At 58.8% G+C, this 56,986-nt stretch carries 53 protein-coding genes, 3 tRNA genes, 1 other RNA gene and 1 other annotated feature (2 of these 58 cut by a window edge); of the genes, 20 read left to right on the plus strand and 37 right to left on the minus strand.

Translation table 11 applies throughout. The annotated features are described in order from the left end of the window. Both ACMGF7_RS21010 and ACMGF7_RS21015 read right to left on the minus strand, forming a co-directional pair. A protein-coding gene (locus tag ACMGF7_RS21010) for an I78 family peptidase inhibitor (RefSeq protein WP_004931344.1) crosses the window boundary here: on the minus strand, positions 1-109 show its beginning. 185 nt of this gene lie to the left of the window's left edge; 109 of the gene's 294 nt are visible here — the first part of the coding sequence; it begins with the start codon at positions 107-109; its stop codon lies off the left edge, out of view. Between the two features lie 54 nt (positions 110-163). Next, the gene (locus tag ACMGF7_RS21015; RefSeq protein WP_004931347.1) at positions 164-814 is read right to left on the minus strand and encodes a riboflavin synthase; all 651 of its coding nucleotides are present in this window, start codon (positions 812-814) and stop codon (positions 164-166) included. A 239-nt stretch (positions 815-1,053) separates the two neighbouring features. Here ACMGF7_RS21015 and ACMGF7_RS21020 point away from each other — a divergent pair, with 239 nt between their 5' ends. From ACMGF7_RS21020 to ACMGF7_RS21050, 7 genes are all read left to right on the plus strand, one after another. Beyond that, positions 1,054-2,430 (plus strand): MATE family efflux transporter, encoded by a 1,377-nt coding sequence (locus ACMGF7_RS21020; RefSeq protein ID WP_049240188.1) that lies wholly within the window; start codon positions 1,054-1,056, stop codon positions 2,428-2,430. 182 nt (positions 2,431-2,612) lie between these two features. Further along, a tRNA-Val gene (locus ACMGF7_RS21025) sits at positions 2,613-2,689 on the plus strand. A gap of 20 nt (positions 2,690-2,709) precedes the next feature. Further along, positions 2,710-2,786: transfer RNA gene (locus ACMGF7_RS21030), tRNA-Val, on the plus strand. Positions 2,787-2,806: 20 nt separating this feature from the next. Beyond that, positions 2,807-2,883: transfer RNA gene (locus ACMGF7_RS21035), tRNA-Val, on the plus strand. Positions 2,884-3,002: 119 nt separating this feature from the next. Continuing rightward, positions 3,003-3,308, plus strand: coding sequence for a cupin (locus tag ACMGF7_RS21040; RefSeq protein WP_049239968.1), 306 nt, complete (start codon positions 3,003-3,005; stop codon positions 3,306-3,308). A gap of 393 nt (positions 3,309-3,701) precedes the next feature. Continuing rightward, positions 3,702-5,114 carry a pyruvate kinase PykF gene (pykF, locus tag ACMGF7_RS21045; RefSeq protein WP_004931353.1) on the plus strand — a complete coding sequence of 471 codons (1,413 nt, stop codon included), beginning with the start codon at positions 3,702-3,704 and terminating at the stop codon, positions 5,112-5,114. A gap of 308 nt (positions 5,115-5,422) precedes the next feature. Further along, on the plus strand, positions 5,423-5,659 hold the full coding sequence (locus ACMGF7_RS21050) for a major outer membrane lipoprotein (protein ID WP_004931354.1): 237 nt from the start codon (positions 5,423-5,425) through the stop codon (positions 5,657-5,659). Between the two features lie 141 nt (positions 5,660-5,800). Here the strand turns inward: ACMGF7_RS21050 and ACMGF7_RS21055 are convergent, their stop codons facing one another. The 7 genes from ACMGF7_RS21055 to sufA all read right to left on the minus strand — a co-directional run bounded on the left by ACMGF7_RS21055 (position 5,801) and on the right by sufA (position 12,720). Continuing rightward, entirely contained in the window at positions 5,801-6,814 is a 1,014-nt protein-coding gene (locus ACMGF7_RS21055; RefSeq protein ID WP_164095035.1) for a L,D-transpeptidase family protein, read from the minus strand. A 296-nt stretch (positions 6,815-7,110) separates the two neighbouring features. Next, entirely contained in the window at positions 7,111-7,527 is a 417-nt protein-coding gene (gene sufE, locus ACMGF7_RS21060) for a cysteine desulfuration protein SufE (RefSeq protein WP_004931358.1), read from the minus strand. A 36-nt stretch (positions 7,528-7,563) separates the two neighbouring features. Continuing rightward, positions 7,564-8,790: a cysteine desulfurase SufS gene (gene sufS / locus ACMGF7_RS21065; protein ID WP_420286627.1), complete on the minus strand. Its 1,227-nt coding sequence runs from the start codon at positions 8,788-8,790 to the stop codon at positions 7,564-7,566. Further along, on the minus strand, positions 8,787-10,073 hold the full coding sequence (gene sufD, locus ACMGF7_RS21070; protein WP_164095034.1) for a Fe-S cluster assembly protein SufD: 1,287 nt from the start codon (positions 10,071-10,073) through the stop codon (positions 8,787-8,789). The genes sufS and sufD overlap by 4 nt, the downstream gene beginning before the upstream one ends. Continuing rightward, positions 10,048-10,794, minus strand: coding sequence for a Fe-S cluster assembly ATPase SufC (sufC, locus tag ACMGF7_RS21075; protein WP_015377718.1), 747 nt, complete (start codon positions 10,792-10,794; stop codon positions 10,048-10,050). The genes sufD and sufC overlap by 26 nt, the downstream gene beginning before the upstream one ends. 43 nt (positions 10,795-10,837) lie before the next feature. Continuing rightward, a complete protein-coding gene (gene sufB / locus ACMGF7_RS21080; RefSeq protein ID WP_004931367.1) occupies positions 10,838-12,334 on the minus strand; it encodes a Fe-S cluster assembly protein SufB in 1,497 nt (498 codons plus the stop codon). A gap of 14 nt (positions 12,335-12,348) precedes the next feature. Further along, a complete protein-coding gene (gene sufA / locus ACMGF7_RS21085; protein WP_004931368.1) occupies positions 12,349-12,720 on the minus strand; it encodes a Fe-S cluster assembly scaffold SufA in 372 nt (123 codons plus the stop codon). A gap of 526 nt (positions 12,721-13,246) precedes the next feature. Between sufA and ACMGF7_RS21090 the strand changes: the two genes are divergently transcribed. Further along, complete coding sequence (locus ACMGF7_RS21090; protein ID WP_004931369.1) at positions 13,247-13,651, plus strand: hypothetical protein; 405 nt, start codon at positions 13,247-13,249, stop codon at positions 13,649-13,651. Between the two features lie 45 nt (positions 13,652-13,696). On the opposite strand, the gene menI is transcribed toward ACMGF7_RS21090, so the two are convergent. Both menI and ACMGF7_RS21100 read right to left on the minus strand, forming a co-directional pair. Then, positions 13,697-14,113 (minus strand): 1,4-dihydroxy-2-naphthoyl-CoA hydrolase, encoded by a 417-nt coding sequence (gene menI, locus ACMGF7_RS21095; RefSeq protein WP_004931370.1) that lies wholly within the window; start codon positions 14,111-14,113, stop codon positions 13,697-13,699. Continuing rightward, the gene (locus ACMGF7_RS21100; RefSeq protein WP_015377716.1) at positions 14,110-17,166 is read right to left on the minus strand and encodes an FAD-binding and (Fe-S)-binding domain-containing protein; all 3,057 of its coding nucleotides are present in this window, start codon (positions 17,164-17,166) and stop codon (positions 14,110-14,112) included. The genes menI and ACMGF7_RS21100 overlap by 4 nt, the downstream gene beginning before the upstream one ends. A 245-nt stretch (positions 17,167-17,411) precedes the next feature. On the opposite strand from ACMGF7_RS21100, the gene ydiK reads away from it, so the two are divergent. Beyond that, positions 17,412-18,512, plus strand: coding sequence for an AI-2E family transporter YdiK (gene ydiK / locus ACMGF7_RS21105; RefSeq protein WP_004931374.1), 1,101 nt, complete (start codon positions 17,412-17,414; stop codon positions 18,510-18,512). 255 nt (positions 18,513-18,767) lie between these two features. Continuing rightward, an RNA gene (rprA, locus tag ACMGF7_RS21110) (antisense sRNA RprA) lies at positions 18,768-18,879 on the plus strand. A gap of 109 nt (positions 18,880-18,988) precedes the next feature. Here rprA and ppsA read toward each other — a convergent pair. Further along, a complete protein-coding gene (ppsA, locus tag ACMGF7_RS21115; RefSeq protein ID WP_004931376.1) occupies positions 18,989-21,367 on the minus strand; it encodes a phosphoenolpyruvate synthase in 2,379 nt (792 codons plus the stop codon). Between the two features lie 459 nt (positions 21,368-21,826). Here ppsA and ppsR point away from each other — a divergent pair, with 459 nt between their 5' ends. From ppsR to ACMGF7_RS21160, 9 genes are all read left to right on the plus strand, one after another. Then, complete coding sequence (gene ppsR / locus ACMGF7_RS21120; protein ID WP_049239973.1) at positions 21,827-22,687, plus strand: pyruvate, water dikinase regulatory protein; 861 nt, start codon at positions 21,827-21,829, stop codon at positions 22,685-22,687. A gap of 197 nt (positions 22,688-22,884) precedes the next feature. Next, positions 22,885-23,931, plus strand: coding sequence for a 3-deoxy-7-phosphoheptulonate synthase (locus ACMGF7_RS21125; RefSeq protein WP_004931381.1), 1,047 nt, complete (start codon positions 22,885-22,887; stop codon positions 23,929-23,931). A gap of 105 nt (positions 23,932-24,036) precedes the next feature. Next, complete coding sequence (locus ACMGF7_RS21130) at positions 24,037-24,522, plus strand: glutathione peroxidase (protein ID WP_004931382.1); 486 nt, start codon at positions 24,037-24,039, stop codon at positions 24,520-24,522. A gap of 171 nt (positions 24,523-24,693) precedes the next feature. Continuing rightward, a complete protein-coding gene (gene hemP, locus ACMGF7_RS21135; protein WP_004931384.1) occupies positions 24,694-24,876 on the plus strand; it encodes a hemin uptake protein HemP in 183 nt (60 codons plus the stop codon). Positions 24,877-24,970: 94 nt separating this feature from the next. Then, on the plus strand, positions 24,971-27,052 hold the full coding sequence (locus ACMGF7_RS21140; RefSeq protein WP_049239974.1) for a TonB-dependent hemoglobin/transferrin/lactoferrin family receptor: 2,082 nt from the start codon (positions 24,971-24,973) through the stop codon (positions 27,050-27,052). A gap of 66 nt (positions 27,053-27,118) precedes the next feature. Continuing rightward, positions 27,119-28,156, plus strand: a complete 1,038-nt coding sequence (locus ACMGF7_RS21145; RefSeq protein WP_015377711.1) for a hemin-degrading factor — start codon at positions 27,119-27,121, stop codon at positions 28,154-28,156. Continuing rightward, positions 28,153-28,983, plus strand: a complete 831-nt coding sequence (locus ACMGF7_RS21150; protein ID WP_085336982.1) for a heme/hemin ABC transporter substrate-binding protein — start codon at positions 28,153-28,155, stop codon at positions 28,981-28,983. The genes ACMGF7_RS21145 and ACMGF7_RS21150 overlap by 4 nt, the downstream gene beginning before the upstream one ends. Then, the gene (locus ACMGF7_RS21155) at positions 28,983-29,987 is read left to right on the plus strand and encodes a FecCD family ABC transporter permease (protein ID WP_004931394.1); all 1,005 of its coding nucleotides are present in this window, start codon (positions 28,983-28,985) and stop codon (positions 29,985-29,987) included. Before ACMGF7_RS21150 ends, ACMGF7_RS21155 begins: the two co-directional genes overlap by 1 nt. After that, positions 29,980-30,765 (plus strand): heme ABC transporter ATP-binding protein, encoded by a 786-nt coding sequence (locus tag ACMGF7_RS21160; protein WP_049239977.1) that lies wholly within the window; start codon positions 29,980-29,982, stop codon positions 30,763-30,765. Before ACMGF7_RS21155 ends, ACMGF7_RS21160 begins: the two co-directional genes overlap by 8 nt. A gap of 33 nt (positions 30,766-30,798) precedes the next feature. Here the strand turns inward: ACMGF7_RS21160 and ACMGF7_RS21165 are convergent, their stop codons facing one another. The 15 genes from ACMGF7_RS21165 to ACMGF7_RS21235 form a co-directional block, all read right to left on the minus strand. Then, entirely contained in the window at positions 30,799-32,241 is a 1,443-nt protein-coding gene (locus ACMGF7_RS21165) for a protein adenylyltransferase SelO (RefSeq protein WP_197798827.1), read from the minus strand. Positions 32,242-32,497: 256 nt separating this feature from the next. After that, a complete protein-coding gene (locus tag ACMGF7_RS21170) occupies positions 32,498-33,229 on the minus strand; it encodes an EAL domain-containing protein (protein ID WP_004931399.1) in 732 nt (243 codons plus the stop codon). A gap of 510 nt (positions 33,230-33,739) precedes the next feature. After that, positions 33,740-34,753: a lipoate--protein ligase A gene (locus ACMGF7_RS21175; RefSeq protein ID WP_342134790.1), complete on the minus strand. Its 1,014-nt coding sequence runs from the start codon at positions 34,751-34,753 to the stop codon at positions 33,740-33,742. Positions 34,754-34,812: 59 nt separating this feature from the next. Continuing rightward, on the minus strand, positions 34,813-35,277 hold the full coding sequence (locus tag ACMGF7_RS21180) for an NlpC/P60 family protein (RefSeq protein ID WP_016927954.1): 465 nt from the start codon (positions 35,275-35,277) through the stop codon (positions 34,813-34,815). Between the two features lie 176 nt (positions 35,278-35,453). Next, the gene (arnF, locus tag ACMGF7_RS21185; protein ID WP_004931403.1) at positions 35,454-35,846 is read right to left on the minus strand and encodes a 4-amino-4-deoxy-L-arabinose-phosphoundecaprenol flippase subunit ArnF; all 393 of its coding nucleotides are present in this window, start codon (positions 35,844-35,846) and stop codon (positions 35,454-35,456) included. Further along, entirely contained in the window at positions 35,843-36,187 is a 345-nt protein-coding gene (gene arnE / locus ACMGF7_RS21190) for a 4-amino-4-deoxy-L-arabinose-phosphoundecaprenol flippase subunit ArnE (protein ID WP_004931404.1), read from the minus strand. Before arnE ends, arnF begins: the two co-directional genes overlap by 4 nt. After that, positions 36,184-37,848, minus strand: coding sequence for a lipid IV(A) 4-amino-4-deoxy-L-arabinosyltransferase (gene arnT, locus ACMGF7_RS21195; protein WP_049239980.1), 1,665 nt, complete (start codon positions 37,846-37,848; stop codon positions 36,184-36,186). The genes arnE and arnT overlap by 4 nt, the downstream gene beginning before the upstream one ends. Then, the gene (arnD, locus tag ACMGF7_RS21200) at positions 37,845-38,750 is read right to left on the minus strand and encodes a 4-deoxy-4-formamido-L-arabinose-phosphoundecaprenol deformylase (RefSeq protein ID WP_004931406.1); all 906 of its coding nucleotides are present in this window, start codon (positions 38,748-38,750) and stop codon (positions 37,845-37,847) included. Before arnD ends, arnT begins: the two co-directional genes overlap by 4 nt. Next, positions 38,747-40,729, minus strand: coding sequence for a bifunctional UDP-4-amino-4-deoxy-L-arabinose formyltransferase/UDP-glucuronic acid oxidase ArnA (gene arnA / locus ACMGF7_RS21205; RefSeq protein WP_049240013.1), 1,983 nt, complete (start codon positions 40,727-40,729; stop codon positions 38,747-38,749). Before arnA ends, arnD begins: the two co-directional genes overlap by 4 nt. After that, on the minus strand, positions 40,729-41,709 hold the full coding sequence (gene arnC, locus ACMGF7_RS21210; protein ID WP_049239981.1) for an undecaprenyl-phosphate 4-deoxy-4-formamido-L-arabinose transferase: 981 nt from the start codon (positions 41,707-41,709) through the stop codon (positions 40,729-40,731). The genes arnA and arnC overlap by 1 nt, the downstream gene beginning before the upstream one ends. Beyond that, positions 41,696-42,850, minus strand: a complete 1,155-nt coding sequence (gene arnB, locus ACMGF7_RS21215; protein WP_048323168.1) for a UDP-4-amino-4-deoxy-L-arabinose aminotransferase — start codon at positions 42,848-42,850, stop codon at positions 41,696-41,698. Before arnB ends, arnC begins: the two co-directional genes overlap by 14 nt. A gap of 396 nt (positions 42,851-43,246) precedes the next feature. Next, on the minus strand, positions 43,247-44,002 hold the full coding sequence (gene btuD / locus ACMGF7_RS21220) for a vitamin B12 ABC transporter ATP-binding protein BtuD (protein WP_021505482.1): 756 nt from the start codon (positions 44,000-44,002) through the stop codon (positions 43,247-43,249). A 5-nt stretch (positions 44,003-44,007) separates the two neighbouring features. Then, complete coding sequence (locus ACMGF7_RS21225) at positions 44,008-44,559, minus strand: glutathione peroxidase (RefSeq protein ID WP_004931411.1); 552 nt, start codon at positions 44,557-44,559, stop codon at positions 44,008-44,010. A gap of 45 nt (positions 44,560-44,604) precedes the next feature. After that, positions 44,605-45,612, minus strand: coding sequence for a vitamin B12 ABC transporter permease BtuC (gene btuC, locus ACMGF7_RS21230; RefSeq protein ID WP_033633209.1), 1,008 nt, complete (start codon positions 45,610-45,612; stop codon positions 44,605-44,607). A 178-nt stretch (positions 45,613-45,790) separates the two neighbouring features. Beyond that, the gene (locus tag ACMGF7_RS21235) at positions 45,791-46,207 is read right to left on the minus strand and encodes a DUF2502 domain-containing protein (RefSeq protein ID WP_004931413.1); all 417 of its coding nucleotides are present in this window, start codon (positions 46,205-46,207) and stop codon (positions 45,791-45,793) included. A gap of 231 nt (positions 46,208-46,438) precedes the next feature. Between ACMGF7_RS21235 and ACMGF7_RS21240 the strand changes: the two genes are divergently transcribed. Then, the gene (locus ACMGF7_RS21240) at positions 46,439-46,570 is read left to right on the plus strand and encodes a hypothetical protein (RefSeq protein WP_015377698.1); all 132 of its coding nucleotides are present in this window, start codon (positions 46,439-46,441) and stop codon (positions 46,568-46,570) included. Positions 46,571-46,759: 189 nt separating this feature from the next. On the opposite strand, the gene ihfA is transcribed toward ACMGF7_RS21240, so the two are convergent. From ihfA to ACMGF7_RS21290, 10 genes are all read right to left on the minus strand, one after another. Beyond that, the gene (gene ihfA, locus ACMGF7_RS21245; protein ID WP_004931414.1) at positions 46,760-47,056 is read right to left on the minus strand and encodes an integration host factor subunit alpha; all 297 of its coding nucleotides are present in this window, start codon (positions 47,054-47,056) and stop codon (positions 46,760-46,762) included. A 4-nt stretch (positions 47,057-47,060) separates the two neighbouring features. Further along, a complete protein-coding gene (pheT, locus tag ACMGF7_RS21250) occupies positions 47,061-49,448 on the minus strand; it encodes a phenylalanine--tRNA ligase subunit beta (RefSeq protein WP_015377697.1) in 2,388 nt (795 codons plus the stop codon). A 14-nt stretch (positions 49,449-49,462) separates the two neighbouring features. Beyond that, a complete protein-coding gene (gene pheS / locus ACMGF7_RS21255) occupies positions 49,463-50,446 on the minus strand; it encodes a phenylalanine--tRNA ligase subunit alpha (RefSeq protein WP_004931416.1) in 984 nt (327 codons plus the stop codon). Positions 50,447-50,632: 186 nt separating this feature from the next. Further along, positions 50,633-50,755, minus strand: a sequence feature (Phe leader region). Further along, complete coding sequence (gene pheM, locus ACMGF7_RS21260; RefSeq protein WP_139074214.1) at positions 50,707-50,751, minus strand: pheST operon leader peptide PheM; 45 nt, start codon at positions 50,749-50,751, stop codon at positions 50,707-50,709. (Overlaps the previous feature by 45 nt.) 113 nt (positions 50,756-50,868) lie before the next feature. Continuing rightward, a complete protein-coding gene (rplT, locus tag ACMGF7_RS21265; protein WP_004931417.1) occupies positions 50,869-51,225 on the minus strand; it encodes a 50S ribosomal protein L20 in 357 nt (118 codons plus the stop codon). A gap of 43 nt (positions 51,226-51,268) precedes the next feature. Continuing rightward, positions 51,269-51,466: a 50S ribosomal protein L35 gene (rpmI, locus tag ACMGF7_RS21270; RefSeq protein ID WP_004931418.1), complete on the minus strand. Its 198-nt coding sequence runs from the start codon at positions 51,464-51,466 to the stop codon at positions 51,269-51,271. A gap of 98 nt (positions 51,467-51,564) precedes the next feature. Beyond that, on the minus strand, positions 51,565-52,116 hold the full coding sequence (gene infC / locus ACMGF7_RS21275; RefSeq protein ID WP_048233542.1) for a translation initiation factor IF-3: 552 nt from the start codon (positions 52,114-52,116) through the stop codon (positions 51,565-51,567). A gap of 3 nt (positions 52,117-52,119) precedes the next feature. Beyond that, the gene (thrS, locus tag ACMGF7_RS21280; RefSeq protein WP_015377696.1) at positions 52,120-54,048 is read right to left on the minus strand and encodes a threonine--tRNA ligase; all 1,929 of its coding nucleotides are present in this window, start codon (positions 54,046-54,048) and stop codon (positions 52,120-52,122) included. A gap of 297 nt (positions 54,049-54,345) precedes the next feature. Further along, positions 54,346-56,508, minus strand: a complete 2,163-nt coding sequence (locus ACMGF7_RS21285) for a hypothetical protein (protein WP_420286628.1) — start codon at positions 56,506-56,508, stop codon at positions 54,346-54,348. 261 nt (positions 56,509-56,769) lie between these two features. Continuing rightward, positions 56,770-56,986, minus strand: partial view of a hypothetical protein gene (locus ACMGF7_RS21290; protein WP_420286629.1) — the 3' end only. It continues 407 nt past the right edge of the window; the window shows 217 of its 624 coding nt (coding positions 408-624); the start codon falls outside the window, past its right edge; it ends in the stop codon at positions 56,770-56,772.

Raw genomic sequence — 56,986 nt, forward strand, 5'->3', positions numbered from 1 at the left:
TATCGTCCGCATCGGCCATTTGCGCGCCCGCGCCCTGCTCAGGCGAACTGCTGCAAGCGCTCAGCGCCAGCAACGCGGTTAACAACAACGTTTTCCCATAAAACTTCACGCGTTTCTCCTCTCTGCTTATGATTCGATGCCGGCGGTCACGCCAAAATCGCTGTCAGTCTTTGTGCGCCGGCGCCATCGCCGCGGCCAACGTCGCTTCCCGATTGGCCAGCACGCGCTCGACGGTGTCCACCACCGCCTGCGTTTGCGGATCGATCTCGATGTTCACCTTGTCGCCGAGGCGTTTTTTACCCAGCGTAGTGCGATCCAGCGTTTCCGGGATCAGGTGCACGCAGAAACGGTTATTCACCACTTCGCCGATGGTCAGGCTAATGCCGTCGATGCCGATGAAACCTTTGTGCAGCACATATTTCATCAATTCCGCATCCGGCATGCGCAGCCATACCTGGCGGTTATTTTCCGAGGTATAAATCTTGGCCACTTCCGCCGTGCAGATAATATGGCCGGACATCAAATGGCCGCCAATTTCGTCATTGAACTTCGCCGCGCGCTCGATATTGACGATGTCGCCCAGCGCCAGATCGCCGAGGTTGGTCAGGCGCAACGTTTCTTTGATCAAATCGAAGCTGACGCGGTTGCCTTCCACCGCGGTGACGGTCAGGCAGCAGCCGTTATGGGCCACCGACGCGCCCAGCTCCAGCCCCGGCAGCAGCTCGGCTGGCATTTCGATCACGTGGGTGCGGAAATTGGGTTTCTCATCAATGGCGACCAGCGGCGCGGTGCCTTGTACGATACCGGTGAACATATGTGCCTCTTCTTGCTAAATAGGTTAAAACGCTACCGGCAGTTTGCCCCAGTTGGCGCTGAAAACCAAATCCGCGACGGCAAAAAAAGAATGGCTGCGCATTTAATAACTATTTATCTGCGGCGTTTGCTTAACGACGCCGAGCAGGTACAATCTTTTTGACAAAATTCCGCTATTTTAATTGTTGTCCTCTCGCGGCAGCCCTCCCTCCCACATATATAAATAGAAAAGGTGTATGCGTGCAGAAGTACTTAATTGAAGCGCGTAGTTTATTGGCTCTCGCTATCCCGGTCATCATCGCGCAAATATCACAAACCGCCATGGGCGTGGTGGATACCATCATGGCCGGCGCTTACAGCGCCACCGACATGGCGGCGGTGGCGGTCGGCACCTCGATCTGGTTGCCGGCCATTTTGTTCGGCCACGGCCTGCTGCTGGCGCTGACCCCGGTTATCGCCCAGCTCAACGGCGCCGGCCGTCGCGATCGCATCGCCCATCAGGTGCGTCAGGGCTTCTGGCTGGCCTCCGGCGTCTCTGTGCTGCTGATCGTCGTGCTGTATAACTGCAAGTTCGTCATCGACATGATGCACAACATCGATCCGCAGTTGGCGGATAAAGCCGTCGGCTATCTGCACGCCATCATGTGGGGGGCGCCGGGTTACCTGTTCTTCCAGGTGATGCGCAACCAGTGCGAGGGGCTGTCCAAAACCAAACCCGGCATGGTGATCGGCTTCCTCGGCCTGCTGGTGAATATCCCGATCAACTACATCTTTATCTACGGCAAGTTCGGCATGCCGGAACTCGGCGGCGTCGGCTGCGGCGTCGCCACCGGCAGCGTCTACTGGATCATGTTCCTGATGATGCGCTGGTACGTGAAGCGCGCGCCGTCGCAGCGCGACATCAAACGCCAGGCCGGCGATCTCGGCGGCCCGGACTGGGCGGCGCTAAGGCGCCTGATCGGCATCGGCATGCCGGTGGCGCTGGCGCTGTTCTTCGAGGTCACGCTGTTCGCGGTGGTGGCGCTGCTGGTTTCGCCGCTGGGGATCGTCGCGGTCGCCGGCCACCAGATCGCGCTTAACTTCAGCGCGCTGATGTTCGTGCTGCCGCTGTCGCTGGGCGTCGGCGCCACCATCCGCGTCGGTTATCGTCTGGGGGAAGGTTCGGTCGAAGGCGCGCGCGTCGCCGCTTACTCCGCCATCGGCGTCGGCATAACCATGGCCGTCTGCACCGCGCTGTTTACCGCCACTTTCCGCGAACCGATCGCCCTGCTGTACAACGACAGCCCGGCGGTGGTGGCGATGGCCTCACAGTTGATGCTGCTGGCGGCGCTGTACCAGATCTCGGATTCGGTCCAGGTGATCGGCAGCGGCGTGCTGCGCGGTTATAAAGATACCCGCGCGATCTTCTTCATCACCTTTATCGCTTATTGGGTGTTGGGCCTGCCGAGCGGCTATCTGCTGGCGTTAACCGATGCGCTGGTGCCGGCGATGGGGCCAAGCGGTTTCTGGATCGGCTTTATCATCGGACTGACCTTCGCCGCCATCATGATGGCGCTGCGCATGCGCTGGCTACAGAAACAGCCGACCACCGTCATCCTGCAGCGATCCACACGCTGAACCCGCAGCCCGGCCGGTTTCCTCCCCGGCCGGGCTGCGGTTTGCGGAAAAAAACGCCGGACTGCGCACAACCTCAGCAATCGCGTGAAATACCGAATAAAATTGCGCTTTTCCCCTTGCCAGCGCGCGGGTAGCTCGTTAATATTCGTCCCCGCTGTCAGCCATGACAGACAGGAAAAGATGCGTCCGTAGCTCAGTTGGTTAGAGCACCACCTTGACATGGTGGGGGTCGGTGGTTCGAGTCCACTCGGACGCACCAAATTCCTGAAGCAGTACAGTGCGTCCGTAGCTCAGTTGGTTAGAGCACCACCTTGACATGGTGGGGGTCGGTGGTTCGAGTCCACTCGGACGCACCAAATTTCAGAAGCAGCGCAGTGCGTCCGTAGCTCAGTTGGTTAGAGCACCACCTTGACATGGTGGGGGTCGGTGGTTCGAGTCCACTCGGACGCACCATATTGCTGATTCATCTCTCCCTGTCACGTTATACTTCCCGTTGTATCGTCTCTGCCCGACCGTTCGATTTTTCATGTCGATTGCGCCGAACTACCGCCATCAGCCATCAGGAACGCCACATGACCACCTTCACCGCCAAAACCGCCTTTTTGCCGCTCGACAATGGCCTTGCCCGCCGTGAAGGCGTGATGAGCGACGGTTCGCCGGCGGCGGAAGTGCGTTTCGAGGCCGGCGCCTTCGGCCAGCTGCAAAAGCCCGCGCACGCGCTGCAAACCCGGGTGATATCCGGCGAATTCGAGTTCACCCTCGGCGGCAACACCCGGATAGTACGTGCCGGCGAGAGCCTTACCCTGCCGGCCAACGTCGCCAGCGGCTGCTTCTGCCTGAGCGCCGGCACGCTGCTGGAAATTCCCCAAACGCGTTAAACCGCATTTACAGAAAGGTTATTTGCGCAACAAGCTGCCCGCAACGCGTTGCATTTGCGCCACATTTACCCCCGTTTTGCTCTATCCGCCGCACCGCCGCGGTTTTTTATTTTGTTTCCCGCCGCTTAGCCTTTATAATGCGCAACGTCTATCAGTTGAATGGTTTCAGCCCTTGATCTGCGAAAACGCAATAACAACACGATGTGATCTTACCCCGTTGCGCAGCATCCCCGCGCCCCCGCGCGGGCTGAATTTTTCCGCCCCACTTCAACTGTCGTCACCTATCCTTAACTATGTTTTTCACCACCAGGCACGGCCCAAATTCCCTACCGGCGTAAACCGCGCCGGTCAAATTCGTTTTTTTATCCATCACAACTTGTAGAAAACTCCGCCATGAAAAAGACCAAAATTGTTTGTACCATCGGTCCAAAAACCGAATCGGAAGAAATGCTGACCAACCTGCTCAATGCGGGCATGAACGTGATGCGTCTCAACTTCTCTCACGGCGACTATGAAGAGCACGGCAACCGCATCAAGAACATGCGCGCCGTGATGGCGAAAACCGGTATCAACGCCGGCATCCTGCTGGATACCAAAGGCCCGGAAATTCGCACCATGAAACTGGAAGGCGGCAAAGACGCCTCGCTGGTCGCCGGCCAAACCTTCACCTTCACCACTGACCAGAGCGTGATCGGCAACAGCGAGCGCGTGGCGGTCACCTACGCCGGCTTCGCCGCCGACCTGAAGATCGGCAACACCGTGCTGGTTGACGACGGCCTGATCGGCATGGAAGTCACCAACGTGACCGAGAACGAAGTCATCTGTAAGGTGCTGAACAACGGCGACCTGGGCGAGAACAAAGGCGTTAACCTGCCGGGCGTGTCCATCCAGCTGCCTGCGCTGGCCGAGAAAGACAAACGCGACCTGATCTTCGGCTGCGAGCAAGGCGTCGACTTCGTGGCGGCGTCCTTCATCCGTAAACGCTCCGACGTGCTGGAGATCCGCGAGCACCTGAAAGCCCACGGCGGCGAGCAGATCCAGATCATCTCCAAGATTGAAAACCAGGAAGGCCTGAACAACTTCGACGAAATCCTCGAAGCGTCCGACGGCATCATGGTTGCCCGTGGCGATCTGGGCGTCGAGATCCCGGTAGAAGAAGTGATCTTCGCCCAGAAGATGATGATCGAGAAATGCAACCGCGCGCGTAAAGTGGTCATCACCGCCACCCAGATGCTCGATTCCATGATCAAAAACCCGCGCCCTACCCGCGCGGAAGCCGGCGACGTTGCCAACGCCATCCTGGACGGCACCGATGCCGTCATGCTGTCCGGCGAGAGCGCCAAGGGCAAATACCCGCTGGAAGCGGTCAACATCATGGCGACCATCTGCGAGCGTACCGATCGCGTGATGCCAAGCCGTATCGACACCCTGAACGATCGTCGCAAGCTGCGCATCACCGAAGCGGTGTGCCGCGGCGCGGTTGAAACCGCCGAGAAACTGGACGCGCCGCTGATCGTGGTCGCCACCAGCGGCGGCAAGTCGGCAAAATCCGTGCGTAAATACTTCCCGAACGCGGTGATCCTGGCGCTGACCACCAATGAGACTACCGCGCATCAGCTGGTGCTGAGCAAGGGCGTCATCCCGCAGATGGTCAAGGAAATCGCCTCCACCGACGACTTCTACCGCATCGGTAAAGAAGCCGCCCTGGCCAGCGGCCTGGCGCAGAAAGGCGACGTCGTGGTGATGGTCTCCGGCGCGCTGGTGCCGAGCGGCACCACCAACACGGCCTCGGTGCACGTGCTGTAATATAAAACGTGACATAATTGTCTTGCTCAAAACGCCGCTTTGCGGCGTTTTTTTTATCAGCAGTAAACTATTTTACTCAAAACGCAACCGCGATCCGCTCATTATTTAGCTAATAAAGAATCGGAGTAGTCCCATGGAAGCCGGCTGTTTTCCCTCGTTTTTTTAACTAATTTGTAAAACCAGATGCAAGTTTGAGCGAACGATCAAAATAAAGCACCTCAACACTAAAAAATTATTCTCTTTCGAAAAAAGTTTGTGTAATACTTGTAACGCTACATGGAGATTAACTCAATCTAGAGGGTGTTATAATGAATCGTACTAAACTGGTACTGGGCGCGGTAATCCTGGGTTCCACTCTGCTGGCTGGCTGCTCTAGCAACGCTAAAATCGATCAACTGTCTTCTGACGTTCAGACTCTGAACGCTAAAGTTGATCAGCTGAGCAACGACGTGAACGCAATGCGTTCTGACGTTCAAGCTGCTAAAGACGACGCAGCACGCGCTAACCAGCGTCTGGACAACCAAGCTCACGCTTACAAAAAGTAAGATAGCTTTGGTTATTGAAAACGGCGCACATTGTGCGCCGTTTTTTTTGTCTGTTCGTCAGCCTAGGTGTTTCCTGCACCGCAAGCAAAAAAAAGAGGTTCAGCACGCTGAACCCCTCTTCGACCGCTCAATCCTGCAAACTTAGTTCACCGAACTGATTGGCGCTGCCTTGAATGGGCTCTTATTCGCCGCAGGAGCCGCTGCAGGCGTCAAACTCACCGCCGACGGACTCTCCCCTACGTTGACCAGCACCGGCATGCCAGAACGGCGTACAACCGCGCTATCGAACACGGCGCGATCGGTCTGACCATCGGCCGCAAAGGCTTTCTCCGCTTTAGACAACGCGATCGGCATGGTCTGCGGATCGTCGCTTTCCACCCGCGACAGCGGCTGGTGCACTTCAACATAGCGTTTGCCGTCCGGCTCGACCGAAACCTTCACCGGATCGTTGATCACCTGCACTCGCGTGCCGCGCGGCACCATGTTGAACAGCGCCTCGATATCCGTCGGACGCAGACGAATGCAGCCGGAGCTGACGCGCATGCCGATGCCGAAGTTGGCGTTGGTGCCGTGGATCAGGTATTCACCGCGCCCCATCGCCAGACGCAGGGCGAACAGCCCCATCGGGTTCTCAGGGCCGGCCGGCACCACCGCAGGCAGCGTCACGCCCTGGGATTGATAGCGCTTGCGGATGTTGGCGGTGGGCGTCCAGGTCGGGTTAGGGATCTTCTGGCTGATGGAGGTCACCTCCAGCGGCGTGTGCATCCCGGTCTGGCCGATGCCGATCGGATAGACGATCACTTTGTTCTCGCCTTTCGGGTAGTAATAAAGGCGCAGCTCGGCCAGGTTGACGATGATCCCTTCACGCTTGGTGTCAGGCAGCAGCATTTGGGTCGGAATAGTCAGCACCGTACCCGGCTTGGGCAGGAACGGATCCGTGCCGGGGTTGGCTTCCAGCATGCCCAGCAGGCCGATCTTGTAGTCAGCGGCGATGGCTTCCAGCGGGCGGCCGTCGTTTGGCACGGTATAAGTGGTGTTTTCGCCGATCAGACGGCTGTCCGGCGGCGGCAGCGGGTACTCGGTCGCACTGGCGGCCTGCGTGCCGGCCAATACGGTGGCGAAGACCATGCCCATTAAACTCAACGCACGTTTCATTATCATCCCTATATTTTTTATGACGGTTCGCCCACAAGGCTAACGAGCGCCAGGTGGTGGGTAAATCAGACAATACCTGATTAATACTAGCAACGCTGGTATCAAAGGCAATAAGTCCTCTAAAAATCAACACGTTATAACGTAATCGCCGTCATTGATTGTCAACGAAACGTCAACAGTTAAGCTGCTGAAATATCACTGAATTGGGCGCGTTGCCCGGAGGAAAATCGTGAATTGTAAAGACTCATTGACAAAGCACAGGTATCAATGAGTCTTGAGGATGAAGGCGTTATGGATCAGGCCAGCTGCGCCGCTTTACTGCGAATGGCGCGGATCATCGCCTCCAGCCCCTGCGAGCGCGAAGGCGTCAGATGTTGGCTGAGCGCCAGCTCGGTGAAAAACGGCCGCACATCGAGATCGACGATCTGCTGCGGCGTCAATTGGCGATAAAGAATGAACACCACCGCCAGCAACCCTTTGACGATCGCCGCGTCGCTGTCGCCGTGAAACTCGACCTGCCCCTGCTCATCGCGGCGCATCACGATCCACACCTGGCTCTGACAGCCGGAGATCAGGTTGCCGGCCTGCCGCTCCGCCTCGTCCAGCGGCGGCAATTTAGCGCCGAGTTCAATCACGTACAGGTATTTCTCCTCCCAGTTCAGACAGCGGGAGAAATTACGCACCAATTTATCTTTGTCCGGCAAATTCGCCATGGGGATCCTTTTGTACCGCCGGGGACGCGCCCCGGCCTAACCTAATAACTGATGAATGCGTTGCAGCCCGGCCACCAGCCGGTCCACCTCTTCGCGGGTATTATATAACGCCAGCGAAGCACGGCACATGCTCGGCACCTGATAAAACGCCATCAGGGGCATCGCGCAGTGATGGCCGGTGCGAATGGCGATACCGTACTGGTCGAGGAAGCTGCCGACGTCATAGGCGTGGTGCTCTCCCAGATTGAAGGCGATCACCCCGGCGCGATGCGCCGGACCATAGATTTTCAGCGTCGGCACCTGCTTGAGCGCCTCGAGCGCGTAATGCATCAGCGACTGTTCATAATCGTGGATCGCATTCAGGCTCAAGGCTTCGACGTAATCAAACGCCGCGCCCAGCCCCATGATGCCGGCGGTGTTCGACGAACCGGCCTCGAAGCGCCACGGCGGATCGGCGAAGGTGGTGCCCGCCGTCAGGCTGACCTGCCGGATCATCGAGCCGCCCCCTTCCCACGGCGGCATCTGCTGCAACAACGCCTGGCGGCCATACAGCATGCCGATGCCGGAAGGGCCATACAGCTTATGGCCGGAAAACACGTAGAAATCGCAGTCCAGCGCCTGGACATCGACGCGCTGGTGCATCACCGCCTGCGCGCCGTCCACCAGCACCGTCAGATCCGGTGACAGGGTTCTGGCGCGGGCGATGATCTCACGCACCGGGTTAACGGTGCCCAGCACGTTGGAGACCTCGGTCAGCGCCAGCAGTTTACAGGACGCGTCGACCAGTTCCGGCAACCGCGCCAGATCCAGCGTACCGTCCGGCTGCAGCGGCCACACCCGCAGCTGCAACCCGCGCTCCTGCGCCAGCATCTGCCACGGCACGATGTTGGCGTGGTGCTCCATCTCGGTGATGAGAATCGCATCGCCCGGCTGCAGCAGGTGGCGGCCAAAGCTGTTGGCCACCAGATTGATGCCTTCGGTGGTGCCCTTGACGAACACCATCTCTTCCGCCGAGGCGGCATTGATAAAGCGCGCCGCCTGTTCCCGCACCGCTTCCATCTGCTGAGTCGCCTCGGCGCTCAGGGTGTGGATACCGCGATGCACCGCCGCATACCCGTGGCGGTAGAAATCCAGCTCGCGGTCGATCACCGCCTGCGGTTTCTGCGCGCTGGCGGCGCTGTCGAGATAGGCCAGCGGTTGGCCGTTCACCTCACGCGCCAACAGCGGGAAATCGCCGCGCACGCGTTCAATCGGATAACTCATGCAGCCTCCCCCGGCAGGCGCTGGGCGATGCGCGCCAGCACCCGTTCCCGGATGGTGTCGTTGGCGATGCCTTCGGTCAGCTCGGCGGCGAAGGCGAAGATGATCATCTGCTGCGCCGCGTGCTTGTCGATGCCGCGCGACTGCAGATAGAACAGCTGCTCTTCATCGATGCGCCCCACGGTGGCGCCGTGGCTGCACTTGACGTCGTCTGCGTAGATCTCCAGCTGCGGCTTGGTATCCACTTCCGCCACCTTGCCCAACAGCAGGTTATGGTTGGTCATCTGGCCGTCGGTTTTGATGGCGTGTTTGGCCACTTTGATCATGCCGTTGAACACCGCCTTGCCGCGATCGCTGACCACGGTTTTATGCAGCTGGCGGCTTTCGCAATAGCCCTTGTTGTGCTCCAGATAGGTGCGGGTGTCGCAAATCTCTTTGCCCACCGGCAGCACCAGGCTGTTGATCATCAGATTCGCGCCTTCGCCGTTCAACTGCGCGCTGGTGTTGTGCCGCGTCAGGCCGGCGCCCAGCAGGAAGCTGTCGCTTTTCACCCGCGCGTCGCGGCCGATAACCAGATCGTTGTGGGCAAAGTGGTAGCTTGGCTGGCTCTCAAACGCCAGCTTGCAGTGCAGCAGCCCGGCGTTGTCCGCCACATTGGCGGTCAGGCGCGCGCCGGTAAAGTGTGCGGCCTCGCCCAGGCTGACGTAGTGCTCGATCACTTCCGCCTCAGCCCCGCGCCCGATCTCCAGATGATGGCGGTGATGCACGGTGTTCACTTCCCCGGCGGCGCCGCGTCCGCTGCTGATGTGCAGCAGATACAGCGGGCGTGCAGGGATCTTGCCGGCCGGCAAGCGAATCAGGCTGGTTTCCTGCGCCAGGCTTTCGGTCAGGTGCAGAAAAATCTCCGGCTGGATCGGCTCCGGCAACGCCTGCGGCGTGCCATAGGCGGTCAACTCGAACTGGTAGTCGCCCAGGTCGCCATCGCTCAGCGCGGCGCTGTAGCGGCCGTCGATAAACACCAGCCGACAGGCATCGATGCCGAGCGCCAGCGCATCGAGCTGCTCTGCGCTCACCGGGGCGGGCTGCGGCTCGAGGAATTGCTGCTCCAGCAGGCTCTCCAGCGGCGTGTATTTCCAGTTTTCATGTTTGCGCGTCGGCCAGCCGAGGCGCAGCGCCTGCTGCCAGTGCGCCAGCGCATGCGGCGAACGCTCGCCGCCGCGCCCTTCGAACAGGCGATACAGCTGCTGCAGCGCGTTTGAATTACTGTTGGTCGGTAAGCCAGCCATAGCCCTGCTCCTCCAACTGTTTCACCAGCGAGAAATCGCCGGATTTGACGATGCGCCCCTGGGACAGCACGTGTACGTAATCCGGCTGGATGTAGTCCAGAATGCGCTGATAGTGGGTGACGATGATAAAGGCGCGCTTGCCGTCCCGCAGCGAGTTGACGCCGTTGGCGACGATTTTGAGCGCATCGATGTCCAGGCCCGAATCGGTTTCATCGAGAATGCACAGATCCGGCTCCAGCGCCGCCATCTGCAGAATGTCGTTGCGTTTTTTCTCGCCGCCGGAGAAGCCGACGTTGACCGAACGGGTCAGCAGATCGGCCGGCATGTCCAGCAGCGCGATTTTCTCTTCGATGAAATCGGCGAAGTCAAAGCGATCCAGCGGCTCCTGGTCGCGGTATTTGCGCACCGCGTTGACCGACGTCTGCAGGAAGAAGTGGTTGCTGACGCCGGGGATCTCCACCGGGTATTGGAAGGCCAGGAACACGCCCTCGCCCGCGCGATCTTCCGGATCCAGCTCCAGCAGATCCTTGCCCTTGAAGGTGACTTCCCCTTCGGTCACTTCGTACTCTTCACGCCCGGCCAGCGTGGCGGACAGCGTGCTCTTGCCCGAGCCGTTCGGCCCCATGATGGCGTGCACTTCGCCCGGTTTGATCTCCAGATCCAATCCCTTGAGGATCTCGTTGCCTTCCACGCTGACTTTCAAATTCTTGATGCTTAACATGCTGTGTCCTCAGATAGCGCCGACGGCGCTAAAAATGCGGCGATTAACCCACGCTGTGTTCCAGGCTGATGGCCAGGAGTTTTTGCGCCTCGACGGCGAACTCCAGCGGCAGCTCGGAGAAAACGTCCTTGCAGAAACCGTTGACGATCATCGAAATGGCGTCATCCTCGCTGATGCCGCGCTGCAGGCAGTAGAACAGCTGGTCATCGCCGATCTTCGAGGTAGTGGCTTCGTGCTCCAGCTGAGCGCTGTTGTTGCGCGCTTCAACGTAAGGGAACGTGTGGGCACCGCTGTCCGGCCCGATCAGCATCGAGTCGCACTGGGTAAAATTACGGGCGTTTTCCGCCCCCGGCAGGATTTTCACCAGGCCGCGATAGGTGTTCTCGCTGTGGCCGGCGGAGATGCCTTTGGCGATGATGGTCGACCTGGTGTTTTTGCCGATGTGGATCATCTTGGTGCCGGTATCCGCCTGCTGATGGCCGCTGGTCAGCGCCACCGAGAAGAATTCGCCGATCGAGTTGTCGCCCTGCAAAATCACGCTCGGGTATTTCCAGGTGATGGCCGAGCCGGTTTCCGACTGGGTCCAGGACATTTTCGAACCGGCGCCTTCGCACAGCGCGCGTTTGGTGACGAAGTTGAGGATACCGCCCTTGCTCTCGCCGCCGGAGAACCAGTTCTGCACCGTCGAGTATTTCACTTCGGCGTCTTTATGCAGGATCACTTCCACCACCGCCGCATGCAGTTGGTAGCTGTCGCGCACCGGGGCGGAACAGCCTTCGATATAGCTGACGTAGCTGCCTTCGTCGGCGATCAGGATGGTGCGCTCGAACTGGCCGGTTTTGGCGGCGTTGATGCGGAAGTAGGTCGACAGCTCCATCGGGCAGCGCACGCCTTTCGGCACATAGACGAAGGTGCCGTCGGAGGCCACCGCGGCGTTCAGCGCAGCGAAGAAGTTATCGTTGGACGGCACCACGCGCCCCAGGTATTGACGCACCAGATCCGGGTATTCCTGGATCGCTTCGCCGAACGAACAGAAGATCACCCCGCTCTCCGCCAGTTTTTCACGGTAGGTGGTGGCGACCGAGACCGAGTCGAAGATGGCGTCCACCGCCACCTCGCTGCCCTCGCGCACCGGCACGCCGAGCTGGTTGAACGCCAGCTCCACTTCGCTGGTCAGGTAATCTTTTTCCGTCGCCGCGCCCGGTTGCTGCTCGGCGCCGGGTTGCGAACCGCATGCATCGTCGCAGCTGCCGCAGGACGGCGCCGAATAGTAACTGTAGTCCTGGTAGTTCAGGCGTTCGTAATTGGCCTTCAGCCAGTGCGGCTCTTCCATCTGCAGCCAGGCGCGATAAGCCTCAAGGCGGAATTCCAGCATCCACTCGGGTTCGTTGCGCTTGGCCGAGATGGCGCGCACCACCTCTTCGTTGATGCCCTTGGCCAACTCATCGGTTGCCAGCTGGGTGAAGAAACCTTCTTTGTAGCGACCTTCGCTGACCCAAGCCTGCACTTCATTAGGCATTTCTACATTGCTTCGTGTCATGTTGATTGCATCGCTCAAACGCCAAAGCTCTCGCCGCACCCGCAGGCATGCTGAGCTTTAGGGTTGTTGAATTTGAATATCTGATTCAGCCCTTCGCGGACGTAATCTACCGTGGTGCCATCGATGAACGGCATGGCCTTCAGCGGCACATAGAGTTTGGCGCCGTCGCGCTCAAACAGCAGATCGTCATCGGCGGGTTCGCGGGTCAGATCCAGCACATAGGCAAAGCCGGCGCAGCCGGATTGTTTCACCCCTAGCTGCAGCCCTTTCACCTGCGGATCCTGCTGCATCAGTTTGGTTATTTGTCGTACGGCGCTGTCGCTGAGCGAAATGCCTTGCCAGACATTTTCATCCAGAGAAAAAGTGCCGACATTTTCCGTTTGCATAGGGTCTACCTCACACTCGTGTTTGGCCACAGCCAATCTGGGTTGCTTATATGTTAGTGATAACGATTATCACTTCAACCGTTTGTTTTGCGGGGGTATCCGCCGCAAGCGCGGTTTTTCGCTGCGGCGTGCGGCAAGCCAGCGGGACATCCGTGGCGGCTTGCGGCGTCTGGCGGCAAGGTGTGCATGCTATCCCTATGAATTTATTCTTTATCCTGCATCACCGTACCGCACTCCCCGGTGGCCCGTCAGCGTTACAGCGCCGCGGTACGTTGCCGATCTAAACATTCATAGAAAATACCTATTTCTGCATTCTGTCTGTCGTAAATGTGCGTTTATCGGCATTTCGTGGCGCAGCGCAAGCGCGCGCCCTCAGGTTAAAGTTTAGTCGCTCAGCATCAAGTTGGGTCGTCGGCGGCCTTTTACACCCCGCGCGATGAAAAAACGCCACGCCGGGGATTGATCGGCAGCGCGGCAGTTTATATGATAATGATTATCATTCAATTTGAATTTGAGCGCGAAGCCAATGACTCTTTCGATCAACGCATGGTTGCTGGGCAAGATTGATGACTACAAATTCAGCGTGCGCGACGCCACGGTGGACTTTTACATGGCCGAAGCGGCGCTACGGCGCCCGGAATGCAATATCGACCACCTGAAGCGGTACAACAGCGTCAGCCTGACCATGGCCAATTTGTGTCTGGAGAACGGCGACGACGACAGCTACCTGCACGCGCTCAGCAAGCTGCACAACCGGCTGATCGTCGAGATCAACAACCCACAGCGTTGCCAGCTGTTTCGGGTGCAAAGCTACCACTTCGCCCGCCATACGCTGACGCTGATCTGCCAAAAATATGCGATGGAAGGCACCTGGGAGAAGGCGAACGCGTTTCAGAAGGACTTCGTCAAACGCGTGCCGTTTCAGCTGTAAAGCGAAAGGCTCCGCAGGCCGATCGCCTGCGGAAAGCGGCGGGGATCAGTCGATGACCGCCGTGGTCAGACGCGAGGTGCAGCACAACCGATCGCGCGCGTCGAAGATCTCGATTTGCCACACCTGATGGCGACGGCCGACGTGCAGTGCGCGGCACACCCCGCGCACCTGGCCATCGAACACCGCGCGCAGGTGGTTGGCGTTGATCTCCAGCCCCACCACTTTCTGCTCGCCCTCACTGCACAGGTAGCCGGCCATCGATCCCATCGATTCCGCCAGCACCACCGACGCCCCGCCGTGCAACAGCCCGAACGGCTGCCGGGTACGGCTATCGACCGGCATGGTGGCCTCGAGGAAATCCTCGCCCAGTTGGGTAAACTCGATGCCCACATGGCTGACCATGCAGCCGTCGCCGGCGCGGTTCAGCTGCTCCAGCGATGTTTCACGTTTCCACAATTTCACTCAATCATCTCCAGAAGTGCCTGTAATGGGTGGCGCACGCCATTGCCCTCGATGCGTTTCACCTGGCTGCGGCAGGAATAGCCGGTCGCCAGGCAGCGCTGCCGCGGCAAACGCTGTAGCGTCGGATGCCATGATAGCTCATAAATGCCGAGCGAGTTTTGCAGGTTCCTGGCTTCATGGCCGTAAGTGCCCGCCATGCCGCAGCAACCGACGCTGACGCTCTCCAGTTTGGCGCCGAAGCGGGCGAAGATCGCCGCCCACTGTTGGCCGCTGGCCGGCAACGCGGTGGTTTCGGTGCAGTGGCCGAACAGATACCACGGCTCGCCGGTCGCCGGCTGTTCGGCACGATCCGCGATCCGCTGCTGCAGCCATTCATGCACCAGCTGCACCTGGAAATCGCCGCGCTCGGCGCCGAGGATCTCGCGGTATTCGTCGCGGTAGCACAGCACCAGCGCCGGATCGACGCCCACCAGCGGCATGCCTAGCTGCGCCACACGGTTGAGGAAATCGGCGGTTTTGCGCGCGGTGCGGGCGAACCGCGTCAGGAAGCCCTTCACATGCTGCGCCTTGCCGTTCGGTGAGAACGGCAGCAGCACCGGTTTATAGCCGAGCTTCTCCACCAGCCGAACAAAGTCCGCCACCACTTTGGCGTCGTAATAGCTGGTGAACGGATCCTGGACGATCAACACGTGTTCTGCGCGCTGCTCGGCGCTCAGCCCTTCCAACTGCTCCAGCGTCAACGTGGTCGCGCGGTGGCCGGACAGCTGCTGACGCAGCGTCGGGCTGGACAACAGCGGCAGATCGACCATGCCGATGGCGTTGCGGCTCATCTCCCGCAGCCACGGCTGGCGGAAGAAGAAGTTGAACACCTTCGGCGCGCGGGCCATCAACGGGGTATAGCTCTCCACGCCGGCGACCATGTAGTCGCTTACCGGGCGCAGATAGCGAGTGTGGTAAAGCTGCAGGAAGCGCGAACGGAATCCCGGCACGTCAATCTTGATGGGACACTGGGTTGAACAGGCCTTACAGGCCAGGCAGCCGGACATCGCCTCTTTCACTTCGTGCGAGAAGTCATACTCACCCTTGCCGGCGTGCCAGCTGTTGCGGGTTTTCTCGATCAGGCCGCGCAAGCTGAGGCGCTGCTGCGGCAGCTGTTTCTCCAGCGCCAGCGGATCGACCCCCTGCTCGGCCAACAGACGCAGCCACTCTCGCACCAGCGTCGCCCGCCCTTTCGGCGAATGAATGCGGTTGCCGCTGATCTTCATCGACGGGCACATCGGGCTGCGCACGTCGAAGTTGAAGCACAGGCCGTTGCCGTTACACTCCAGCGCGCCGCGGAACGAGGTGCGCACCTCGACCGGGATCTGGCGATCGAAGGTGCCGCGTTTGACCGCGTCCACCTGCATCATCGGCGCATCCACCGCCAGCGGCGAACAGATCTTGCCTGGGTTCAGGCGGTTATCCGGATCGAACGCCGCCTTGATGCGGCGCAGCTCTTCATACAGCGTTTCTCCGAAGAATTCAGGGCTGTATTCCGCGCGGAACCCCTTGCCGTGTTCCCCCCACAGCAGGCCGCCGTATTTGGCGGTCAGCGCCACCACCCGATCGGAGATCTGCTTCATCAGCACTTCCTGCTGCGGGTCGCACATGTCGAGCGCCGGGCGCACGTGCAGCACCCCGGCGTCGACGTGGCCAAACATGCCATAGCTCAGATTGTGGTCATCGAGCAGTTGCCGAAATTCGACGATATAGTCCGCCAGATGTTGCGGCGGCACACAGGTGTCCTCGGCGAACGGAATCGGCTTGGCGCGCCCTTTGGCGTTGCCCAGCAGCCCGACCGCCTTCTTGCGCATGTTGTAAATGCGCTCGATGCCCGCCAGATCGCCGCAGATCTGGTACCCGATCACGCCGCCCTGCCGCTGCGCGATCAATTCGTCCAGCCGTTGGCACAGGGCCTCCATCTGGCCGTCGATCAGCGCCCGATCGTCGCCGGCGAACTCGACGATGTTCAGCCCGAGCATCTCTTTATCCGGCACGTCGGCGATCAGTTCGTTCACCGAGTGCCAAACGATGTCTTCACGCGCCAGGTTCAGCACCTTGGAATCGATGGTTTCCACCGACAGCGCCTTGGCCTCGACCATAAAGGGCGCATTGCGCAGCGCCGAGTCGAAGGAATCGTACTTCACGTTGACCAGGCGGCGCACTTTCGGCAGCGGCGTGATGTCCAGCCGCGCCTCGGTGATAAACGCCAGCGTGCCCTCGGCGCCGGTCAGAATACGCGTCAAATCGAAGGTTTGCAGATCGTCGCTCAGCACGTGGCGCAGATCGTAACCGGTGAGGAAGCGGTTGAGCTTGGGGAATTTCTCCAGGATCAGCGCGCGCTGCTCGCGGCAGCGGTTGAGCACCGTGCGGTAGATGCGCCCTTCGGCGGTCTCTTCCAGAGCAATCGTTTCCGCCAGCGCCGTCGGCATGGCGCGGGTATCGATCATCTCACCGCCCAGCAGCACCGCCCGCAGCCCCAACACGTGATCGGAGGTTTTGCCGTACACCAGCGAGCCCTGGCCGGAGGCATCGGTGTTGATCATTCCCCCCAGCGTGGCGCGGTTGCTGGTGGACAGTTCCGGCGAGAAGAAGTAGCCGAACGGCCGCAGGTATTGATTCAACTGATCCTTGATCACCCCGGCTTCGACTTTCACCCAGCCCTGTTCGACGTTGATCTCCAGAATGCGGTTCATATGGCGCGACATATCGACCACGATGCCGGTATTGAGCGACTGGCCGTTGGTGCCGGTGCCGCCGCCGCGCGGGCTGAAGGTCAGCGTATTGAAGCGCTCTTCTCCGGCCAGACGGGCGATCAGCGCCACGTCGGCGGTGGAACGGGGGAACACCACCGCATCGGGCAGCAGCTGATAGATACTGTTGTCGGTGGCCATCGTCAGCCGGTCGGCATAGCTGGTGGCGGTATCGCCGTTGAATCCGTTTTGCTTCAGTGCTTCCAAAAAGTCGAGCACCCGTTGAACCAGGCCGGGCGCCTGAGAAATCTGTGGGATCATTCGCTTTTTTGACCCTGTCCGTCTATTTTTTATGCGCTGATGTACGCTGAATCGGGCCTTTAATTCAGACCCACCCTATTTTTTAGTGACACTAAAAACTAACATACTCGTTTAGTGAAGGCATTCACATTATTACCGCCCTGCGAGCGCCGCCACAGGCGGCCGCCCGGCGGTGAGAAACCGACCGACAGGCACCCCGATTCGCCGGTGCCAGGGATTTAATTGACCAGGATGAGAACCCACTGATGCCACTCCCGCAATCGCGTTACGACTTACCGCGAATTATTTTCGGCGTGCTGTTTATCGCCATCATGATCGTCGCCTGTTTTTGGGTGATCCAACCGTTTATTCTCGGCTTCGCCTGGGCGGGCATGGTGGTGATCGCCACCTGGCCGCTGCTGCTCAAACTGCAAAAGCTGCTGTGGGGCCGCCGTTCGCTGGCGGTGTTGGTCATGACCCTGCTGCTGATCCTGCTGTTCATTCTGCCTATCTCACTGCTGATCAGCAGCGTGGTGGATAACAGCGCGCCGCTGATCGCCTGGGCCAGTTCGCCGGGCAAACTGCATATTCCCGATCTCGCCTGGCTGCAGTCCGTGCCGATGATCGGCGACAAACTCTATACCAGCTACCACACGCTGGTTAACGCCGGCGGCGCCGCGCTGCTGGCGAAGGTGCAGCCGTACTTTGGCCAAACCGCCACCTGGTTCGTGGCGCAGGCGGCGCATATCGGCCGTCTGCTGCTGCACTGCGCGCTGATGCTGCTGTTCAGCGCCTTGTTGTACGCGCGCGGCGAACAGGTGGCGCTGGGTATCCGCCACTTTGCGGTGCGCCTCGGTTCCGCGCGCGGCGATGCGGCGGTGCTGCTGGGCGGCCAGGCAATTCGCGCCGTCGCGCTGGGCGTGGTGGTGACGGCGTTGGTGCAGTCGGTGCTGGGCGGCATCGGTCTGGCGGTAAGCGGCATTCCTGCCGCCACTCTGCTGACGATGCTGATCTTCATCTGCTGTGTGGCGCAATTGGGGCCGCTGTTGGTGCTGGTGCCGGCCATCATCTGGCTGTACTGGCACGGCGACACCACCTGGGGCACCGTGCTGCTGGTCTGGAGCTGCGTGGTGGCCACGCTGGATAACGTGCTGCGCCCGGTGCTGATCCGCATGGGCGCCGATCTGCCGCTGCTGCTGATCCTGTCCGGCGTTATCGGCGGTTTGCTGGCCTTCGGCATGATTGGCCTGTTCATCGGCCCGGTGGTGTTGGCGGTGTCTTATCGCCTGCTGACCGCCTGGATGGATGAAGCGCCGGAGCCGACCTCCGCGCCGGAGCAAGTCATCGACGAGCTGGAAAAACGCTAATTCCCCCTTCCGCCCGCACCGTCGGGCGGAACTTTTCACGCCCGTCATTATTCCTACCTCATTCGAGTAATATCTCCGCCCAATATAATGCCGCCCTATATTGATTACGGTACGGCGAATGAAAGGTGCAATGTAAATCCCTGTTTGTTGCAAACGGAAAAAAGAGATAACTCCCGCAAATAAAATGTGATGCCGCTATCGATTAGGATGATTCTTAATGACTAGTCGCGTTCAAAAATCTAGTATTATGGCCATCTATTGCTTCAAATCACTGATTTTAAAGCAACCTTTCTGAACAATGTAATGCCATACATGTGAATTGCTGTGTGTAGTCTTTGCCCATCTCCTACGGTGGGCTTTTTTTTATTCTTTTTTCGTCGAATTGATTATTTTACGCGCCGTTATTTACATTCGGAAATAAAAAGGCCGCAGCGTTAACTGCGGCCCGGCGTTAATGCCTCAGTGAGGCCGAGACATTATTTCTTTTTCGACAAATTGATCCAGGTCTGCACCACAGTGTCCGGGTTAAGCGACAGGCTGTCGATGCCCTGCTCCATCAGCCACTCGGCGAAGTCTTCATGGTCAGACGGGCCCTGGCCGCAAATGCCGACGTATTTGCCGTGGCGCTTGGCCGCCTGAATCGCCATCGACAGCAGCGCTTTCACCGCCTCGTTGCGCTCGTCGAACAGTTCCGACACTACGCCGGAATCGCGATCCAGCCCCAGCGCCAGCTGAGTCATGTCGTTGGAGCCGATGGAGAAGCCGTCGAAGTGCTCGAGGAACTGATCCGCCAACAGCGCATTGGACGGGATTTCGCACATCATGATCACTTTCAACCCGTTTTCGCCGCGTTTCAGCCCCTGACGCGCCAACTCGGCCACCACCGCTTCCGCCTGCGCCACGGTGCGCACGAACGGCACCATGATTTCGACGTTGGTCAGCCCCATATCGTTACGCACGCGTTTCACCGCCTCGCACTCCAGCGCGAAGCAATCGCGGAAACTGTCGGCCACGTAACGGCCGGCGCCGCGGAAGCCCAACATCGGGTTCTCTTCGTGCGGTTCATACTTGTCGCCGCCCACCAGGTTGGCGTACTCGTTGGATTTGAAGTCGGACAGACGCACGATCACGCGCTTCGGCCAGAAGGCGGCGCCCAACGTCGCGATGCCTTCGGTCAGGCGACCGACGTAGAACTCGACCGGGTGATCGTAACCCTGCATCAGCGCGCGAATTTCATTTTGCAGCGCCGGCGTCTGCTGGTCGAACTCCAGCAGCGCGCGCGGGTGCACGCCGATCATGCGGTTGATGATAAATTCCAGCCGAGCCAGGCCCACGCCTTCGTTCGGCAAACGCGCGAAGTCGAAAGCGCGATCCGGGTTGCCGACGTTCATCATGATCTTCAGCGGCAGATCCGGCAGCTCGGTCACTTCGGAGCTCTGCACGCTGAAGTCCAGCATGTCGCTGTAAACGAAGCCGGTGTCGCCTTCCGCGCAGGAGACGGTGACTTTCTGGCCGTCTTTCAGCACGTCAGTGGCGTGGCCACAGCCCACCACCGCCGGAATGCCCAGCTCACGGGCGATGATCGCCGCGTGACAGGTGCGCCCGCCGCGGTTGGTGACGATCGCGGCGGCCTTCTTCATGATCGGCTCCCAGTCCGGGTCGGTCATGTCGGTCACCAGCACGTCGCCCGGCTGGATGCGATCCATTTCGCTGATGTCGTGGATCACTTTCACCGGACCGGCGCCGATGCGGTGGCCGATGGCGCGGCCTTCCACCAGCACCGGGCTGGTGCCGTTCAGCTGGTAGCGTTCCATGGTCTGCTCGTTGGAGCGTACGGTCTCCGGGCGCGCCTGCACGATCAGCAGCTTGCCGGTATGGCCGTCTTTCGCCCACTCGATATCCATCGGGCGGCCGTAATGTTTTTCGATCAGGATCGCCTGCTGCGCCAGCGCCTGCACTTCTTCATCCGTCAGCGAGAAACGGCTGCGCTGCGCTTCCGGCACGTCTTCGATGCGCACCTGCTTGCCGTGATCCTGCGACGGCGCGTATACCATGCGGATCTTTTTCGAACCCAGGTTACGGCGCACGATCGCCGGCTTGCCGTTTTGCAGCGTCGGTTTGTGCACGTAGAACTCATCCGGGTTCACCGCGCCCTGCACCACCATTTCACCCAAGCCGAAAGCGGAGGTGATGAAGACCACCTGATCAAAGCCGGACTCGGTGTCGATGGTGAACATCACGCCCGAGGAGGCCAGATCCGAACGCACCATGCGCTGTACGCCGGCCGACAACGCCACGCCGCGGTGATCGTAGCCCTGGTGCACGCGATAAGAGATGGCGCGATCGTTGAACAGCGACGCGAACACGTGCTTGATCGCCACCATTACGGCGTCGATGCCCTGCACGTTGAGGAAGGTTTCCTGCTGACCGGCAAAGGAGGCGTCCGGCATGTCTTCCGCCGTGGCCGAGGAGCGCACCGCAAAGGAAGCTTCCGGTTCGCCGTCGGCGAGCTGTTGGTAAGCCTGATGAATTTCACGCTCGAACTCGGCGTGGAACGGCGTGTCGATCACCCATTGGCGGATCTGGGCGCCGGCCTTGGCCAGTTGGGCAACGTCGTCAACGTCAGTCTGATCCAGTAACTGATAGATGCGCTGGTTAACACCGCTTTGTTCGAGAAAATCGTTAAACGCCTGTGCGGTGGTGGCAAAACCGTTAGGCACGGCCACGCCCAAATCGGAAAGATTGGTGATCATTTCACCGAGGGAGGCATTTTTGCCGCCGACACGGTCAACGTCGTGCATGCCAAGCTGGTTGTACCAAAGCACATTACGCAAGTCTGGGCCATTGTTGGACATCGAGACAATCCTTATTGCTATCAGTAGGGTAAAGACGGATTTAATTCGCTTGCTTTACGGCACCGCTAACACGGAGCCGAATCAGACTAGCACACTGATCCGGGGAAAATGGAAAGGTGAATCGATCAACCCACTGAAGAAAGTGGTTTTTAAGAGAATGTCCTAACCGGCTGATTTGCCTGGGAACCGTTCCCAATCGCACGAAAAGCTTAGTTCTCAACAAATTACGCTCTTTTTAAAATTCTGTTTTAATGACCACGCAAACGCTATCGTTTTTGGTGAAAATAGCGACAAATTTACGTTTCGGCTCGAACAGCGTCGCTGCGCCGCGATTTCTACCGCCGCCAAAGCGCGCTTTTCTTCGTGCGCCGCCGCAAGACGCTTTACCGCTCCGCCGTCACAATTTTTTCCCTCTCCCCTTTACCCGCGGATCGTCTGCGGCTCATGATATTGGCAGTGATGACAGCAGGAACACCGTTTTCAGGTAAGGAGCCTCGGGTGGAAAGAAGCGTTTTTTATATTTCGGATGGTACGGCGATCACCGCCGAAGTGCTGGGGCACGCGGTGCTGTCGCAGTTCCCGGTCACGGCGACCACGTACACCTTGCCGTTTGTCGAAACCGAGGCGCGCGCACGCGCAGTTCGCCAACAAATCGATGATATCTATAATGAAACCGGTGTACGGCCGCTGGTGTTTTACTCCATCATCTCGCCGGAAGTGCGCGACGTGATCGTTCAGAGCCAAGGCTTCTGTCAGGATATCGTGCAGGCGCTGGTCGGCCCGCTGCAGGGTGAGCTGGAGGTGGAGCCGACGCCGGTGCCGAACCGCACCCACGGCCTGACCGCCAGCAACCTCGGCAAGTACGACGCGCGCATTGCCGCCATCGACTATACCCTGGCGCATGACGACGGCATTTCGCTGCGCAACCTCGATCAGGCGCAGGTGATCCTGCTCGGCGTGTCGCGCTGCGGCAAAACCCCCACCAGCCTTTATCTGGCGATGCAGTTCGGCATCCGCGCCGCCAACTACCCGTTTATCGCCGACGATATGGACAATTTGCACCTGCCGGCCTCGCTGAAACCGTTTCAGCATAAATTATTCGGCCTGACCATCGATCCGGAGCGCCTGGCGGCGATCCGCGAAGAACGGCGCGAAAACAGCCGCTACGCCTCATTGCGCCAGTGCCGCATGGAGATCGCCGAGGTCGAGGCGCTGTTCCGCAAAAACCAGATCCGCTATCTCAATACCACCAACTATTCGGTCGAAGAGATCTCCACCAAAATCCTCGACATCCTTGGCATGAGCCGCCGCATGTTCTGATCTTTTCCTCGCGGGGCCGTCGCGCCCCGCCGCCTGCCGTTTATTTCAGCAGCAGCTGATTTTTTTGTGCTTTTTTTCGCGGCTTTGATCAACAGAACGCAATCTCTACGGTTGAATTCAGCGCTTTTTGCGTTATTGTGATCGCCATCACTTCCCGGCACTCCTGCCGCAGAGAAGAACAGTTTCCAGGGAACAACATGCACAAAACAGATGAACTGCGGACCGCGCGCATCGACAGCCTCGTCACGCCGCAAGCGTTGGCGGACAAGCTGCCGATCTCGGCGGCCGTCGCCGATAACGTGACAGCGTCACGCAAACGCATTGAAAAAATCCTCACCGGCGAAGACCGCCGCCTGCTGGTGGTGATCGGCCCCTGCTCCATTCACGATCTCGACGCCGCCGTCGATTACGCCGGCCGGTTGAACGCCCTGCGCGAACGTTACCAGGACCGCCTGGAGATCGTGATGCGCACCTATTTCGAAAAACCGCGCACCGTCGTCGGCTGGAAAGGCCTGATCTCCGATCCGGCGCTGGACGGCACCTTCCAGGTGAACCGCGGCATCGAAATGGCGCGCCGCCTGCTGCTGGAAGTGAACCAGCTCGGCCTGCCGACCGCCACCGAATTCCTGGACATGGTGGTTGGCCAATATATCGCCGACCTGATCAGCTGGGGCGCCATCGGCGCGCGCACCACCGAAAGCCAGATCCACCGTGAAATGGCCTCGGCGCTCTCCTGCCCGGTCGGCTTCAAAAACGGCACCGACGGCAATACCCGCATCGCCATCGACGCCATTCGCGCGGCGCGCGCCGGGCACATGTTCCTGTCGCCGGACAAACATGGCCAGATGACCATCTACCAGACCAGCGGCAACCCGTACGGCCACATCATCATGCGCGGCGGCAAGACGCCGAACTACCACGCCAGCGATATCGCCGCCGCCTGTGACAGCCTGCGCGAGTTCGATCTGCCGGAGCACCTGGTGATCGACTTCAGCCACGGCAACTGTCAGAAAATGCATCGCCGCCAGTTGGAAGTGGCCGACAACGTCTGCCAGCAGATCCGCGCCGGCTCCGCCGCCATCACCGGCGTGATGGCCGAAAGCTTCCTGGTGGAAGGCACGCAGAAGATCGTCGCCGGCCAGCCGCTGACCTATGGCCAGTCGATCACCGATCCTTGCCTGAGCTGGTCCGACAGCGAACAGCTGCTGGCGATGCTGGCGGATGCGGTCGATAGCCGTTTCTGACGCAGCACAGGCCGGGGCCTTGCCCCGGCTTTATTCATCCCGCCCTGCTCATCTATACTGATTGCAACGCTTTAGCACCCGCCGAAATGCACTGGGAGCCCCGGCATGATTCACTCTCTGTTATCCATTCCCTGCGTCACGCTGCAGGGCGAGCAAAAAACGCTGGGCGATTTCCCGGCGCGCGCTTACCTGGTCGTCAACACCGCCAGCAAGTGCGGCTTCACCCCGCAATATCGCGGGCTGGAAAATCTGTGGCAATACTATCGCGAACGTGGCCTGATGGTGCTCGGCTTCCCCTGCAACCAGTTTGGTTCTCAGGAACCGGGCAGCCCGCTGGAGATCGCCAATTTTTGCAGCCTTAACTACGGCGTCAGTTTCCCGCTGTTCAGCAAGATCGACGTTAACGGCCCCGGCGCGCACCCGCTGTTCAATGAGCTGAAACGCCTGGCGCCCGGCATTCTCGGCAGCCACCGCATCAAATGGAACTTCACCAAGTTCCTGCTCACCGCCGACGGCCAGCGCGTGACGCGTTTTGCGCCGATCACCAAACCCGAGCGTCTGTTCGACCGTATCGAAACCCTGCTGAAATAACGCCCCTTTTTTACGGGCCGAGTGCGCTCGGCCCGCCGCCGGATGCCCGTTCGACAAAAAGGTTCCATCGGTAAGAAAATTTTCCTTGATGTAACCTTTCCTTCACATGATAATGATTCTCAGTTTGATATTAATTACCATTTAATGGTCTGTTTTTTAAGCACAATGATGATGGATACTGCCAACACGCCAACCCCCGCCGCCGCGGCCCCGAACGAGCACAGCGCAAACGCGCCGCCCAGCTACGACAGTGCACAGCTGCTCGGCGCCGACGGCATCGCGTTCATTACCCATCAGGGCCAGCGCTATCAACTGCGGCAGACCAAAGCCGGGAAATTGATCCTGACCAAATAACCACAGAATCCTCAAACGCCAGCCACCCCGATCGTTTGATCCAGGCAGCCAGCAAATCTATTGATATGTTTTATTACATACGGAGAGTTGCACCATGCCTCTGACATTTTCCACCCGGCTGCGTTTTTCCGCTTTGAGTCTGGCGATTGCCTGCGCTCTGCCTACGGTGGCCTTGGCACAAAACACCAGCACAACATCCCCTTCCAACGCGGCGCAGGCGAAAAAAGCCAAAGCCGCCGACGAGACCATGACCGTGGTCGCCACCGGCAACCAACGCAGCAGCTTTGAAGCGCCGATGATGGTCACGGTCATCGAAGGCAATTCGCCGGAAAGCCAGACCGCCACCTCCGCCGCCGATATGCTGCGGCGCGTGCCGGGCATCACCGTCAACGGCACCGGGCGCAGCAACGGCCAGGATGTGACGATGCGCGGCTATGGCAAGAACGGCGTGCTGACGCTGGTCGACGGCATTCGCCAGGGGACCGATACCGGCCACATCGGCGGCACCTTCCTCGATCCGGCGCTGGTCAAGCGCATTGAAATCGTGCGCGGCCCTTCTGCGCTGCTGTACGGCAGCGGCGCGCTGGGCGGCGTCATCGCCTACGAGACCGTCGATGCCGCCGATCTGCTGCTGCCGGGCCGCGATAGCGGGTTCCGCGTCTACGGCACTGCCGGTAGCGGCGATCACAGTATGGGCATGGGTGCCAGCGCCTACGGCAAGACCGATAACCTCGACGGCCTGCTGTCGTTCGGCACTCGCGACGTCGGCAATCTGCGTCAGGGCAACGGTTTCGATGCGCCTAACGACGAAACCATCAGCAACGTGCTGGCCAAAGGCACCTGGAAGATCGACGACAATCAGTCGCTGAGCGGCGATCTGCGTTATTACAACAACGACGCCCAAGAGCCGAAAAACCCGCAGACGCCGGACAGCTCGAGCAGCAACCCGAAGACCAACCGTTCCACCATTCAGCGCGACGCTGCTCTGAGCTATAAGCTCAAGCCGGTCGGCCAGGATTGGCTGGACGCCACCGTCAAGCTGTACACCTCGGAAGTCAAAATCAATGCGCACAACGTCGGCGCGACCGACGAATTCCGCAAGCAGACCACCAACGGCGGCAAGCTGGAAAATCGCACGCGCCTGTTCGCCGACAGCTTTGCGTCACACCTGCTGACCTACGGCTCCGAGGTCTATGAACAGAAACAGCAGCCGGGAGGCGCCACCACCAGCTTCCCGCAAGCCAAGATCAACTTCGCCTCCGGCTGGCTGCAGGATGAAATTACGCTGCGCGATCTGCCCATCACGCTGCTCGCCGGCACCCGCTATGACAATTACAAAGGTTCAAGCGACGGTTATGCCGATGTCAATGCTGACAAGTGGTCGTCACGCGGCGCAGTCAGCATTACCCCCACCGATTGGTTGATGCTGTTCGGCTCCTACTCTCAGGCGTTCCGCGCGCCGACGATGGGTGAGATGTACAACGACTCCAAACACTTTTCGATACCCATGGGGCCTACCACCCTCACCAACTATTGGGTGCCTAACCCAAATTTGAAACCAGAAACCAACGAAACCCAAGAGTACGGATTTGGTCTGCGTTTCGATGATTTGATGCTGGCCGATGATAGCCTGCAGTTCAAAGCCAGCTACTTCGATACCAAGGCTAAGGATTACATCACTCCCGATTACACCATGGAGATAGGACGTGGGCCACGCGGGCCTTACTGCATCAGCTGCACCACATTTTCAACCAACGTCGATCGCGCCAAGATCTGGGGATGGGACGCGGCACTCAGTTATAAAACACCGTGGTTCGGCTGGGACTTGGCCTATAACCGCACCCGTGGCAAAAATGAAGCGACCGGTGAATGGCTGGCCGACATCAACCCGGATACCGTCACCAGCTCGCTGGACGTGCCACTGGGCGAAACCGGTCTGTCCGTCGGCTGGGTCGCCACCTTCGCCGAGCGCGCCAAGCGAGTGCCCGCCACCTACTCGGAACAAGGCGGATACGGCGTCAACGATTTCTATCTGAGCTATAAGGGCCGCGACCGCCTGCAGGGCGTCACCACAACCGTGGTGCTGGGCAACGCCTTCGACAAAGAATATTACTCGCCGCCGGGCATCCCGCAGGATGGCCGCAACGCCAAACTGCTGGTCAGCTACCAGTGGTAATCATTTGACTATCTGGCGGACAACCCGGTTGTCCGCCGTTCGCATTACAGCGCAGGAGAATCCCGCATGAGCAACACCCTATACGAACGCTACCAACAGGCCAAAATCGACCACCCCGGCAAATACGCCCGCGATCTGGCGGCGATCCTCGGCGTCAGCGAAGCGGAACTGACGCACGCCCGCGTTGGCCACGACGCCCGCCGCCTGCAGGCCGACGCGCGCACCCTGCTGACCGAGCTTGAGCAAGTGGGCGTCACCAAATCCATCACCCGCAACAGCTATGCGGTGCATGAGCAGATGGGCCGCTACCGCAACCAGCACCTTAACGGCCACGCCGGGCTGATCCTCAACCCGCGCGAGCTGGATCTGCGTCTGTTCCTCAACCACTGGACCAGCGTTTTCGCCATGAGCGAAACCAACAAACGCGGCGTGCGCCACAGCATCCAGTTCTTCGACCAACAGGGCGATGCGCTGCACAAGGTCTACACCACCGAGGAAACCGATCTGCCGGCCTGGATGGCACTGGTGGAGCGCCATCTGAGCGAAGAAAACCCGGCGCTGGCCCTACAGCCCGCCGAGGCGAGCACCTCGGATGAAACGACGCAGGATCATGCCAAAATCGACGCTGAATGGCGCGCGATGACCGACGTTCACCAGTTCTTCCAGCTGCTGAGCCGCAATAAACTCACGCGCCAGCAGGCCTTCCGCGCCGTCGGCGACGATCTGGCCTATCAGGTGGACAACAGCGCGCTGTCGCAGCTGCTGGAAGCGGCGCAGCAGCAGCAAAACGAGATCATGATATTCGTCGGCAACCGCGGCTGCGTGCAGATTTTCACCGGCCAGATCGAACGTTTGATGCCGCAGGAAGGTTGGATCAACGTGTTCAATCGCCGCTTCACGCTGCATCTGATTGAAGGCGCCATCGCCGAAAGCTGGATCACCCGCAAACCGACCAAGGACGGCATCGTCACCAGCCTGGAGCTGTTCGCCGCCGACGGCACGCAGATTGCGCAGCTGTATGGCCAGCGTACCGAAGGTCAGCCGGAACAAACCCAGTGGCGCGAGCAGGTTGCCGCGCTCGCCGCCAAGGACATCGCCGCATGAAATCTTCCTTAATCCGCCGCCTGGCGCTGATGATGACGCTGGCGCTGCCGCTCACCGCCGCGGCGGCACAGCGCATCGTCTCGATCGGCGGCGACGTGACGGAAATCGCCTTTGCGCTCGGCGCCGGCGGCGACGTGATCGCCCGTGATAGCACCAGCCTGCACCCGGAAGCGGTGAAAAAGCTGCCGGACGTCGGCTATATGCGCCAGCTGAACGCCGAAGGCATTCTGGCGCTGAAGCCGACGCTGGTGCTGACGACCGAGCTGGCACAGCCGGCGCTGGTGCTCAAACAGCTGGCGGACAGCGGCGTCAAAGTGGTCAGCGTGCCGGGTGACACCACCCTGCAGGCGGTGCCGCAGAAGATCGCCGCGATCGCCGCCGCGTTGCAACGCGTTGAGCAAGGCAAACAGCTGAGCGAGCGCTATCAACAACAGCTGGCGGCGGTCGACACCTCTCCGCTGCCGGTGAAGGTGTTGTTTGTCATGAGCCACGGCGGCATTACACCGATGGCGGCCGGGCAACACACCGCCGCCGACGCGGTGATCGCCGCCGCCGGCCTGAAAAACGCCATGCAGGGCTTTGACCGCTACCGCCCGCTGTCGCAGGAAGGCGTGATCGCCAGCGCGCCGGATCTGTTGCTGGTCACCACCGACGGCGTGCGCACCCTCGGCGGCGAACAGCAGCTGTGGACGCTGCCGGGCCTGGCGCTGACGCCGGCGGGCAAGCAGCGGCGCGTGCTGATCGTCGATGACATGGCGCTGTTAGGCTTCGGCCTGGAAACGCCGGCGGCGCTGGCCAAGCTGCGCCACGCGGCGGAGCAAAAGTAATGCGCTGCCGCACCTCGCCTCAGTGGGCCATCATCGGTCTGCTGGTGCTGCTGACGCTGCTGGCGCTGGTCGCCGCCAACCTGGGCGCGCTGACGCTGTCGTTTCGCACCCTGTGGCGCGAACCGTTCAGCGACGCCGCCTGGCACATCTGGCTGAATATCCGCCTGCCGCGCGTACTGCTGGCGGTGGTGATCGGCTGCGCGCTGGCGGTGTCCGGCGCCGTGATGCAGGGGCTGTTCCGCAACCCGCTGGCGGATCCTAGCCTGCTGGGCATCAGCAGCGGCGGCGCGCTGTTTGTCGCGCTGTTCATCGTGATGCCGCTGGCGTTGCCGGTGACGATCGCGCTGTACGGCCATATGCTGGCGGCGTTCCTCGGCAGCCTGCTGGTATCGTTATTGATCTACGGCATCAGCCGCAGCGGGCATGGCAATCTTTCGCGACTGCTGCTGGCGGGCATCGCCATCAACGCCCTGTGCATGGCGGCCATCGGCGTGCTCTCCTACGTCAGCAGCGATCAACAGCTGCGCCAGTTCTCGCTGTGGATGATGGGCAGCCTCAGCCAGTCGCAGTGGCCGACGCTGGCGGTTTCCGCCTCGCTGATTTTGCCTACGGCGCTGCTGACGCTGCTGCAGGCACGCCGGCTGAACCTGTTGCAGCTGGGGGATGAAGAGGCCCACTACCTCGGGGTGAATGTCCAGCGCGCCAAGCTGCAGCTGCTGTTGCTGAGCGCCCTGCTGATCGGCGCGGCGGTGGCGATGAGCGGCGTGATCGGCTTCGTCGGTCTGGTGGTGCCCCATCTGGTGCGCATGCGCCTCGGCGGCGATCACCGCTGGCTGCTGCCCTGCTCCGCGCTGGGCGGCGCCTGCCTGTTGCTGGTCAGCGATACGCTGGCGCGCACGCTGGTGGCGCCGGCCGAAATGCCGGTGGGGTTGATGACCAGCCTGATCGGCGGTCCTTACTTCTTGTGGCTGGTGATGCGCCAGCGGGAGCGAACCGGTGGATAACGCCGCCTGCCTGACGGCCCGAGAGCTGCGTTACAGCCTCGGTGCGCGCCGCCTGATCAACGACGTTTCGCTCAGCCTCGCCGGCGGTGAAATGGTGGCGATTATCGGCCCTAACGGCGCCGGAAAATCGACGCTGCTGCGCTTGCTGACCGGCTATCTGACGCCGGACTGCGGCGAATGCCGGCTGCTTGACCGCCCGCTGGAACACTGGGCACCGCAACAGTTGGCCAAAGTCCGGGCCGTGATGCGCCAGTACAGCGATCTGGCGTTTTCCTTCAGCGTGGAAGAAGTGGTCAGCATGGGGCGGGCGCCGCACGGCAAACGCGACCAGCACCAGGCGATCCAGCAGGTAATGGCGCAAACCGACTGCCTGGCGCTGGCGCAGCGCGACTACCGTCAGCTTTCCGGCGGCGAACAGCAGCGGGTGCAACTGGCGCGGGTGTTAGCGCAGCTGTGGCAGCCGCAACCGTCCCCCGCCTGGCTGTTTCTCGACGAGCCGACCTCGGCGCTGGATCTGTACCACCAGCAGCACACCCTGCGCCTGCTGCGCTCGCTGACGCGCCAACAGCCGTTGGGCGTCTGCTGCGTGCTGCACGATCTTAATCTGGCCGCGCTGTACGCCGATCGGATCCTGCTGTTGCATCAGGGGCGCCTGGTGGCGAGCGGCACGCCGCAGGAGGTGCTGCAGACAGAGATCCTCACCCGCTGGTATCAGGCCGATCTCGGCGTAGTACATCATCCCGAAGTGCCGCTGCCGCAGGTCTACCTGCGTCAATAACGTCAAGGGCGCCATTAGGCGCCCTTTTTCATCTCAGCTGGAGCAGGAAATCTCCAGATGCTTGCCCCAGTCCGGCGGCAGCGCGGCGAGATCGTCATACTCCGGCGCATCGTCGAACGGCCTCAGCAGAGCCTGATGCAACCGCTGCAAACGGCCGACGTCGTCTTTCTCCGCATCCTCAATCGCCTGCTGCGCCAGATAGTTGCGCAGGATCAGGCGCGGGTTCACCGCCTTCATCGATCGTTGCCGATCCGCATCGCTCACCTGCTCCTGTTGCAAACGCTGACGATACTGCTGATACCAGGCATCGAACGCCGCACGGTCAATAAACTCGTCGCGCAGCGGCGACTGCGCCTGCTGCTGTTCGGTCTCGCTCAACAGGCGGAACGTGCGGGTATAGTCCCGCCCTTCCTGCGCCATCAGGCTCAACAGACCGGTGAGCACGTCATTATCCTGCGCCGTCGGCGTGAAGAAGCCGAGTTTGGCGCGCATCTGTTCACCGTAAGCGCGCATCAGCGCCGGTTCATACGCCGCCAGCGCCTGCTGCAGCTGTTCAGTGCTCATCAACCCCGACAGTGTTTGCGCCAGGCGATGCAGGTTCCACAGCGCCACCGCCGGTTGATTGTCGAAAGCGTAGCGCCCCTGATGGTCGGAGTGGTTACAGATATAGCCGGGCTGATAGTCATCGAGGAAGCCGTAAGGGCCGTAATCGATGGTGATGCCGAGAATCGACATGTTGTCGGTATTCATCACGCCGTGGGCGAATCCGACGGTTTGCCAATGGGCGATCAGGCGCGCCGTACGTTCGACCACGTCGGTAAACCACATCAGGTAACGCTCGGCCTGATCCTGCAACTGCGGCCAGTGACGGGCGATGACGAAATCCGCCAGCTGCCGCACCTGCTCCGGCTGTTTGCGGTAGTAAAAGTGTTCGAAGTGGCCGAAGCGCACATGGCTTTCCGCCACCCGCAGCAGCATCGCGCCGCGTTCCGGCTGCTCGCGATATACCGGTTGTTGACTGGTGACAATAGTTAACGCACGCGTGGTGGGGATCCCCAGATGGTGCAACGCCTCAGAGGCCAGAAACTCGCGGACAACCGAACGCAGCACCGCGCGGCCATCACCCATGCGTGAATACGGCGTCAGCCCGGCGCCCTTCAGGTGCCAGTCGCGGTGACTGCCGTCCGCCATGACCTGTTCGCCCAGCAAAATGCCGCGGCCATCGCCCAGTTGCCCGGCCCACACGCCGAACTGGTGGCCACTGTACACCTGCGCCAGCGGCTGCATGCCCGGCAGCAGCGTTTCTCCCGCCCAAATCGGGGTTTTATCCTGAGTAAACCAACTTTCATCCAGCCCCAGCTCGCGCGCCAGCGGCTCGCTATGGTACAGCAGGCGCGTATCCTTGAGCGGCGTCGGATTCAGAGCGGTGTAGAAACCAGGTAACTGTTGGTAGTAAGCGTTATCGAACTGCGGCATAGGCCCTCCGTTTCAGCGTAGTGTAGAGCGTGAACGGGCGGATTAACACCGAAGGAATGCAGGGAGAACGCATCCGCCTGCCGTCAGGACGGATGCAGGGAGTTTGGCGCTTCCGCCTGGCGGTGGGAACGCGGTTTAACGCTGGCGGACAAACGCGATTATCAGCCCCAAACGAGGTGAATAACGACGGCGGAATCACGTTAACCTCACCCCGCGCATTATTTACCTCATAGGGTGTAGTTTTTTATATCACTTCTTAATTATTGAACTCGCTGGGCATCGTTAGCAAAGCTTGCAGATTATCCACACCAACGCTGGGCCATAAAAAACCTTGCAGGCCTAAAACACCGGCGTATCTGAGTTTATTAAAATACTCTTTTTTCTCTATTCCTCCGACGATCACGCCGTTACATAACAGGTTGATATTCTTTAACAACGAGTCAATGACCACGTCATACCCCTGATGGGTAAACAGCTGCCAGTAAAAACGTTTGTCTATCTTTACGTAGTCAAACAAACCATCGTACAACGCGGTCAACGTGGCCTTACCGGAACCGAAATCATCGAGCCACAGCGTAAACATTTCGCTTAATCGCCGCACGCTCGGGTTGTTCTTACCGGCCGAAAGATTCGGAAAACTCTCACTCATTTCAAATGCAATAAAAGGATATTGCCCGATCCTTTGGCACAACGCCGAATCGGAAAGAATAAGCTCAACGATGGTTTCTTCGATATTGATGGTCAACTGTACGTTGTTATCGGTAAACCAAGCCGCATGCTGCTCCGCAAGTTTCAGTTGCTCATTAAATAACTCAATCCTTTGTTCAGGCGCCAATAAATTAATCCCAATTTCGGCCGGCATGGCTAAATCACCGTCGAGACTGTTGAAACGGCTCAACATTTCCACCGCCAACAGCCCGCCCTCCATTGAGTAAACAGGTTGAAAAACATAGCTACTAATAAAGTCAGCTTCGAGTTGGATGTTCATTTTAATGCCACAGGATGAATGGCTAGCGTATCATCGTATATCAATATATTTTATCGATCAATCCCTCTGGGATTAATCGGAAATATCAATGTAAATACCCATGAAATATCATTTAATTGATAGATTAAAGCTATACGACAATCGTAAAAGGCGCAAAGAAAAGCAGCCGGACTTATGCCAAGGTAGCCGCCAAACGCGTTATGCGAAAAGGTATTTGACTTAAGTTGAATGGATTTATGGCTAAATTTGACTTATCTCCTTTGTTTTATTTAAGAAAAATCCTAAATAAAGTAAAATAATCTTTCCTTCTTAACGCCAATTTTCCCTGCCGTTAACGACGACTGATTAAATTTAATAACGCATCAATTCCGCCCGTTATTCGCGGCATTGAAAACGTAAAAAAATGCCCACCTTGATTTTCAGAAAATCTGCGCTACCACCATGCAAAACGTCGATTTCAGCGATAAAAAAAGGGATGAGCACGCTCATCCCTTCATCACCAGGCCTGCGCTAGCGGATCGTTTCGCTCAGCCATTGCCGCAGCTCGGTTAATTCGGCCGCCTGCTGAGGATAGTCCGCCATCAGCCGGTCACAGCAAGCGGCAACGGACTCGCTTCGATACGCGCAGCCCGCCAGAATCTCCGCCAACCGCTGCAGCGGGGCGGGATTCAGGCTGTCGGTGAATACCTGCGCGCGAACAATCGCCCCCTTCTCCACATCGAAGAACAGGTCTACGCCGCCCCAGACAAAACGCTCGTTGAGCAAGTGGCTGAACGCCGGCGCCTTGCCAAAATTCCATTCCCAACTGCTCTGTTTGGCGAACTGCGCGGCAAAATCGGGCAGATCGGGGAATACATCCGGCGAAATGATCTCCGGCTCGGCCGTTTCGCCATAGTGGGCGAAGAAGGCCTGCACGATAGCGTCGCATACCTGCTCATGGCTGATGCCCGGCAAAAACTCCGCCAGGTTGGCGACGCGCGAACGCACCGAAGTGATACCCTTGGCCTGCAGCTTTTTGGGATCCGGGTTCAGGTAGTCCGCCAGCCGTTCCAGATCGGCATTCAGCAGCAGCGTGCCATGGTGGAAACCGCGATCCTGCGTTTCTCGATAGGCCGAGCCGGATATTTTGCGCGGCCCGTCGGCGGTTTCCATCACCAGATCGTTGCGCCCCGACGCGCCGGCTGTGACGCCCAACTGCCGCAGCGCTTGCAGAATGATGTCGGTCGAGACGCTCTTGTCGTAGCCCGGTTTGCCGGCCATAAAGGTGAAGCAGGTATTGCCCAGATCGTGAAATACCGCCCCGCCGCCGCTGCTGCGCCGCGCCAACCGAATGCCGTCCTGCTCCATACGCCGGGTATTGCACTCTTTCCAGGGGTTCTGCGACTGGCCAATCACCACCGTTTCGGCATTGCGCCACAGGAAGAGAATTTTTTGCGTGGTCATTTCGCGGAAGATGCACTCTTCCACCGCCAGGTTGAACCAGGGATCGTAGGAGTCGGAGATCAGTAAACGCAGGCTGTTCATGGCAGGCACCGTTCAAAACACGAGATGCCGCCATGATACACCAAATCAACGGGTTAAGGCTAAATGCGTCGCGCCTGCCAGTACACCCGCTTCCAGTAGACGTTATCGAGCGAGGAGCGGATCACCCCGCGGCTGGTCGACGCGTGGATAAATTGGTCGTTGGTATCGTAAATGCCGACGTGCAGGCCGTTCTCTCCGCCGCCGGTTTTGAAAAACACCAGATCGCCCGGCATCAGCTCATCGCGTGAAACCTTGGTGCCCAGTGAGGTTTGTTCTTCGGTCGAACGCGGCAGTTGCATGTCGAAGCGATCGCGGAACGTGCGGTAAACAAAGCCGGAACAATCTACGCCGCCGCGATCCAGACCGCCGTAACGGTATGGCGTGCCGTACCATTGGCGCAACTGTTCGTTGAGCTGGGCCACCACCACGATAGAGTCCGCGAGGCGGCCGCTGGGCGGCGGCGCATGGCTGCTACACCCGGCGAGGATCAAACTGGCTAATAAAAACCACACACGCATCCGCATAATATCCCTTCATTGAACACGTCGCCGCATTATGCCATCCGGTACACCACCACACCGCCTGCGAGGCAAAGCCGGCATCACGTAAGGAGAGCGCCATTTGGCGTTAATTTATCTCCCGCACGGTGAAAAAGGCAAGCGCCATAAGGGAGATAATGGCGGGATCGCCGGTTTTGGCGCTATTGCGGCGATTTTGTCTCGGGTTTGCTGTTAATCAGCCAGACGCCGAACAGAATAAACAGCGTGCCCAACGTTTTCAGCAGCGTAGCGGATTCGTTAAACCACGGCAGGATCACCGCCGCCAGGTAAACCAACGCATAGCTGACGCTCAGCAGAGGATAAGCGCGGTTTAACGGCAGATGGCGCAGCGCAAAGAACCAACACAGCATCGACAGCGCATAACCGAAGATGCCACCGCCCACCGCCAGCAGCGGCAGCCAGTAGTCGCCGATCAGCGCCAACGAGACGTCGGCGAACGACATCAGCGGGATTTGCACCATGCCCCACTTCATCAGCAACTGCGCCAGCGTCACCAGCAACACGCTGGCGGCGCCCCAGGCATAGCCCCTCATGAATGCACGCTCATCAGCAGGATCCCCAGCATAATCGACGCCACGCCGCACCAGTGGCGAACGGTTGTCGGCTCATGAAACAGCCAGCGCGCCGCCAGCGTCACCATTACGAAGTTCAGGCTGAGCATCGGGTAAGCCAGGCTGAGCGGCAGGCGTTGCAACACATTGAGCCACACCGCCATGCCCAGCCCCAACAGCAACACCGCCAGCGCCAACCAGCGCAGCGTCTGTTTCAGCCGCGCCTCGTCTGCCCGTTCCCAGCAGTGCGCCGCCTGTTTCTGGCACAGCTGCCCACCACAGGTGAGCAGGCTGACCACTATCACCAACAAAAAACCGATCATGGTTGCTGTTTATACCACATCAGCACCAGGCGGTTCATACGATCCACCTTGTCTGCGGCCGGCAGCTCCTGCGGCAGCGCTTCATCACGGGACAGCTGCAACACCAGCGACACATTTCCCTGCTTGCGCGCCTGCGCCAGCCACTGCGGGAAGTCGGCATCGCTGATCAGGTGCCCCTTGGCGTCCGGATACTCCAGACCATAGGCCACCTCGCCTTTCTGGCTGTACATCAGCACGTCGCTGCGCTTCAGTTCCCAGGCCAGGCCGGCCGCCAATCCGACGCTGTCGCTCAACACATAGCGGCTGTCGCTCAGTTCGGCCATCGTGGCGCGGGCGAAGTTTTGCGGCAGTTTGGAATCGGTCACCTGTTGCGGAATGGCGTAACCGATCACCAGGCACAGCAGCACCGGGCAAGCCGCCGCCCAGCGCCATTGGCGGCCGTTATCGCGCGCAGAAACCAGTGCGAACAGCAGCCAGCCGCCGAAGGCGATCAGGCCGAGCACTACTTTCGGCCACTCCTGGGGAGTAAACAGATGCGCTTTCGGCAGCAGACCGGAGCTTAACACCACCAGCGCCACGATGCCGATCAGCCCGAACAGGCCGTTCAACCAGGCGTTGGCCTTGAACAGCCTGGCGCGCAGCGTGGCGGCATAGTCTTCCGCATAGGCGGTCATCAGCAGCGCCAGCGGCGCCATGCACGGCAGAATGTAGGTCGGCAGCTTGCCTTTGGCGATGCTGAAGAAGATCAGCGGCATCAGCGCCCAACTCAGCAGGAAGAACAGCTCCGGACGCTGTACGCGCTCGCGCCAACCTTTGAGCAGCGCGCCGGGCAGCAGCGCCAACCAAGGCAGCACCGCCGCCAGCAGAACCGGCAGGTAATACCAGAACGGCGCCTTGTGTTGGGCATTATCTTCGGCGAAACGCTGAATATGCTCGACCCAGAAGAAATAATTCCAGAAATCGGGTTCGCGTTGCGCGATCGCCAGCGCCCACGGCAGGCTGAGCAGCGTAGCGGTCACGATCGCCACCGGGCCATAGCACAGCAGATCCTTGATGCGGCGTTGCTGAATGACAATCGGGATAACCGCGATCACCGGCACCGCCAGCGCCAGGAAGCCCTTGGTCATAAAGCCCATGCCGCAGGCCAGGCCCAGCAAGGCGTAAGCGCCCAGCTTGCCCTTGACCGAGGAGGCCTTCAGCGTCAGGTAATAGCTGACCATCGCCGCCGCCAGCCACAGCGAAATCATCGGATCCAACACGCTGTAAGTGCCGATGCTGAACACCAGCACCATCGACAGGAACATCAGCGCCGCCAGGCTGGCGCGGCGCGCATTGCGCCACATCAGCATCGCCAGCGCGAACACCAGCAATGCGGTCATGCCGGTGCTGAACACCGAGCCGAAGCGCACCGCAAAGTTGTTTTCGCCGAACAGCCATTGGCTGATGTTATTGAACCAGTAACCCGCTACCGGCTTTTCGAAATAGCGCAGCCCCAGCAGATGCGGCACCACCCAATCGCCGCGCTGCAGCATTTCACGGCTGATCTCGGCATAACGCGTTTCATCCGGCTGCCACAGCAGGCGGCCATTAAGCGGGATCAGGTAAACCAGAGAAAAAAAAACGGCCAGCAGAATGGCCCAGGATCCTTTTAGCGCCTTCATGTAACGTCCTTCACATCGGTTTGACAGCCCAGCCAACCTTCGCGGCCGGGGAAAGGAGCGCGCTTGATGCGGCCCAACGGCAGTGACGCCAAATCTTGCGGTAACAGCGCGCTCAGCGGACAGAATTCGATGCCCTGCCGCTGTGCGCGTTGCAATAACTGTTCGAACATCGCCGTCTGCGACATGCCTTCCACTTCGGTGTGAATGGTGTACACCGGCACGCCGCGATCGTTCTCGATGGCGCGCAGAATATAGTCGTTGAAGTCGGCCATACTGACTTCGCTGCCAATCACTTCATCGAAGGTCGGCAACGTCACCGGGATCTGCACCGTACCGTGACGCCCGTCGCTCAGCACCGGACGGAACGGATGAGTGCCGCGGCAATCGCTGTTGTAATGGAAGCCGAAGCGCTGCTTGACCTCCAGCACGCGCGTATCGGCGCGCCAGCCCGCCACGGCGGAGCATTTCACCGGCTGGCCGGTGCAGGCGCTCAGGGCGTCGACACCCAATTGCACCTGCTCGGTCAATTGCGCCTCGCTCCACTTGCCGACCTTGGCCTGCCAGCCCTGGTGATCCCAGGCGTGCAGCCCGACTTCATGGCCAGCTTCGGCGGTGCGCTTCATCAGCGGCCCCAGCGCGCGCGAAATATTGCGCCCCGGCCAGGCGGTGCCGGCCAGCAGAATATCCAGGCCGTACAGCGAGGCGGCGTTCGAACGCAGCATTTTCCACAGAAATTTCGGACGCAAAAGGCGCCAAAGATGGCGCCCCATGTTGTCCGGTCCCACGCTGAAGAAGAAGCTGGCCTGAATGTCGTACTTTTCGAACAGGTCCAGCAACTGCGGCACCCCTTCACGGGTGCCGCTGAAGGTATCTACATCAACCCGCAGACCGACTTTCTTCATGCACCGTTCCCTTCCTGAACGGTTGTGCGCAGGAAGTAGTCCAGCGTATCGGCGACGGTTTGCTTCATCTCGATGGTCGGCTGCCAACCCAGCAGGCGGTGAGCGTTTTTGATGCTCGGCGTGCGGTGCTCGACGTCCTGGTAACCTTTGCCGTAGTAGCTGCTGCTCTCTACGTCCTTGAAGCCGGCAAACGGCGGGAAGCGATCGCGCAACGGGTGGTTGTTGAAGCTTTCCAGCAGCATTTCCGCCAGCTCGCGAATGCTCGCTTCGTTGGTCGGGTTGCCGATGTTGACGATCTGGCCGTCGCACAGGCCGTCGCGGTTCTCGATGATGCGGAACAGCGCTTCGATGCCGTCGTTGATGTCGGTGAAGCAACGTTTCTGCGCGCCGCCGTCCATCAGTTTGATCGGCGAACCTTCCACCAGGTTGAGGATCAGTTGGGTGATGGCGCGGGAAGAGCCGATGCGCGCAGCGTCCAGGTTATCCAGGCGCGGCCCCATCCAGTTGAACGGACGGAACAGCGTGAACTTCAGGCCTTCTTTGGCGCCGTAAGCCCAGATCACCCGATCCAGCAGCTGTTTGGAGACCGAATAGATCCAGCGCTGCTTGTTGATTGGCCCGACGATCAGACGCGAATGGTCTTCGTCGAACTCTTTATCGTCGCACATGCCGTACACTTCAGATGTGGACGGGAAGATGATGCGCTTGTTGTATTTCACGCAGTCGCGAACGATCTTCAGGTTCTCTTCGAAGTCCAGCTCGAACACGCGCAGCGGGTTACGGGTGTATTCGATCGGCGTCGCGATCGCCACCAGCGGCAGCACCACGTCGCATTTTTTGATGTGATACTCGATCCACTCGGAGTGGATGCTGATGTCGCCTTCCACAAAGTGGAAACGCGGGTTGTCGAGGAAGCGGCTGATGGCGTCGGAACCGATATCCAGACCGTAGATGTCGTAGCGGTCATCGCGCAGCAGGCGCTCGGTCAGGTGGTTGCCGATGAAGCCGTTGACCCCGAGGATCAGCACGCGGGTGCGGCGTTTCATTACGGCATTCGGCTTGGCGGCCAAACGCACGTCGGTGACGATACCCATTTCCTGCGCCAGGCGGCTGCCCTGCACATACAGACCGCTGTCGTTCTGACCGGCGACGATCTCCAGCGCACCTTCGCCACAGGCGATGACCAGCGGCGCGGTGCTCAGCACGGTGCCCGGCTGTTTATCGTGTTGGGTGTCCAGCACGCGAGAGCGCCAGACGATCAGCTTGCGCTGGCCGAGGTGGCTGAAGGCACCCGGGTACGGCTCGGTGACGGCGCGCACCAGGTTGTTGATCTCTTTGGCGGATTTGTGCCACAGGATCTCGCCGTCCGCCGGGGTGCGGCGACCGAAGTAGCTGGCCTGAGACTCATCCTGCCGGGTGAAAGTGGCGGTGCCGTTCTTCAGTTTCGGCAGCTGCTCTTTCAACACGATCTGCGCGGCTTCCAGCACTTTTTTGTGCAGCGTCAGCGCGGTGTCGCTGTCGGCAATGGTCACTTTCTGCTGACCGACGATGTCACCGGCGTCCGGGCGTTTCACCATTTTGTGCAGCGTGGCGCCGGTTTCGGTTTCGCCATTCACCAGCGCCCAGTTCACCGGCGCGCGACCGCGGTAACGCGGCAGCAACGAGCCGTGCAGGTTGAAACCGCCCTGCGGCGCCAGCGACAAGATCTCGTCGCTCAGCATGTGGCGGTAATAGAACGAGAAGATCACGTCCGGCTGCAGTGCGCGAATGCGGTCAACCCACAGCGGGTGATTTACGTCTTCCGGCGCATAGACCGGCAGATCCAATTCGGCGCCCAAACGGGCCACAGAGGAGAAGAAGTTGTTCTCACCAGGGTCGTCGGTGTGCGTGAACACGGCCTGCACGTCATAACCCGCCTCAGTCAGCGCTTTCAGACCTGCGCAGCCAATATCATGGTAAGCAAATACAATAGCTTTCATCATTCTTCTTCCTGAGTATTGTGGTCATGCTGTGCACCGACCACTTTCTGAACAAAATAGCGAGGACGCGCACGCACGTCGGTATAGATGCGGCCGATGTATTCACCCAACAGCCCCATGCCGACAAACTGGGCGCCGATAAAGGTGAACAGGACGGCGAAAAGGGTGAACACGCCGCCGGCGGCCCATTCAGGGCCGAGCAGCAGACGCAGCGCAATCAGCACCAGCGCCAGCACAAACCCGGACAGCGCCACGACGCTGCCGACCACGCTGAGCAAACGCAGCGGCGTGGTGGTGAGGCAGGTGATCAGGTCATACATCAGGTTGATCAGCTTCATCAGGCTGTACTTGGAGTCGCCAAACTCGCGCTCAGCGTGGCGCACGTCGATCTCGGTGGTACGGCGGGCGAAGGTGTTCGCCAGAATCGGGATAAAGGTGCTGCGCTCATGACAGTGCAGCATCGCCTCAACGATATGACGACGGTAGGCGCGCAGCATGCAGCCGTAGTCCCCCATCGACTTGCCGGTGGCGCGTTGAATCATCATGTTGATCACGCGCGAGGCACTTTTGCGGAACCAGGAGTCCTGACGGTTGGCGCGCACGGTGCCCACCACGTCATAGCCCTCTTCCGCCACGCTAACCAAACGAGGGATCTCCTCCGGCGGGTTCTGCAGATCGGCGTCCAGCGTAATCACCAGATCGCCGGTCACCTGGTTGAAACCGGCCATGATCGCCGAGTGTTGGCCGTAGTTGCGGTTCAGCAAAACGGCGATCACGTGGCTGCCCGGCTTTTCCGCCGCCGCGGTCAGCATGTCAGCGGAGTTGTCGCTGCTGCCATCGTCGACGAGGATGATTTCATAAGGTTGAGATAACTGCTTACAGGCGGCAGTAGTACGCTCCAGCAACGCCGGCAGGCTTTCCTGCTCGTTGTATACCGGAATGACTACCGACACTTTTTTAATCGGTTCAACGCGAGACACGTAAAGACTCCACAACAGAAGACAAGGCATTGACCACGCGATCCACGTCGGCGTCGGTCATGTCAGGGAATAGCGGTAAGGTGCACAGCCGCGCCGAGTTCCATTCGGTATTCGGCAAAGAAAGCTGTGGATAACGCTCACGGTAGAATTTCTGGGTGTGCGCGGCGCGGAAATGCAGCCCGGTGCCGACGCCAACCTCTTTCAGGCGCTCCATCAGCTGGTCGCGATCGATGCCGCAACGCGCCGGATCGACGCGGACCATGAACAGGTGCCAGGCGTGGTCATGCGGATAATCCGGCACGCCCAACGGTTGGAACGGCGAGCCTTCCAACGCGCTCAGGTAGCGCTGTGCCAGCGCCTTACGCCGTGCGTTCAGCTCAGCGAAGCGCGACAGTTGCACCACGGCGATCGCCGCGTGAATGTCGGACAGGTTGTACTTGTAACCCGGCTCCACCACTTCGGCCTGCGGTTTGCGGCCTAGCTGCTGGCGATCGAAGGCATCGACGGCCAGACCATGGAACTTCAGACAACGCAGGCGATCCGCCAGCGCATCGTCATCGGTGGCGATCAGACCGCCTTCGGCGCAGGTCACGTTTTTAATCGCATGGAAAGAGAAAATCGCCGTGCCGCGTGCGCCGACCCATTCGCCGTTGTAGCGCGTGCCGACCGCGTGGGCGGCGTCTTCGATCAGCGGTAAGCGGTGGCGTTCGGCCACGGCGCGCAGCGCATCCATCTGCAGGGGAGCACCGGCATAATGCACCGGAACAATCGCTTTGGTTTTGGGGGTGATGGCAGCCTCGACATCGGCAGCGCTGACCATCAAGGTCTCACGGTCAACGTCGATCATCACCGGCGTAGCGCCCAGCAGTTCGATCATGTTGAGGGTGGAAACCCAGGTTTGCGAAGGGGTGATGACTTCGTCGCCGGGCCCGATGCCCAGCGCCATCAGCGTGATGTGCATGCCCGCGGTGGCGGAACTGACGGCGATGGCGTGCTTACAGCCGAAAGTGGAACAGAAGTCATTTTCCAGTTGCTGGTTTTGCGGCCCGGTGGTGATCCAGCCGGAACGCAACACTTTCTCTACCGCGGCGATTTCTTCGTCGCCAATGGCCGGACGAGAGAAAGGCAAAAATTGATCCATAGTTAACCCCAAACGTATCGAACTGCTTTTGATGACACTGTAAATCCCTTTCGTTTAACGAATATTAAACGCCAGAGAAGAATCGTTTCCGTGGATTAACTGCCAATGTAAGGCCGCAAGCTTAACTAAACCTTAAGACGAGGCTTGTCATCAGTAAGAGAACTGATGGATAGGCGCTGTCATCATTAATTTAAATTTATTATGTAAATCAGGTAATTATATTTATTAATAATTATTTACTTATTTTATTTTTGCCGAATCAAGCGTAGCACGTCATTGGCGTTTTTCAAGAAAACTCACGAGAAAATGAGAGGCGGCACAATAATAGCCGATGATTACCCGGCTATTTATATTCACTACGTTTAGTTTTCGTTTATATTTATACCCCAGGGCGAATTAAGCCGTGCGGGTCATGATCCAACGCTGGTTCCCCACCCATTGCAGGTGGAAATCCACTTCATAGATCTGCGACAACAGTGCGGGCGCCATCACCTCACGGGTGATGCCCTGCGCGACCAACTGCCCAGCGTGCAACAACCAAACCCGATCGGCCTGCTGCAGGGTATGATTCAGATCGTGTGCGCACACCAGCGCGCTGCGCCCACTTTGGCAGAATTCGCGCAGCAGGCGATCCAGCGCGACCTTTTGCGCCACATCCAGGCTATTGGTTGGTTCATCCAGCAACAACAATCGGCTGTGCGGGTTAACGCTGGGCCACACCTGCAGCAATACCGCCGCCAGCCGCACCCGTTGCCATTCTCCACCTGAAAGCTGTGTCAGCATGCGTGACAGTTTATCCACCAGCTTCAACCGCTGGCACAGATAGAGGATGGTGTGTTCCACCTCGGTTTGCGCCGCGCCGGCAGGCCGGTGCAACGCCAAATACTGAAACACCGGCATCAGCGACACCGGCGGCTGTTGCTGGCTGAGATAACCGCGTCGGCGCGCCAGCTCGCTCCCCGGATAATCGGAGAGCGCGCGTCCGTCCAGGCAGACTTCGCCCCGCCCCGGCAGCATACCCGCCACCCGCGCCAGCAGGGTACTCTTCCCTGCGCCATTTGGGCCGATCAGGTGAACCTGCAACCCGCCGTCAATCTGTGCCGAAAAAGGCGCCAGGCGCCCCGCCACCCCAACCTCAACGAGTTGCAGCATCCGTATTATCCTGCCAGCGCTTGTTTCACCGCCGCCACCAGCGCCGGATCCTCAGGTGTGGTGTCCGGCGAGAAGCGCTGGATCACCGTGCCGTCGCGCGCGATAAGGAATTTCTCGAAGTTCCACAGAATATCGCCGGGATGCTTCGGCGCACGCCCTTTGCTGGTCATCCGCGCCAGGAACTCGCTGCCTTCCGGCGCGACGGCCTCCGGCTGTGCGGCAATCAACGCTTGGTACAGCGGATGACGGTGTTCGCCGTTCACCTCAATCTTGGCAAACATTGGGAATTGCACGCCGAAGGTGCCGCGGCAAAACGCCAGGATCTCTTCGTTGCTGCCCGGCTCCTGGCCCAGGAATTCATTGGACGGGAACCCCAGGACTTCCAGCCCCCGCTCGCGATAGGTTTCGTACAGCGCTTCCAGCCCTTCGTACTGCTTGGTCAGGCCGCACTCCGAGGCCACGTTGACCACCAGCAGCACTTTGCCCTGATAGGCACCCAGCGTGGTCGTCTGATTTTCGATGGTTTGTAACGGCAGGTTGTCGATTGGCTTGCTCATCGGTTGTCATCCTTTGGTTTTTTAATGGCAGGTGAATGAAGAAAACTACCTTACGCCTTTTGTCCGGGTCAGTAACCAGATAAATAGCGGCGCCCCCAGCGTGGCTGTCACCACGCCGATCGGCAGCTCGGCCGCCAGCAGCGCAACGCGGGCGATCACATCGGCCACCAGCAACACCCCGGCTCCCGCCAGCGCGCAGGCCGGCAGCAGATAGCGCTGGTCTGTCAGGCCGGTGAGCCGCAAAATATGCGGGATCACCAGCCCAACGAAGCCGATCACCCCGGCGAGCGCCACGCTGACGCCAACCAGCCAGCCGATCGCCAGCACCAGCAGGTTACGCCACACATGCAGCGACAGCCCGAGCTGGCGCGCCTGCACCTCGCCCAGCGCCATCAGGTTGAGCGCTCGGCCCTGGCCACACAGCCACAGCAACACCGGCAGCAGCGCCAGCACCAGCCACTTTTGGCGCCAGTCGACGCCGCCGAAACCGCCCATCATCCAGTACATCAGCTGCCGCAGATCGAGGCTGGTGCTGAAATAGACCGCCCAGGTCATCAGCGCGCTGCACACGATGCCCAGCGCTACGCCGACCAGCAACAACCGAGCATTGGTCAGACGTCGCCGGCGAGCGAAGCCCAGCAGCAAGAAGGTCATCGCCAGCGCACCGGCTATCGCGGCGGCGCTCATCAGCGCCACCGGCAACAAACCGTGCCCCAACAACACCGTCAGCACCAGCGCTACGCCGGCGCCGTTAGCTACGCCCAGCAGACCGGGCTCCGCCAGAGGATTTTCAAACAGCGCCTGCATCACCGCGCCCGCCACCGCCAGGGCGGCGCCGACCAGCATCACCGCCAGCGCGCGCGGCAAACGCAGTTGCCAAACAAACAGTTGAGCTCGATCGCTGAACCACTCTGACGGCCATATCCATTGGTCGCCGGCGCAAAGGCTGACCAGCAACGCCACCGCCACGCCCAGCGCCAACAGACTGAGCTGGCGTTTATCGCGGTAGCGTTGATGTTGCAACAGTAAGGTGAAGGTACGGCTGGTTGGCATGCGCGGCGGTTCCCTGCCGGCCGCTGTCGTGGCCGGATAATTGACGTTTGAGTCGAATATTAGGGGGTTAACGCCGCAAGGGGAAGTCTTGCGTAGATAGTGGCTCAGGAAAGCAGCAGCTGGCCTTGCCCGTCATCGCAACAATGATGGCAAAACCAGCCGCCGATAAACTCAGGGATTAACGATGCGGGCCGGAGTTGCCCGGTGGATAAGGTTGGCCGCGGCCGCCATCGCGGCGGTCATGGTCACCGCGATCGTCATGACGGCGGTCGTGGTCGCCACTATCGCGATCGCCGTGGAATGGATTGCCGCTGCGTTCCGGCCCACGATGCTCATAGCCACGCGGCGGCGAAGGTTGCCAGCGTCCGCCGTCCCAGTACATACCGCGCGCATTGCGCTCACCCAGGCCGCGGCCCTGGTGCGCATGCCACCACTGCGGTGGACGCCAGTCGTAGCCATCCCAGTAGTAGCCGCGACGGTCCTGATCCCCCAGATGCAGAGAAACGCCCGGCACGTTGATATCGACGGAGACATCGGCCTTCGCCGCCAGCGGCAGCAACAGCGGGAAACACACCAGCAACAGGATCTTTTTCATTTCACCTTCTCACTCTATTTTCTTGCTGCAGTGGTTATATCAGCGTGCTTATTTAACGACTATCTCACCGATGCCTATTTTCAGATTGTTTTCGACGGCCTTACACAATCCCTACACTGTTTGCCGCCGCCTTTAATTATCATAACCACTGACAAGATTTAACGAATAACTGACGTCTCTCAAGCGGCGCGGCAATTATAGTTAAATGGATTTCCACCGGAGGATTATAAGATGATTAAACGTATCGGTATGCTGCTGACCGTTGTAGCCCTGGCCTCAACCCTGAGCGCCTGCTGCTGGGGCCCGCACGGGGGCGGTGGCCACCGCGGCGACGGCCCTGGCCATTATTACGGCCGTTATTGAAACAATAAATATGGCTGCTCACCACACAAAATAAGATATAAGAATACTCCGTAATTTAGATTAAATAAATTTTCGCCGAGGTGATTTAATGAATAATCTTAATTCATGCATTGCCCATTAGGAATGGGCTGAATTTTGTCTCAGAAAAGAAAAAGGCCGCGCAAGCGGCCTTTTTTGATGTCACGTCACTCACCCTTTCGGGCTGGCGTTTTCTACCCGGCTTTTCAGCTTCTGCCCCGGACGGAAGGTCACCACACGGCGCGCCGTAATCGGAATGTCTTCGCCGGTCTTCGGGTTACGCCCCGGACGTTGGTTCTTGTCACGCAGATCAAAGTTGCCAAAACCCGACAGTTTTACCTGTTCGCCATTCTCAAGAGCCCGACGGACCTCTTCAAAGAACAGTTCCACCAGGTCTTTGGCGTCCCGTTTGCTAAGCCCAAGCTTCTCAAACAGGTGTTCTGACATTTCAGCTTTAGTAAGCGCCATAGGTTCAATCCCTCAAGGATGCTTGGAATCGCTGTTTTAGAGCCTCTACGCATTTTGCAACGGTAGCGGCTATCTCCTCTTCTTCCAGTGTACGAGCGGTATCCTGCAATACCAGACTGATAGCCAGGCTCTTGTCACCTTCTGCCACGCCCTTGCCACGGTACACGTCAAACAAGTTTACGCCAACTACCTGATTTGCGCCAACTTTCTTACACTCGGCCAAAATATCTTCTGCGGGGACGTTTTCAGCCACCACAATGGCGATATCACGGCGGTTTGCCGGGAAGCGCGAAATCTCCCGCGCCTGAGGCACGGCGCGGCTCGCAAGCTTGTTCCACTCCAGTTCAAACACCACGGTGCGGCCGTTAAGATCCAGTTTACGTTCAAGTTCCGGGTGAACCACACCGATGAAACCTACGCGTTCGCCGTGCAAATAAATCGCCGCACTTTGCCCTGGATGCAGGGCTGGATTGGCTTCCGCCCGGAACTGAATTTCGGATAATTTACCGGTCAGCTCGAGGACGGACTCCAGATCCCCTTTTAAATCATAGAAGTCGACGGGCTTGCGCGCCAGATCCCAATGTTCATCGTGCGTATGGCCGGCGATCACGCCCGCCAGCATGACATCCTGACGGATACCCAGATCTGCCGCACTATCAGGCACAAAGCGCAGGCCGCTTTCGAACAGGCGCAGACGCGTCTGCTGGCGGTTCTGGTTATACACCACCGCAGACAGCAGGCCGGTCCACAGCGACAGGCGCATCGCCGACATTTCTACCGAAATCGGGCTTGGCAGGATCAGCGCTTCTTCATTCGGGTGCAGCAGCGCCTGCACCTTCGGATCGACGAAGCTGTAGGTGATCGCTTCCTGATAACCGTGATCGACCAGCATGGTCTTCACGCGCTTCAGCGTCAGATCGGCTTCGCGATGCTGGGTCATCACCAGATCGGCGCGCACCGGCACATCCGGGATGTTGTCGTAGCCGTAAACGCGCGCCACTTCTTCCACCAGATCCTCTTCGATCTCCATATCGAAACGCCAGCTTGGCGCGACCGCTTGCCAGCTGTCGCCCTGCTCGGTCACCTGGCAACCCAGGCGGCGCAGAATGTCACTGACCTGCTCGCTTGGCACCACGTGGCCGATCAGGCGATCCAGTTTCTCGCGGCGCAGCGTGATGGTGGCGCGCTTCGGCAGTTCGTTCTCGTGGGTCACGTCGATAATCGGGCCGGCCTGACCGCCGCAAATATCGAGCAGCAGGCGCGTGGCGCGTTCCATCGCTTTGTACTGCAGCGCCGGATCGACACCGCGCTCATAGCGGTGAGAAGCGTCGGTGTGCAGGCCGTGACGACGCGCGCGGCCGGTGATCGACAGCGGGCTGAAGAAGGCGCATTCCAGCAGCACGTCCTGAGTTTCCCCGTTGACGCCGGAATGCTCGCCACCGAAGATGCCGCCCATCGCCAACGCTTTTTGATGATCGGCGATCACTAAGGTGTCGGCGTTCAGTTTGGCTTCACTGCCGTCCAGCAGCCTCAGCGTTTCGCCTTCTTCCGCCATGCGCACCACGATGCCGCCGTCGATGCGGCTCAGATCGAAAGCGTGCATCGGCTGGCCAAGCTCCAGCAGCACATAGTTGGTGACGTCAACCACCGCATCGATGGAGCGGATACCGCAGCGACGCAGTTTTTCACGCATCCACAGCGGGCTTGGCGCCTTGACGTCGATGCCTTTCACCACGCGGCCCAGATAGCGCGGGCACGCCTGCGGCGCGTCAACGCGGATCGGCAGCGTGGCGTCAATCGCAGCGGCCACCGGGCTCATGTCTGGCTCGGTCAGCGCCACCTGGTTCAGTACGCCCACGTCGCGCGCGACGCCGATGATACCCAGGCAGTCGGCGCGGTTCGGGGTAACGCTGATCTCGATGGTGTTGTCGTTCAGTTTCAGGTAGTCACGGATGTCGGTGCCGATCGGCGCATCCAGCGGCAACTCGATGATGCCGTCATGATCGTCGGAAATGCCCAGCTCGGAGAACGAGCACAGCATGCCTTCCGAAGGCTCGCCGCGCAGCTTGGCGGCTTTGATTTTGAAATCGCCCGGCAGCACCGCGCCCACGGTGGCGACCGCCACTTTCAGGCCGGTACGGCAGTTCGGCGCGCCGCAAACGATGTCGAGCAAGCGGTCGCCGCCAACGTTGACCTTGGTGACGCGCAGTTTGTCGGCGTTCGGGTGCTGACCGCACTCGACCACTTCACCCACCACAACGCCGTTAAACGCGCCGGCAACCGGATCCACGCCGTCCACTTCCAGGCCGGCCATGGTGATTTGATCGGATAATGCTTCGCTGCTGATGGCCGGGTTTACCCACTCGCGCAACCAGAGTTCACTGAATTTCATGTGATATTCCCGCCTTACTTAAACTGTTTGAGGAAACGCAGATCGTTTTCGAAGAATGCGCGCAGGTCGGTGACGCCGTAACGCAGCATCGTCAGGCGCTCCATGCCCATGCCGAAGGCGAAGCCGGAGTAAACTTCCGGATCGATGCCGACGTTGCGCAGCACGTTCGGATGCACCATGCCGCAGCCCAGCACTTCCAGCCACTTGCCGTTCTTGCCCATCACGTCCACTTCAGCGGACGGCTCGGTGAATGGGAAGTAGGACGGACGGAAACGAACCTGCAGGTCTTCTTCAAAGAAGTTGTTCAGGAAATCGTGCAGCGTGCCCTTCAGGTTGGTGAAGCTGATGTCTTTATCGACGATCAGACCTTCCATCTGGTGGAACATCGGGGTGTGAGTCTGATCGTAGTCGTTACGGTAAACGCGGCCCGGCGCAATGATACGGATCGGCGGCTGTTGGTTCTTCATGGTGCGGATCTGCACGCCGGAAGTCTGGGTGCGCAGCAGGCGTGTGGCGTCGAACCAGAAGGTATCGTGGTCGGCGCGCGCCGGGTGGTGCCCAGGGATGTTCAGCGCGTCGAAGTTATGATAATCGTCTTCAATCTCCGGGCCGGTGGCAACGGAAAAGCCCAACTCGCCGAAGAAGGTTTCGATACGGTCGATGGTGCGGGTCACCGGATGCAGGCCGCCGTTCTCCATGCGACGGCCCGGCAGGGAGACGTCGATGGTTTCAGCCGCCAGGCGCGCGTTCAGCGCGGCGCTTTCCAGCGCGTTCTTACGCGCGTTCAGCGCGTCCTGCACCTCTTGCTTGGCCTGGTTGATCACCGCGCCGGCCGCCGGACGGTCTTCCGCCGGTACGTCACGCAGAGACTGCATCTGCAAGGTGAAATGACCTTTCTTGCCAAAATATTCGACGCGCACCAAATCTAACGCGGCAACATCCTGGGCATCTTCTACGGCTGCCTTGGCATTGGCAACCAGCTCTGCGAGATGTGGCATTGCTTTCCTCTTCCTCTGGCCGGGATGGCCCTAAGTAATTGTTATCTATATTCGAACACGCCTTTGACCATTATTCAAAGACTTTTCAATACGTTGCCGGCCGGCCGGCTCGCCTGCGCGGCGCATGGCCCGCGTTGCGTCTGCCGCCCTCACCGCAACGCCTGGCAAGGCGAGACGATGGCCAAAAACAAAAAAGCCTCCACGAGGGAGGCTTAGGCGCTACTTTTCGTTTCTTTTCTTACGCGCAAAGCCTCCTGAAATCAGGCGCTAAAGTAAAAAAAGAAACGAAAAAGAGCTGCGTGCATGATTGCGGTACCTTGTCGATAATTGTCCACCAGTGATATAGCGGCGGGCAATAAAAGTCAATATTTGTCGCTGAAAACAAAGATTAAAAGAGGGAGCAAGCTCCCTCTTCAACTGACTTACGCCAGAGCTGCTTTCGCTTTCTCAACCAGTGCGCCGAAGGCCACTTTGTCGAAGACTGCGATGTCAGCCAGGATCTTACGGTCAATTTCGATCGAGGCTTTTTTCAAGCCGTTGATGAACTTGCTGTAAGACAGACCGTTCTGACGAGCAGCTGCGTTGATACGTGCAATCCACAGCTGACGGAACTGACGCTTACGTTGACGACGGTCACGGTAAGCATACTGACCTGCTTTGATTACTGCCTGGAAGGCAACACGATATACGCGCGAACGGGCACCGTAGTAACCTTTCGCCTGCTTCATGATTTTCTTGTGACGTGCGCGTGCAATTACACCACGTTTTACGCGAGCCATATGCTCTCTCCTAAAGTCTTATTCTAAATTCAAAAAAAATGGCTTATGCGTACGGCAGGCACGCGGTAACCAGGACCAGATCGTTTTTAGACACCATGCCTTTCGGACGCAGGTGACGTTTACGCTTGGTTGCTTTTTTGGTCAGAATATGACGCAGGTTGGCATGTTTACGCTTAAAACCACCGCTGCCGGTTTTTTTGAAGCGCTTGGCTGCACCACGTACAGTTTTAATCTTTGGCATTTTAATTAAATCCACTTCGCATTGTTAAACAACGAATCAGTTGGGCGAATAAAACCCACACAGCGCAAGCGCCGCGCGGGTTCCATTACTTGTAAGCCTTACTGTTTCTTCTTAGGAGCGAGCACCATAATCATCTGGCGGCCTTCGATCTTCGTAGGGAAGGATTCGACCACTGCCAGATCCATATCTTCACACAGGTCTTTACGGACGCGGTTAAGCACTTCCATACCGATCTGCTGGTGCGCCATCTCACGCCCACGGAAACGCAGGGTGATTTTGGCTTTATCGCCATCTTCCAGAAAGCGAATCAGGTTGCGTAGTTTGACCTGATAGTCGCCATCATCGGTGCCAGGACGGAATTTGATTTCCTTGACCTGAATAACTTTTTGCTTCTTCTTCTGTTCTTTCGTCGACTTGCTCTTCTCGTAGAGGAATTTGCCGTAATCCATGATTCGGCAAACTGGCGGTTCGGCATTTGGGCTGATTTCTACTAAATCAACGCCCGCTTCCTCAGCTTTTTCAAGAGCTTCATTCAGACTGACAATACCAATCTGCTCGCCATCGACGCCGGTTAGGCGAACTTCTTGCGCGCGAATTTCTCTGTTAATGCGATTAGGACGCGCCGGTTGAACTCGTTTTCCGCCTTTAATACTTTATTCCTCCAGTTGATGAAGACTACGGCTGCGAATCTCTTTCAGCAGCTTGTCTACGACTTCGTTTACGTCCAGGCTTCCCAGGTCTTTGCCACGGCGGGTACGAACGGCAACTTTGCCAGCTTCGACCTCTTTGTCGCCGCACACCAACATGTAAGGGACTCGACGTAAAGTATGTTCGCGAATTTTAAAGCCAATCTTCTCATTTCTCAAGTCCGCTTTCACGCGAATACCTGCATCCTGCAGTTTTTTGGTCAATTGCTGGACGTAATCAGACTGGCTGTCGGTGATATTCATCACCACCACCTGCACCGGAGCGATCCAGGTCGGGTAGAACCCGGCGTATTCTTCGGTCAGGATACCGATGAAGCGTTCCATGGAGCCCAAAATGGCGCGGTGAATCATTACCGGCACGACGCGATCGTTGTTTTCGCCAACGTACGACGCGCCCAAACGGCCCGGCAAGAAGAAATCGAGCTGCACGGTACCACATTGCCATGCGCGATCCAAACAATCATGCAGGGTAAATTCAATTTTCGGTCCGTAGAAGGCGCCCTCGCCCGGCTGGTACTCGAACGGAATGCCGTTCTCGGTCAGCGCGGCGGCCAGGTCTTCTTCCGCACGGGTCCACATGTCGTCGGTGCCGATGCGTTTTTCCGGGCGAGTCGACAGCTTGACGGCGATCTTGTCGAAGCCGAAAGTGCCGTACACGTCATAGACCATGCGAATGCATTCGTTCACTTCGGCGCGCACCTGCTCTTCGGTACAGAAGATGTGGGCGTCATCCTGCGTGAAGCCGCGCACGCGCATCAGGCCGTGCAGGGAACCCGAAGGCTCGTTGCGGTGGCAGCTGCCGAATTCGCCCATGCGCAGCGGCAAATCGCGGTACGACTTCAGGCCCTGGTTGAAGATCTGCACGTGACCCGGGCAGTTCATCGGCTTGATGCAGTATTCGCGGTTTTCCGACGCGGTGGTGAACATGGCGTCTTTGTAGTTTTCCCAGTGGCCGGTTTTTTCCCACAGCACGCGGTCCATCATAAACGGACCTTTCACTTCCTGGTACTGGTACTCTTTGAGCTTCATGCGCACGAAGGCTTCCAGCTCGCGGAAGATAGTCCAACCGTCGTTGTGCCAGAACACCATGCCCGGCGCTTCTTCCTGCATGTGATACAGATCGAGCTGTTTGCCGATCTTGCGGTGATCGCGCTTGGCCGCCTCTTCCAGGCGTTGCAGGTAGGCGTTCAGCTGCTTCTTGTCTGCCCAGGCGGTACCGTAGATACGCTGCAGCATTTTGTTTTTGCTGTCACCGCGCCAGTAAGCGCCGGAGGTTTTCTGCAGCTTGAAATGGTGGCAGAAACGCATGTTCGGCACGTGCGGGCCGCGGCACATGTCGATGTATTCTTCGTGGTGATACAGGCCAGGACGATCGTCATGGCTGATGTTCTCATCCAGGATCGCCACTTTATAGATTTCGCCGCGCTCAGCGAAGGTGTCGCGGGCTTCTTGCCAGCTGACCTTCTTCTTGATGACGTCGTAATCCTTATCGGCCAACTCGTGCATCCGCTTTTCCAGCAGATCCAGGTCTTCCTGCGTCAGGGTGCGGTCGATATCCACGTCATAATAGAAACCGTTGTCGATAACAGGACCGATCGCCATTTTGGTATCCGGCCACAGCTGCTTGATCGCATGACCCAGCAGGTGCGCGCAGGAGTGGCGCATGATTTCCAGACCGTCTTCGTCTTTGATGGTGATGATGGCCAGCTGCGCATCCGATTCGATCAGATCGCTGGCATCAACCAGTTCGCCATTGACGCGACCGGCGATACAGGCTTTCGCCAGGCCAGGGCCGATATCGCGCGCGACATCCATTGGGGAAACGGGGTGGTCGAAATGACGCTGACTACCGTCAGGAAGAGTAATAACAGGCATTAATAATTCCTTATCTACAGTGGTGACCCACACGACAGATCACATGAAGAAATACAATGTTGTTTAACTACAAGATGTTATCGACGCTATCCAGCTTTACCCTGCCAGATATGTACACGCATAGAGACACAGTTTCAAATGTACTATGTTGTTACGTCATAACGGGATAATGAGTTTATCACTTTAGAAAGGCCATCTTCCACCAAAGGATTGAGCAAAAATTCGCTGAATGGGCGTAAAGCCTGATAAGAAAGGGAGGAGCCTCCCCTCCCTCTAAAACTAAAGCGCTTGCAAAAATCAATACCAGTTAAACTTGGCCGGGAAGCAGATCTGAACCGTAATGCTGCTGCCGGGTTTGAAGTCACTCATTTTCAATCGCGCCGCATCGCTGCACTCGCGATCCGAATGCAGGTAGAGCTGCTGATTGTTCATGGTGACGCCTTTGACTTCTTTTTTCTGGCTAAAGCTGCCAACAACCGTGCCGGCGCCATTCTTGACGTCGATATTCTCGGTTGTGACGATGCTGTAACCCGATACCATGGACGTCGTGCCCTTGATACCCGTCGGCGAGTCCGGATCAATCTTAGGCAGCCAGGTAACGGACAGCATGCCGTTATCACTGGCGGCGTTGTCGGGAATAGGGATCTCCACGCTAATGTAGCCCAACCCGCTAAACCATTGTGCGTTCGCATTGATCGACGCCACCGTCGCGCCGGCGGATTTCAAACTGAGCACCAACTGGTCTACGCGCCACTTAAACGCCTTCTCCAGTTTGCCGACATCATCCTCGTTGAAAATCAGCGGACGAGTAAACACTCGATCCATAAAATTACGCCAGACCCACCACCCTTTGCCATTGTTGTCATAAACCAGGCAATCGTTAATCACGGCAGAGCTGCTCGTGTTCTCTTTCCACTTCTCCAGATCATCGGTCCAAATGTTAAAATGCTGGCGGGTATTGCTGTGGGCCATCCCCTGGGATGTCGGCCGATATGGCGTACCCTGCAAAGTAACTTTGCGCGCGCCAATCACCCCTTCAGCGACCAGGTTCGGGCATGTTTTATAATCCGGGTTAAAGGTATCCAGGCTCTTGTAGAAATCGTTCGCATCGCTCCAGGGCTTGGTATGTTCGATAAAACCAACGCGTTCGATGTAGGCATTCTCGATAGTGCCGTAATAATCTTGCCCCTGAATGCGTGGCGTATAAACCGGTACGCGCGGTGGGCCATAAACCTTCATGTCCTTAATCTGCACGTTGCAGTTGCCGCGTTTGTAACGAGAGAAGTTGATGAAGAAACGCCCCGCCACGCCGCGATACGGATCCTTTCCATTATAGTCCGACACGATACCCTGGAAATCCGTGGCGGTTAAACGCCCGCCCTTCGCCACTGGCTCGGAGTTGGCTGATTTGTAGAAGTAGGTATTGAAAAACTCATCAAGCACCTTATGGCGCGGCGTATAGCCAGGGGAAGGATAAGAACCGCTCAGGAATTCAAAGGTGGTGTAGTCGCACCAGCCCATGGCATAAACGTCGGTGTCGTCGGCATAAGGTGGCACCCACTTGCCGCCCACCCAGGTATCGTTGCGCGTCAGCCACATCCCGCCAATGATGATGCCCGCCATGCATGACTCCAGAGAGGTGGAACCGGCGAACGTCACGGCATCCGAGCCCTGCGCGATGAACGGCAAGCCACAGTTATTGAAAATCAGGTCGCGGAAATTGATCCGGTAGAACAAAACGCCGTCCGCCAGGCAACCGATAAAGGCAGAAGAAATGGATGTGTTAACCAACCCAACGCCGCGAACCATGTCCGTCATGCGGTCTTTGGCGGGATAACCCGCAACGCGCCAACAGATGCCGATCGCCTGCTGCGTGTCGATCGGACCTTCGCCGCGCCGCCAGGTGAAGATCAACGCTGAACTGATATTGCCCAGCCCCTCCAACACCACATAGCTCGGAATATCCAAAACGATCGGCATCGTATGAATCTCTTCCGGATCGATGTCAACTTCCCCCTTGGCTTTAAAATTAGGGGAAACGGTACCGTCGTCATACGGCAGCTCATATACCGTTGGGCCGACGGATTTGAGGTTATAGTTGCCTTCGTAGTAAAGCTTGCTGCGGTTATGAATTTTGACCGCCGCAACCGCGGCGCGGAACGCCGGCGCGGAGTCGTATTGACTATCCACGGAAGCCGGCAAGGCGCCGAACATATTGGCGTGCACTTCATTTTCCAGAATGCGCTTCCAATAGTAACCGTTGCCTGCGGCAATAATGCCGCCATCATCGCTCGCGTTGCCCAAGTGTCCAACAAACTCGCCGCCGCCAAGGTCTTTATCTATATGCCAACTGCGCAGCTTGATTTTCTCGCCTTCGGCCGTCGGCGCCAATTGGCGCAGGCGTTCAAAGCTTTCGACTTCAGTCGCGGCGTCGGCGGCGTATTCGTATTCATCACTCATAAATGGAATCCTTAATTTGTAATGATTAAATATCAATAGGTTATCGTTGGTTACTGACACTTTCCAACACAGCAAGCCAAAAAACTGTATTTATATACAGTGCAACAACTATACCTATCCGCGAACCCGAGCCCAAACGGTCGCTATTGTGCCCATTCTCAAACAACGTAAAAAAAACCCCACGAATGCGGGGTTGGGGGTGATCGCGAACTGACCCGAAAAACGGGCTACCATGCTCGTTATAACATCATGATTTTTCAGCTAACGATTCTCCTTTCGCGACTTCAAGGCGTCTTTCAAATAACTTAATGCGGCCAACAGACACAGGCCGTAGCCCAGCAGTTCGCAACCCTCTTCCACCATGTTTTTCACCACCCGGTTGTAGCCGTCCAGCATCAGCGTTTGCCACAGCGTGCTCATACCGAACAGGCGTGAAAACACCAGAATGCACAGCAGGCCCGCGCACATCATGCCGTAG

This window comes from Serratia sp. BNK-17, from assembly GCF_048684935.1.
Classification (GTDB): Bacteria; Pseudomonadota; Gammaproteobacteria; order Enterobacterales; family Enterobacteriaceae; genus Serratia; species Serratia nematodiphila.

Bases quoted from the DNA above. Each gene is read 5' to 3' on its own strand.
- sufD (WP_164095034.1), bottom strand. From the start codon at position 10,073: ATGGCTGGCTTACCGACCAACAGTAATTCAAACGCGCTGCAGCAGCTG.
- ACMGF7_RS21050 (WP_004931354.1), top strand. From the start codon at position 5,423: ATGAATCGTACTAAACTGGTACTGGGCGCGGTAATCCTGGGTTCCACT.
- ppsR (WP_049239973.1), top strand. From the start codon at position 21,827: ATGACAGCAGGAACACCGTTTTCAGGTAAGGAGCCTCGGGTGGAAAGA.
- btuD (WP_021505482.1), bottom strand. From the start codon at position 44,002: ATGCTGCAACTCGTTGAGGTTGGGGTGGCGGGGCGCCTGGCGCCTTTT.
- pykF (WP_004931353.1), top strand. From the start codon at position 3,702: ATGAAAAAGACCAAAATTGTTTGTACCATCGGTCCAAAAACCGAATCG.
- rplT (WP_004931417.1), bottom strand. From the start codon at position 51,225: ATGGCTCGCGTAAAACGTGGTGTAATTGCACGCGCACGTCACAAGAAA.
- rpmI (WP_004931418.1), bottom strand. From the start codon at position 51,466: ATGCCAAAGATTAAAACTGTACGTGGTGCAGCCAAGCGCTTCAAAAAA.
- pheT (WP_015377697.1), bottom strand. From the start codon at position 49,448: ATGAAATTCAGTGAACTCTGGTTGCGCGAGTGGGTAAACCCGGCCATC.
- pheS (WP_004931416.1), bottom strand. From the start codon at position 50,446: ATGCCACATCTCGCAGAGCTGGTTGCCAATGCCAAGGCAGCCGTAGAA.
- ACMGF7_RS21170 (WP_004931399.1), bottom strand. From the start codon at position 33,229: ATGAACATCCAACTCGAAGCTGACTTTATTAGTAGCTATGTTTTTCAA.
- ihfA (WP_004931414.1), bottom strand. From the start codon at position 47,056: ATGGCGCTTACTAAAGCTGAAATGTCAGAACACCTGTTTGAGAAGCTT.
- hemP (WP_004931384.1), top strand. From the start codon at position 24,694: ATGGATACTGCCAACACGCCAACCCCCGCCGCCGCGGCCCCGAACGAG.
- arnA (WP_049240013.1), bottom strand. From the start codon at position 40,729: ATGAAAGCTATTGTATTTGCTTACCATGATATTGGCTGCGCAGGTCTG.
- arnT (WP_049239980.1), bottom strand. From the start codon at position 37,848: ATGAAGGCGCTAAAAGGATCCTGGGCCATTCTGCTGGCCGTTTTTTTT.
- arnE (WP_004931404.1), bottom strand. From the start codon at position 36,187: ATGATCGGTTTTTTGTTGGTGATAGTGGTCAGCCTGCTCACCTGTGGT.
- ACMGF7_RS21155 (WP_004931394.1), top strand. From the start codon at position 28,983: ATGCGCTGCCGCACCTCGCCTCAGTGGGCCATCATCGGTCTGCTGGTG.
- sufA (WP_004931368.1), bottom strand. From the start codon at position 12,720: ATGCAAACGGAAAATGTCGGCACTTTTTCTCTGGATGAAAATGTCTGG.
- ppsA (WP_004931376.1), bottom strand. From the start codon at position 21,367: ATGTCCAACAATGGCCCAGACTTGCGTAATGTGCTTTGGTACAACCAG.
- sufC (WP_015377718.1), bottom strand. From the start codon at position 10,794: ATGTTAAGCATCAAGAATTTGAAAGTCAGCGTGGAAGGCAACGAGATC.
- thrS (WP_015377696.1), bottom strand. From the start codon at position 54,048: ATGCCTGTTATTACTCTTCCTGACGGTAGTCAGCGTCATTTCGACCAC.
- sufS (WP_420286627.1), bottom strand. From the start codon at position 8,790: ATGAGTTATCCGATTGAACGCGTGCGCGGCGATTTCCCGCTGTTGGCG.
- ACMGF7_RS21100 (WP_015377716.1), bottom strand. From the start codon at position 17,166: ATGATCCCACAGATTTCTCAGGCGCCCGGCCTGGTTCAACGGGTGCTC.
- ACMGF7_RS21015 (WP_004931347.1), bottom strand. From the start codon at position 814: ATGTTCACCGGTATCGTACAAGGCACCGCGCCGCTGGTCGCCATTGAT.
- btuC (WP_033633209.1), bottom strand. From the start codon at position 45,612: ATGCCAACCAGCCGTACCTTCACCTTACTGTTGCAACATCAACGCTAC.
- ACMGF7_RS21040 (WP_049239968.1), top strand. From the start codon at position 3,003: ATGACCACCTTCACCGCCAAAACCGCCTTTTTGCCGCTCGACAATGGC.
- ydiK (WP_004931374.1), top strand. From the start codon at position 17,412: ATGCCACTCCCGCAATCGCGTTACGACTTACCGCGAATTATTTTCGGC.
- ACMGF7_RS21240 (WP_015377698.1), top strand. From the start codon at position 46,439: ATGATTAAACGTATCGGTATGCTGCTGACCGTTGTAGCCCTGGCCTCA.
- ACMGF7_RS21180 (WP_016927954.1), bottom strand. From the start codon at position 35,277: ATGCGGATGCGTGTGTGGTTTTTATTAGCCAGTTTGATCCTCGCCGGG.
- sufE (WP_004931358.1), bottom strand. From the start codon at position 7,527: ATGGCGAATTTGCCGGACAAAGATAAATTGGTGCGTAATTTCTCCCGC.
- arnF (WP_004931403.1), bottom strand. From the start codon at position 35,846: ATGAGGGGCTATGCCTGGGGCGCCGCCAGCGTGTTGCTGGTGACGCTG.
- ACMGF7_RS21225 (WP_004931411.1), bottom strand. From the start codon at position 44,559: ATGAGCAAGCCAATCGACAACCTGCCGTTACAAACCATCGAAAATCAG.
- ACMGF7_RS21090 (WP_004931369.1), top strand. From the start codon at position 13,247: ATGACTCTTTCGATCAACGCATGGTTGCTGGGCAAGATTGATGACTAC.
- ACMGF7_RS21145 (WP_015377711.1), top strand. From the start codon at position 27,119: ATGAGCAACACCCTATACGAACGCTACCAACAGGCCAAAATCGACCAC.
- ACMGF7_RS21140 (WP_049239974.1), top strand. From the start codon at position 24,971: ATGCCTCTGACATTTTCCACCCGGCTGCGTTTTTCCGCTTTGAGTCTG.
- ACMGF7_RS21165 (WP_197798827.1), bottom strand. From the start codon at position 32,241: ATGCCGCAGTTCGATAACGCTTACTACCAACAGTTACCTGGTTTCTAC.
- ACMGF7_RS21175 (WP_342134790.1), bottom strand. From the start codon at position 34,753: ATGAACAGCCTGCGTTTACTGATCTCCGACTCCTACGATCCCTGGTTC.
- ACMGF7_RS21150 (WP_085336982.1), top strand. From the start codon at position 28,153: ATGAAATCTTCCTTAATCCGCCGCCTGGCGCTGATGATGACGCTGGCG.
- ACMGF7_RS21285 (WP_420286628.1), bottom strand. From the start codon at position 56,508: ATGAGTGATGAATACGAATACGCCGCCGACGCCGCGACTGAAGTCGAA.
- ACMGF7_RS21055 (WP_164095035.1), bottom strand. From the start codon at position 6,814: ATGAAACGTGCGTTGAGTTTAATGGGCATGGTCTTCGCCACCGTATTG.
- sufB (WP_004931367.1), bottom strand. From the start codon at position 12,334: ATGACACGAAGCAATGTAGAAATGCCTAATGAAGTGCAGGCTTGGGTC.
- arnB (WP_048323168.1), bottom strand. From the start codon at position 42,850: ATGGATCAATTTTTGCCTTTCTCTCGTCCGGCCATTGGCGACGAAGAA.
- ACMGF7_RS21130 (WP_004931382.1), top strand. From the start codon at position 24,037: ATGATTCACTCTCTGTTATCCATTCCCTGCGTCACGCTGCAGGGCGAG.
- ACMGF7_RS21125 (WP_004931381.1), top strand. From the start codon at position 22,885: ATGCACAAAACAGATGAACTGCGGACCGCGCGCATCGACAGCCTCGTC.
- arnD (WP_004931406.1), bottom strand. From the start codon at position 38,750: ATGAAGAAAGTCGGTCTGCGGGTTGATGTAGATACCTTCAGCGGCACC.
- ACMGF7_RS21235 (WP_004931413.1), bottom strand. From the start codon at position 46,207: ATGAAAAAGATCCTGTTGCTGGTGTGTTTCCCGCTGTTGCTGCCGCTG.